The 57671-nt window shown below is 71.4% G+C and carries 47 protein-coding genes (2 of these 47 only partly in view); 16 read left to right on the plus strand and 31 right to left on the minus strand.

Annotated elements, in window-relative coordinates:
• Window positions 1-539, minus strand: the 5' portion of a protein-coding gene (locus ACZ4TO_RS10215; protein WP_382796316.1) for an ABC transporter ATP-binding protein. Its footprint begins 436 nt before the window's first position; only the first 539 of its 975 coding nucleotides appear in the window; the start codon lies at window positions 537-539; its stop codon lies off the left edge, out of view.
• Between the two features lie 148 nt (window positions 540-687).
• Window positions 688-1905, minus strand: a complete 1218-nt coding sequence (locus tag ACZ4TO_RS10220) for an NYN domain-containing protein (RefSeq protein ID WP_382796317.1) — start codon at window positions 1903-1905, stop codon at window positions 688-690.
• 224 nt (window positions 1906-2129) lie between these two features.
• Here ACZ4TO_RS10220 and ACZ4TO_RS10225 point away from each other — a divergent pair, with 224 nt between their 5' ends.
• Window positions 2130-2309 (plus strand): hypothetical protein, encoded by a 180-nt coding sequence (locus ACZ4TO_RS10225; RefSeq protein ID WP_103554547.1) that lies wholly within the window; start codon window positions 2130-2132, stop codon window positions 2307-2309.
• Window positions 2310-2413: 104 nt separating this feature from the next.
• Here the strand turns inward: ACZ4TO_RS10225 and dnaE are convergent, their stop codons facing one another.
• On the minus strand, window positions 2414-5953 hold the full coding sequence (gene dnaE / locus ACZ4TO_RS10230) for a DNA polymerase III subunit alpha (RefSeq protein ID WP_385047632.1): 3540 nt from the start codon (window positions 5951-5953) through the stop codon (window positions 2414-2416).
• Between the two features lie 267 nt (window positions 5954-6220).
• Here dnaE and ACZ4TO_RS10235 point away from each other — a divergent pair, with 267 nt between their 5' ends.
• From ACZ4TO_RS10235 to ACZ4TO_RS10250, 4 genes are all read left to right on the plus strand, one after another.
• A complete protein-coding gene (locus ACZ4TO_RS10235) occupies window positions 6221-7549 on the plus strand; it encodes a DUF2252 domain-containing protein (RefSeq protein WP_382796321.1) in 1329 nt (442 codons plus the stop codon).
• Window positions 7550-7665: 116 nt separating this feature from the next.
• Window positions 7666-8349, plus strand: a complete 684-nt coding sequence (locus tag ACZ4TO_RS10240; protein ID WP_382796323.1) for a hypothetical protein — start codon at window positions 7666-7668, stop codon at window positions 8347-8349.
• A gap of 74 nt (window positions 8350-8423) precedes the next feature.
• Window positions 8424-9272: a thioredoxin domain-containing protein gene (locus tag ACZ4TO_RS10245; RefSeq protein ID WP_382796324.1), complete on the plus strand. Its 849-nt coding sequence runs from the start codon at window positions 8424-8426 to the stop codon at window positions 9270-9272.
• A gap of 171 nt (window positions 9273-9443) precedes the next feature.
• On the plus strand, window positions 9444-11111 hold the full coding sequence (locus ACZ4TO_RS10250) for an alkaline phosphatase D family protein (protein WP_382796325.1): 1668 nt from the start codon (window positions 9444-9446) through the stop codon (window positions 11109-11111).
• Window positions 11112-11121: 10 nt separating this feature from the next.
• On the opposite strand, the gene ACZ4TO_RS10255 is transcribed toward ACZ4TO_RS10250, so the two are convergent.
• Window positions 11122-11691 (minus strand): dienelactone hydrolase family protein, encoded by a 570-nt coding sequence (locus ACZ4TO_RS10255; RefSeq protein ID WP_382796327.1) that lies wholly within the window; start codon window positions 11689-11691, stop codon window positions 11122-11124.
• A 231-nt stretch (window positions 11692-11922) separates the two neighbouring features.
• Between ACZ4TO_RS10255 and ACZ4TO_RS10260 the strand changes: the two genes are divergently transcribed.
• Entirely contained in the window at window positions 11923-13065 is a 1143-nt protein-coding gene (locus ACZ4TO_RS10260; protein ID WP_385047639.1) for a mechanosensitive ion channel family protein, read from the plus strand.
• 60 nt (window positions 13066-13125) lie between these two features.
• Here the strand turns inward: ACZ4TO_RS10260 and ACZ4TO_RS10265 are convergent, their stop codons facing one another.
• The 5 genes from ACZ4TO_RS10265 to ACZ4TO_RS10285 all read right to left on the minus strand — a co-directional run bounded on the left by ACZ4TO_RS10265 (window position 13126) and on the right by ACZ4TO_RS10285 (window position 18018).
• Entirely contained in the window at window positions 13126-14712 is a 1587-nt protein-coding gene (locus ACZ4TO_RS10265; protein ID WP_382796330.1) for a Na+/H+ antiporter, read from the minus strand.
• Between the two features lie 76 nt (window positions 14713-14788).
• Window positions 14789-15259, minus strand: coding sequence for a GNAT family N-acetyltransferase (locus ACZ4TO_RS10270; protein ID WP_382796348.1), 471 nt, complete (start codon window positions 15257-15259; stop codon window positions 14789-14791).
• 38 nt (window positions 15260-15297) lie between these two features.
• Entirely contained in the window at window positions 15298-16242 is a 945-nt protein-coding gene (locus ACZ4TO_RS10275; RefSeq protein WP_382796331.1) for an RluA family pseudouridine synthase, read from the minus strand.
• A gap of 124 nt (window positions 16243-16366) precedes the next feature.
• On the minus strand, window positions 16367-16990 hold the full coding sequence (lspA, locus tag ACZ4TO_RS10280) for a signal peptidase II (RefSeq protein ID WP_382796333.1): 624 nt from the start codon (window positions 16988-16990) through the stop codon (window positions 16367-16369).
• A gap of 125 nt (window positions 16991-17115) precedes the next feature.
• Window positions 17116-18018 (minus strand): TraR/DksA family transcriptional regulator, encoded by a 903-nt coding sequence (locus ACZ4TO_RS10285; protein WP_382796335.1) that lies wholly within the window; start codon window positions 18016-18018, stop codon window positions 17116-17118.
• Between the two features lie 582 nt (window positions 18019-18600).
• On the opposite strand from ACZ4TO_RS10285, the gene ileS reads away from it, so the two are divergent.
• Window positions 18601-21744 carry an isoleucine--tRNA ligase gene (ileS, locus tag ACZ4TO_RS10290; RefSeq protein ID WP_468023949.1) on the plus strand — a complete coding sequence of 1048 codons (3144 nt, stop codon included), beginning with the start codon at window positions 18601-18603 and terminating at the stop codon, window positions 21742-21744.
• Window positions 21745-22036: 292 nt separating this feature from the next.
• On the opposite strand, the gene ACZ4TO_RS10295 is transcribed toward ileS, so the two are convergent.
• The 16 genes from ACZ4TO_RS10295 to rsmH form a co-directional block, all read right to left on the minus strand.
• A complete protein-coding gene (locus ACZ4TO_RS10295) occupies window positions 22037-23323 on the minus strand; it encodes a DivIVA domain-containing protein (RefSeq protein ID WP_385047647.1) in 1287 nt (428 codons plus the stop codon).
• Window positions 23324-23378: 55 nt separating this feature from the next.
• Window positions 23379-23666, minus strand: a complete 288-nt coding sequence (locus ACZ4TO_RS10300; protein WP_339128866.1) for a YggT family protein — start codon at window positions 23664-23666, stop codon at window positions 23379-23381.
• A gap of 52 nt (window positions 23667-23718) precedes the next feature.
• Window positions 23719-24360 carry a cell division protein SepF gene (locus ACZ4TO_RS10305; protein WP_382780890.1) on the minus strand — a complete coding sequence of 214 codons (642 nt, stop codon included), beginning with the start codon at window positions 24358-24360 and terminating at the stop codon, window positions 23719-23721.
• A 129-nt stretch (window positions 24361-24489) separates the two neighbouring features.
• Entirely contained in the window at window positions 24490-25209 is a 720-nt protein-coding gene (locus ACZ4TO_RS10310; RefSeq protein WP_382780894.1) for a YggS family pyridoxal phosphate-dependent enzyme, read from the minus strand.
• 6 nt (window positions 25210-25215) lie between these two features.
• Window positions 25216-25953 carry a peptidoglycan editing factor PgeF gene (gene pgeF / locus ACZ4TO_RS10315; RefSeq protein WP_468023950.1) on the minus strand — a complete coding sequence of 246 codons (738 nt, stop codon included), beginning with the start codon at window positions 25951-25953 and terminating at the stop codon, window positions 25216-25218.
• Window positions 25950-27143: a cell division protein FtsZ gene (gene ftsZ / locus ACZ4TO_RS10320; protein WP_385047656.1), complete on the minus strand. Its 1194-nt coding sequence runs from the start codon at window positions 27141-27143 to the stop codon at window positions 25950-25952. The genes pgeF and ftsZ overlap by 4 nt, the downstream gene beginning before the upstream one ends.
• 275 nt (window positions 27144-27418) lie before the next feature.
• Window positions 27419-28204 carry a cell division protein FtsQ/DivIB gene (locus ACZ4TO_RS10325; protein ID WP_468023951.1) on the minus strand — a complete coding sequence of 262 codons (786 nt, stop codon included), beginning with the start codon at window positions 28202-28204 and terminating at the stop codon, window positions 27419-27421.
• 25 nt (window positions 28205-28229) lie between these two features.
• Window positions 28230-29321 (minus strand): undecaprenyldiphospho-muramoylpentapeptide beta-N-acetylglucosaminyltransferase, encoded by a 1092-nt coding sequence (gene murG, locus ACZ4TO_RS10330; RefSeq protein WP_382780904.1) that lies wholly within the window; start codon window positions 29319-29321, stop codon window positions 28230-28232.
• Between the two features lie 6 nt (window positions 29322-29327).
• Window positions 29328-30689 carry a putative lipid II flippase FtsW gene (gene ftsW, locus ACZ4TO_RS10335; protein ID WP_382780907.1) on the minus strand — a complete coding sequence of 454 codons (1362 nt, stop codon included), beginning with the start codon at window positions 30687-30689 and terminating at the stop codon, window positions 29328-29330.
• A 68-nt stretch (window positions 30690-30757) separates the two neighbouring features.
• A complete protein-coding gene (gene murD, locus ACZ4TO_RS10340) occupies window positions 30758-32185 on the minus strand; it encodes a UDP-N-acetylmuramoyl-L-alanine--D-glutamate ligase (RefSeq protein WP_382780910.1) in 1428 nt (475 codons plus the stop codon).
• Entirely contained in the window at window positions 32167-33240 is a 1074-nt protein-coding gene (mraY, locus tag ACZ4TO_RS10345; protein WP_361686155.1) for a phospho-N-acetylmuramoyl-pentapeptide-transferase, read from the minus strand. Before mraY ends, murD begins: the two co-directional genes overlap by 19 nt.
• On the minus strand, window positions 33237-34643 hold the full coding sequence (locus ACZ4TO_RS10350; protein ID WP_468023952.1) for a UDP-N-acetylmuramoyl-tripeptide--D-alanyl-D-alanine ligase: 1407 nt from the start codon (window positions 34641-34643) through the stop codon (window positions 33237-33239). The genes mraY and ACZ4TO_RS10350 overlap by 4 nt, the downstream gene beginning before the upstream one ends.
• Window positions 34644-34647: 4 nt before the next feature.
• A complete protein-coding gene (locus ACZ4TO_RS10355; RefSeq protein WP_468023953.1) occupies window positions 34648-36315 on the minus strand; it encodes a UDP-N-acetylmuramoyl-L-alanyl-D-glutamate--2,6-diaminopimelate ligase in 1668 nt (555 codons plus the stop codon).
• Between the two features lie 57 nt (window positions 36316-36372).
• A complete protein-coding gene (locus ACZ4TO_RS10360) occupies window positions 36373-38355 on the minus strand; it encodes a peptidoglycan D,D-transpeptidase FtsI family protein (RefSeq protein WP_468023954.1) in 1983 nt (660 codons plus the stop codon).
• A 5-nt stretch (window positions 38356-38360) separates the two neighbouring features.
• Window positions 38361-38879: a cell division protein FtsL gene (ftsL, locus tag ACZ4TO_RS10365; protein WP_382780923.1), complete on the minus strand. Its 519-nt coding sequence runs from the start codon at window positions 38877-38879 to the stop codon at window positions 38361-38363.
• Between the two features lie 214 nt (window positions 38880-39093).
• Window positions 39094-40101 carry a 16S rRNA (cytosine(1402)-N(4))-methyltransferase RsmH gene (rsmH, locus tag ACZ4TO_RS10370; RefSeq protein ID WP_468023955.1) on the minus strand — a complete coding sequence of 336 codons (1008 nt, stop codon included), beginning with the start codon at window positions 40099-40101 and terminating at the stop codon, window positions 39094-39096.
• Between the two features lie 425 nt (window positions 40102-40526).
• Here rsmH and ACZ4TO_RS10375 point away from each other — a divergent pair, with 425 nt between their 5' ends.
• The 4 genes from ACZ4TO_RS10375 (at window position 40527) to ACZ4TO_RS10390 (ending at window position 46093) form a co-directional block, all read left to right on the plus strand.
• Window positions 40527-41075 (plus strand): beta-class carbonic anhydrase, encoded by a 549-nt coding sequence (locus ACZ4TO_RS10375; protein ID WP_382780929.1) that lies wholly within the window; start codon window positions 40527-40529, stop codon window positions 41073-41075.
• 262 nt (window positions 41076-41337) lie between these two features.
• On the plus strand, window positions 41338-42372 hold the full coding sequence (locus tag ACZ4TO_RS10380) for an AAA family ATPase (protein ID WP_468023956.1): 1035 nt from the start codon (window positions 41338-41340) through the stop codon (window positions 42370-42372).
• Entirely contained in the window at window positions 42372-43733 is a 1362-nt protein-coding gene (locus ACZ4TO_RS10385) for a DUF58 domain-containing protein (RefSeq protein WP_468023957.1), read from the plus strand. The genes ACZ4TO_RS10380 and ACZ4TO_RS10385 overlap by 1 nt, the downstream gene beginning before the upstream one ends.
• Window positions 43730-46093, plus strand: a complete 2364-nt coding sequence (locus tag ACZ4TO_RS10390) for a transglutaminase TgpA family protein (RefSeq protein ID WP_468023958.1) — start codon at window positions 43730-43732, stop codon at window positions 46091-46093. Before ACZ4TO_RS10385 ends, ACZ4TO_RS10390 begins: the two co-directional genes overlap by 4 nt.
• A 284-nt stretch (window positions 46094-46377) precedes the next feature.
• On the opposite strand, the gene ACZ4TO_RS10395 is transcribed toward ACZ4TO_RS10390, so the two are convergent.
• The 3 genes from ACZ4TO_RS10395 to ACZ4TO_RS10405 all read right to left on the minus strand — a co-directional run bounded on the left by ACZ4TO_RS10395 (window position 46378) and on the right by ACZ4TO_RS10405 (window position 48662).
• The gene (locus ACZ4TO_RS10395; RefSeq protein ID WP_355775083.1) at window positions 46378-46776 is read right to left on the minus strand and encodes a DUF3040 domain-containing protein; all 399 of its coding nucleotides are present in this window, start codon (window positions 46774-46776) and stop codon (window positions 46378-46380) included.
• 273 nt (window positions 46777-47049) lie between these two features.
• Window positions 47050-47820 carry a methyltransferase gene (locus tag ACZ4TO_RS10400; RefSeq protein ID WP_382780941.1) on the minus strand — a complete coding sequence of 257 codons (771 nt, stop codon included), beginning with the start codon at window positions 47818-47820 and terminating at the stop codon, window positions 47050-47052.
• A gap of 230 nt (window positions 47821-48050) precedes the next feature.
• On the minus strand, window positions 48051-48662 hold the full coding sequence (locus tag ACZ4TO_RS10405; RefSeq protein WP_468023959.1) for an SAV_6107 family HEPN domain-containing protein: 612 nt from the start codon (window positions 48660-48662) through the stop codon (window positions 48051-48053).
• Between the two features lie 176 nt (window positions 48663-48838).
• On the opposite strand from ACZ4TO_RS10405, the gene ACZ4TO_RS10410 reads away from it, so the two are divergent.
• The 5 genes from ACZ4TO_RS10410 to ACZ4TO_RS10430 all read left to right on the plus strand — a co-directional run bounded on the left by ACZ4TO_RS10410 (window position 48839) and on the right by ACZ4TO_RS10430 (window position 55204).
• Window positions 48839-49774: an ATP-binding cassette domain-containing protein gene (locus ACZ4TO_RS10410; protein ID WP_468023960.1), complete on the plus strand. Its 936-nt coding sequence runs from the start codon at window positions 48839-48841 to the stop codon at window positions 49772-49774.
• Window positions 49761-51845, plus strand: a complete 2085-nt coding sequence (locus ACZ4TO_RS10415) for a YhgE/Pip family protein (protein ID WP_382780949.1) — start codon at window positions 49761-49763, stop codon at window positions 51843-51845. The genes ACZ4TO_RS10410 and ACZ4TO_RS10415 overlap by 14 nt, the downstream gene beginning before the upstream one ends.
• Window positions 51846-51880: 35 nt before the next feature.
• Window positions 51881-52510, plus strand: coding sequence for a TetR/AcrR family transcriptional regulator (locus ACZ4TO_RS10420; RefSeq protein ID WP_382780952.1), 630 nt, complete (start codon window positions 51881-51883; stop codon window positions 52508-52510).
• 424 nt (window positions 52511-52934) lie between these two features.
• Complete coding sequence (locus ACZ4TO_RS10425; RefSeq protein WP_468023961.1) at window positions 52935-53573, plus strand: DUF4126 domain-containing protein; 639 nt, start codon at window positions 52935-52937, stop codon at window positions 53571-53573.
• A 35-nt stretch (window positions 53574-53608) separates the two neighbouring features.
• The gene (locus tag ACZ4TO_RS10430) at window positions 53609-55204 is read left to right on the plus strand and encodes a phytoene desaturase family protein (RefSeq protein ID WP_468023962.1); all 1596 of its coding nucleotides are present in this window, start codon (window positions 53609-53611) and stop codon (window positions 55202-55204) included.
• A 52-nt stretch (window positions 55205-55256) separates the two neighbouring features.
• Here the strand turns inward: ACZ4TO_RS10430 and ACZ4TO_RS10435 are convergent, their stop codons facing one another.
• The 3 genes from ACZ4TO_RS10435 to thiE form a co-directional block, all read right to left on the minus strand.
• Window positions 55257-56267, minus strand: coding sequence for an SCO2102 family sporulation regulator (locus ACZ4TO_RS10435; RefSeq protein WP_382780960.1), 1011 nt, complete (start codon window positions 56265-56267; stop codon window positions 55257-55259).
• Window positions 56268-56323: 56 nt separating this feature from the next.
• Window positions 56324-57247 carry a methylenetetrahydrofolate reductase [NAD(P)H] gene (gene metF / locus ACZ4TO_RS10440; protein ID WP_382780963.1) on the minus strand — a complete coding sequence of 308 codons (924 nt, stop codon included), beginning with the start codon at window positions 57245-57247 and terminating at the stop codon, window positions 56324-56326.
• Window positions 57248-57462: 215 nt separating this feature from the next.
• Window positions 57463-57671: the end of a thiamine phosphate synthase gene (gene thiE, locus ACZ4TO_RS10445; protein WP_467838636.1), read on the minus strand. Its footprint extends 451 nt past the window's final position; the window shows 209 of its 660 coding nt (coding positions 452-660); the start codon falls outside the window, past its right edge; it ends in the stop codon at window positions 57463-57465.

Genomic DNA, 57671 nt, shown 5'->3' on the forward strand with positions numbered 1-57671 from the left:
CGGGCCACCGGGTCCATGCCGGTGGTGGGCTCGTCGAGGACGAGCAGCGGGCGCCGCCCGACGAGGGCCGCGGCGAAACAGGCGAGCCTGCGCTGTCCGCCGGAGAGCTTCCTCAGGGGTCGGGAGGCGAGCGCGGTCAGGCCCAGTTCGTCGAGGACGGCGTCCCGCTCGGCCCGTGCCGCGCGCAGGTCGAGCCCGCGCAGCCGCCCGGTCGTCTCGGCGGCGAGGGACACGGTCAGCTCGTCCAGGGCGGTGGACTCCTGACCGAGGTAGGCGAGGATGCGGGCGGCCCGTTCGGGGTGGCGCACGATGTCGTGCCCGAGGATCTCGACGCTGCCGCTGTCGGGGCGCATCAGCCCGGTGAGCTGGCGTACGAGGGTGGACTTGCCGGCGCCGTTCGGCCCGAGCAGTCCGAAGATCTCGCCCCGGCGGATGTCGAGACGTACCCCGTCGGTGGCTCTGACCTCGGGCGTGGCGGGTCGTCCGCGGCGGCCGCGGACGGCCGGATAGGTCTTGGTGAGACCTCGCACGGCGCACACGACATCGCCCCTTTGTCCCGTAGGGGCCGTCTGTGCCGTGCGCGTACTCACGAAGGACGAGAGTACGTGGTCCGGAGCCCCGGGATGCGCCCGGGGCCGTGGCGGGCCCCGGGCGAAGGCCTGCGCGGCCTGTGTCCGGGGCCGGGGATCACTCCCCCGCGGGCGCGTGCTCCGTCGCCGTGCGCACGTCGATCTCCCGCCAGAATCCGGCGCGGATCGCGTACCGGTCGTGCTCGTCGATCTGGTCGTCCTTGTGCGCGAGCAGGCCGAAGCGGGCGGCGTAGCGCAGCAGCTCGCCGTCCACCCGGTGGGGGACCCGCGGGTACATCGCCGACAGCTTCTGCAGATGGCTCGGGTCGGTGAGGCGTCCCATCCAGCGGCGCGCGAAGACCTGGCCCACCTCGTACGGGTCGCCGCCGACCGTGGTGATGTCCTCCTCGCGGTCCGCCCAGCGCTGCTCGGCGGAGGTGAGCTGGGCGAGCGTCGGCAGCGCGGCGGCCTCGGGGGACTCCGCGGTGGCGCCGGGCCGGTCGACCCAGCCCTTGTCCGAGGACCAGCGCAGCGTGGCGTTGGCGGGGTGCTGGGCGGGCTGGGTGCCCGGTCCGCGCAGCGCGGCCAGGTCCTTCGGTGTGGGGACTCCCTTGGCCGAGGGCACCCGTTCCTGGGTGCCGTTCGGCGATTCGGCCGCCTGGTGGTGCTCGGTCTCCTGGGCGGAGCGCTCGGCGGCGGCCGCGAGCGCGGACTCGGGCAGCGGCGCGGAGAGGATGGCGGCGATCTCGGGGCGCGGCACGGGCGGCGGGGCGCAGACCCCGCCGACCTCCTTGGCGCGGACCGCCTTGATGATCCAGGCACGGTCGAGCACCCGCCGCTCGTCGGCCTCGGCGACCAGGTCCTCGGACTGGTTGTAGTCGCCGTCCGCGGCCTGGACGGCCCACAGGTGGACGGCCACGCCGTGCTCCTTGGCGGCCATCATGCCCGGCAGCAGATCGCCGTCGCCGGTCACGAGGACGATGTCGGAGCAGGCCCGGTTGCGCGCGAGCTCGGTCAGCTCGGCGTGCATGGCGGCGTCCACGCCCTTCTGCGCCCACCGCCCGTCGCTGCGGGTCAGGGCGCCGAGGCGCACCGTGACCCGGGGCATCACGCGCAGCCTGCGGTGTTCGGGCTGGGGTACGCGGTCGGGGGCGCCGTCGAACCAGTAGATGCGCAGCAGGGGCCGTTCGGTGTCGGACTCGGCGCGCTCCCGCAGACCCTGGATGAGGGCGGTGTGGTCGACGGTGATCCGGGATCGGGACGGCTCCCCCGCGAGGAGGCTCGCGGCGGCCCCGAGCAGATACCCGGCGTCCACCAGGACGATGCAGCGGTCCACGCGATCCACCCTCTTTCCGGGAGGTTTGCTTCGGGCTTCCTTGGAGTCTGCCCGACCGTGCGGAGGTTAACGGCCGGAACTCGATCTTCGGCGTGGCGGATCGGAAGAACACCTGCCGACAGGTCTTATTACGCACGGTAATTCTACGAAATGCGCTGCTTGTCAGCCTATGTGAATCTGGTCGCGGCCCTGGCCCCTAGATCCCCCACAGGAGGCAGATCACCATGGCCAAGAACAAGAATCGCAAGCAGGGCGGCCATCAGGACCGCTCCTCGCAGGCCGAGCGTGCGCAGGAGCAGGCCCAGCGGTCGTCGGCGCAGGCACAGCAGTCGCCGATGTCGCAGGCCCAGGGCAGCCCCGCTGATGTTGCCCGTAAGCATCAGAGGCGTTTCGGCCACAACTGAGGCCGCCGCGCGGGCCGTTGAGGCCCAGACACGCATCGAGGGGCGCATCCCGTACCGGATGCGCCCCTCGATGCGTCTGCGTGTCTCCGCCGCGCGGCGGTGGGCTAGCCGGCCAGGCAGGCCGGGCCGAGCAGCACCTTCAGGTCGCCGAAGAGCGCCGGGTCCGGCTTCACCCGGTGCCGGTCGAGCCGCAGGACCGTGGTCTTGCTCGGGCCCTGGAGCCGGATGCGGACCTCGCTCTCGCCCTTGTGGTGGCTGAGGATCTCGCCGAGCCGGCTGACCATCGGCGGAGTCACCTTCAGCGCCGGGATGGTGAGGATCACGGGGGCGTTGGTGCCCGCGTTCGACAGGTCCGGGACCTGGAGTTCCATCGCGACCAGCCGCGGCACGTCCTCGCGCTTGTCGAGGCGTCCCTTGACGAAGACGACCGCGTCCTCGACCAGTTGCGTCGACACGAGCTGGTAGGTCGCGGGGAAGAACATGCACTCCATGGTGCCCGCGAGGTCCTCCACGGTGGCGATCGCCCAGGCGTTGCCCTGCTTGGTCATCTTGCGCTGGAGGCCCGAGATGATGCCGCCGATCGTGACGACCGCGCCGTCCGCGTGCTCGCCGCCGGTGAGCTGGGAGATGCCCGCGTCGGCCTTGTCGGACAGCACGTGCTCCAGGCCGAACAGCGGGTGGTCGGAGACGTACAGGCCGAGCATCTCCCGCTCCTGGGCGAGCAGATAGGCCTTGTCCCACTCGTCCGTGGTGAACTCCACGTCGAGCCCGAAACCGGGCTCGCTGGTGTCCTCGTCCCCCATGCCGCCGAAGAGGTCGAACTGGCCCTCGGCCTCCTTGCGCTTGACCGCCACCACGTTGTCGATCATCGGCTCGAACTGCGCGGTGAGGCCCTTGCGGGTGTGCCCCATCGTGTCGAAGGCGCCCGCCTTGATCAGCGACTCCGTGGTGCGCTTGTTGCAGGCGACGGCCTCGACCTTGTCGAGGTAGTCGGGGAACGAGCCGTACTTCCCCTTGGCCTTGCGGCTGCGGATGATCGACTCGACGACGTTCGTGCCGACGTTGCGCACGGCGGAGAGGCCGAAGAGGATCACGTCGTCGCCCTGGGCGGCGAAGTTCTGCTCGGACTCGTTCACGTTGGGCGGGAGCACCTTGATGCCCATGCGCCGGCACTCGTTGAGGTAGACGGCCGACTTGTCCTTGTCGTCCTTCACCGAGGTGAGCAGGGCGGCCATGTACTCGGCCGGGTAGTTCGCCTTCAGGTAGCCGGTCCAGTACGAGACGAGGCCGTACGCGGCGGAGTGCGCCTTGTTGAAGGCGTAGCCGGCGAAGGGGACCAGCACGTCCCACAGGGCCTGGATCGCCTCGTCGCTGTAGTTGTTCTTGCGCGCGCCCTCCTGGAAGAGGACGAAGTTCTTCGCCAGCTCGTCGGGCTTCTTCTTGCCCATCACGCGGCGCAGGATGTCGGCCTCGCCGAGCGAGTACCCGGCGATGATCTGGGCGGCCTTCTGGACCTGCTCCTGGTAGACGATCAGGCCGTAGGTGACGGCCAGCACCTCTTCGAGCGGTTTCTCCAGCTCGGGGTGGATCGGTGTGATCTCCTGGCGGCCGTTCTTGCGCTCCGCGTAGTTGATGTGCGAGTTCATGCCCATCGGGCCCGGGCGGTACAGGGCCGAGACGGCGGAGATGTCCTCGAAGTTGTCGGGCTGCATCTGGCGGAGCAGCGAGCGCATCGGGCCGCCGTCGAACTGGAAGACGCCGAGCGTGTCACCGCGGCAGAGCAGTTCGAAGGTCTTGGGGTCGTCCAGCGGCAGGGCGAGCATCTCCAGGTCGACGCCCTTGTTGGCCTTCACCATCTTGATGGCGTCGTCCATGATCGTCAGGTTGCGCAGACCCAGGAAGTCCATCTTGAGCAGGCCCAGCGACTCGCACTGGGGGTAGTCCCACTGGGTGATGGTCACGCCGTCGGTGTGCCGCACCCAGATGGGCGCGTGGTCGACGATGGGCTCGCTGGACATGATCACGCCGGCGGCGTGCACGCCCATCTGCCGGACCAGGCCCTCGACGCCCTTGGCGGTGTCGATGACCTTCTTCACGTCCGGCTCGTTCTCGTACATCCCGCGGATCTCGCCCGCCTCGCCGTAGCGGGGGTGCGAGGGGTCGGTGATGCCGTTCAGGTCGATGCCCTTGCCGAGGACGTCGGCGGGCATCGCCTTGGTGAGCCGGTCGCCCATCGCGTACGGGTAGCCCAGCACGCGCGCGGAGTCCTTGATGGCGTTCTTCGCCTTGATCTTGCCGTACGTGCCGATCATGGCGACCTTGTCGGCGCCGTACTTCTCGGTCACGTACCTGATCACCTCGACGCGCCTGCGCTCGTCGAAGTCGATGTCGACGTCGGGCATGGAGACGCGCTCGGGGTTGAGGAACCGCTCGAAGATCAGGCCGTGCGGGATCGGGTCGAGGTCGGTGATGCCCATGGCGTACGCGACGATCGAGCCGGCCGCGGAGCCGCGGCCCGGTCCCACCGCGATGCCCTGCTTCTTGGCCCACATGATGAAGTCGGCGACGACGAGGAAGTACCCGGGGAACCCCATCTGGATGATGACGTCCATCTCGTACTCGGCCTGCTTCTGGCGGTCCTCGGGGACGCCGCCGGGGAAGCGGCGCTCCATGCCGAGGCGCACCTCCTCCTGGAACCAGGTGACCTCGGTGAAGCCGTCGGGGATGTCGAACTTCGGCATGAGGTTCTTCGCCTCGAACATGCCGGTCGTGTCGATCTGCTCGGCCACCAGGAGCGTGTTGGCGCAGCCCTCCTGCCAGGCGTCCGAGGAGTCGACGGCGTACATCTCGTCCGTCGTCTTCAGGTAGTAGCCGGTGCCGTCGAAGCGGAAGCGGTCCGGGTCGGAGAGGTTCTTGCCGGTCTGGATGCACAGCAGGGCGTCGTGCGCCGTCGCCTCGTGCGCGTACGTGTAGTGCGAGTCGTTCGTCACCAGGGGCGGGATGCCGAGCTTCTTGCCGATCTCCAGGAGCCCGTCGCGGACCCGGCGCTCGATCTCGATGCCGTGGTCCATCAGCTCCAGGAAGTAGCGGTCCTTACCGAAGATGTCCTGGTACTCGGCGGCCGACTTCAGGGCCTCGTCGAACTGGCCGAGGCGCAGCCTGGTCTGCAGCTCGCCGGAGGGGCAGCCGGTGGAGGCGATGAGCCCCTCCGACCACTGGGAGATCGTCTCCTTGTCCATCCGGGGCCACTTCTGGAGCCAGCCCTCGGCGTACGCGTCCGAGGAGAGCTTGAAGAGGTTGTGCAGGCCCGTCCGGTTCGCCGCCCAGATCGTCTTGTGCGTGTAACCGCCCGAACCGGAGACGTCGTCGCGCTTCTGGTGCGGCTGGCCCCACTGGATCTTGCGCTTGTTGCGCCGGGACTCCGGGGCGACGTACGCCTCGATGCCGATGATCGGGGTGACCCCCGCCTTCTTCGCCGTGTGGAAGAAGTCATAGGCGCCGTGGAGGTTGCCGTGGTCGCTCATCGCGATATGGGTCATGCCCATCTCGTTGCACGCGTCGAACATGTCCTTCAGCCGCGCGGCACCGTCCAGCAGCGAGTACTGGGTGTGGACGTGCAGGTGCGTGAACGGCGGCTTCGACACGGTTTCGGCCTCCAGGAAGAACCATCGGTTACAGGCTGCGGACAGTCTGGGGGGTCAGCGTCGAAGTCTATGACGCGGGACTGACACTCGGCGGAGGATCATCCGTACCGTCGTACGGGGGCCCGTCGTCCGGCGTGTGCGTTCGACGCCGGAACCCGGGCACTCCCGCGTATGTTCGTCCGTTGGAAGTGGACGGACCCCCTTGTCCCGGGGCGGCTCGCCCGCCTCGTCATGTCACGCACCACCTGCACCAGGAGGCACCCAGCGATGTCGGTCCCGCAGCTCAGCGCCGAGCAACGCGGCGAGCAGATCCTCGCCGTCTTCGACACCGCCTTCGGCGAGCTCCTGGCCGCCGACCCGGCCGCGTTCCGCGTGAAGTTCCGCAAGATGGCGGCGTCCGCCTTCGCGTTCTACCGCGGCACGGCGGCGCTCTTCTACCACGACCTCGACCAGGACCGGCGGGGCGGCCCGTACCTGGACGAGCGCACCTCGCGCGTGTGGATCCACGGCGACCTGCACGCCGAGAACTTCGGCACGTACATGGACGCCCAGGGCCGTCTGATCTTCAACGTGAACGACTTCGACGAGGCCTACGTCGGACCCTTCACCTGGGACCTCAAGCGCTTCGCCGCCTCCGTGGCCCTCATCGGGTACGCGAAGGCGCTCAGCGACGAGCAGATCACCGAGCTGGTGCGGGTGTACGCGGCCGCCTACCGCGAGCGCATCCACGCGCTGGCCACCGGCGCCAAGAGCGACGAGGTGCCGCCCTTCACCCTGGACACCGCCGAGGGCCCGCTCCTGGACGCGCTGCGCGACGCGCGCTCCCTGACCCGCTTCGGGCTCCTGGACTCGATGACCGAGATCCGTGACTTCGAGCGCCGCTTCGCCCCGGGCGGCGGCTCCATCGAGCTGGACGCCGCCACCCGGTACAAGGTCCTCGCGGCCTTCGACGGCTATCTGGAGACGCTCCCGGAGTCCTCGCTGACCCGCCCGGACTCGTACCGCGTGAAGGACGTCGTCGGCCGCCGCGGCATCGGCATCGGCTCGGCCGGCCTGCCCTCGTACAACATCCTTCTGGAGGGCAACAGCGACGCCCTGGAGAACGATGTGGTGATCTACATCAAGCAGGCCCAGACCCCGGCCGTCTCCCGGCACATCACGGACGCCGCGATCCGCGGCTACTTCCGGCACGAGGGCCACCGCACGGTGATCTCGCAGCGTGCCCTGCAGGCGCACGCCGACCCGTGGCTGGGCTGGACCGAGCTGGACGGCGCGGGCCAGCTCGTCGCCGAGGTCTCCCCGTACGCGGTGGACCTGGACTGGGGCGACATCGACGACCCCGAGGAGATCGCCTCGGTGGTCGCGGACCTCGGCCGCTCCACCGCCACGATGCACGCGGCGGCGGACGACGAGAGCGGCCACTCGGAGCTGGTGCCGTTCTCCACGGAGCGGGCCATCGACGCGGCCATCGCGGCCGACGAGGACGGCTTCGCCGACCTCCTGGTGGACTTCGCGCACAGCTACGGCGGCCGCGCGCGAGCCGACCACCAGATCTTCGTGGACCTGTTCCGCAACGGACGGATCCCGGGCCTGTAGAGCACACGGCCGCCCACGGACCGTCACCCACGGCCGGCCGCCCCACAACGCTCCCGTAACGCACAGGAACCCTTTAGGGGACGCTTACGGGAGCGCGTGGGAGACTCACCTCTGCTATGGACATATCCGGGACCCAGCTCAGAGCCGCGCGCGCGGCCGTGTTCACGGCTGTCGTCGTGACGCTCTCCGCCGCGTCGCACGTGCTGCTGTCCCGGATGCCGCTGCCGCTGACCACCGTGGCCGCGATCAGCGCCGCCGTCTTCGCGCTCTCCTTCGCGCTCGCGGGCCGCGAGCGCGGCTTCGGCCGCATCGCCGCCCTGCTCGTCCCGCTGGAGCTGGCCGCCGACACCGTGTTCACGACCGGCCAGCACGTCTGTTACGGCGCGGCGGGCGGCCCGGTCGCGGGCCCGCTGCGCTCCGTCGGCCTCGACGTGCTGTGCGGCGGCACGGTGGGGACCCCGCTGTCCCGGGTGACCGGCGGCGCCCCCGACCGCGCCGCCGCCCTGCTCACGCACGCCGACCCGGCCGCGGCCTGGCTGCTGCTCGGCGCGCACGTCGCCGTCGGCCTGCTCGCCGCCGCGTGGCTGCGCCGGGGCGAGCGCGCCCTGGACCAGCTCGTGCGCGCGGTGGCCGCCTCGACCTTCCGGCCGCTGCTGCTCGCCGTCGCCGCGGTGACCGTACGGCCGGCCCCGGCCCTTCGGCCGGCTCGCACCGCGCACCGGCCGGCCGCCGCCAGGACCCGCCTGTTCACGCACTCCCTGGGACGCCGCGGACCGCCCCTCAGGGCCGTTTCCGCCTGAACCCTGAGCACCAGCAGTCCCCCTTACGTATTCCGCGTACCACGTTGTGCGCGTCCCCGATGGAGAACACCACCATGAGCAAGCGGAACAGCCAGGCGTCGAAGACGGCGGCGCGCGAGAAGCTGCGCCTGGAGCGCGAGCGCCAGGCCAAGCGCGACAAGATCAAGCGCCAGGGGATCGTGGCCGGTTCCCTCGTCGCGGTCCTCGCGATAGCGGGCGGCATCGGCTACGCCGTCGTACAGAACAACAAGCCCTCCCAGTGGGAGGCCGTCGCGAGCGACACGGTGGTCGCCCCGGCGAACACCACGGGCAAGGACGGCACGACCGTCGTCATCGGCAAGGACACCGCCAAGAAGACCCTGAAGCTCTACGAGGACCCGCGCTGCCCGATCTGCGCCTCCTTCGAGCAGACCGTCGGCCCGACCGTCACGAAGGACCTCGACGCCGGCAAGTTCAAGATCCAGTACATCGGCGGCACGTTCCTCGACGGCGACTCCGACAAGAGCGGGAAGATCAAGATCGGCTCCCGCGGCGAGGGCTCGAAGAACGCCATGAGCGCCATGGGCGCCGCGCTGAACGTGAGCCAGGACGCCTTCCTGGAGTACAAGAGCGCGCTCTACTCGGCGAAGTACCACCCCGAGGAGACGACCGACAAGTTCAAGGACGACGCCTACCTCATCAAGGTCGCGAACACCGTCCCGGCGCTGAAGAACAACGCCAAGTTCCAGGACGCGGTCAAGAAGGGCACGTACGACGCCTGGGCGCTGGCCATGTCCGAGACCTGGAACAACAACAAGGACGGCGTCACCGGCACGCCGAGCCTGGTCATGAACGGCAAGAAGCTCACCGGCTCGGACGGCCAGAACGCCCCGATGACCGCCGCCGAGTTCACCACGGCGATCGACGCGGCCCTCAAGGCCTGACCGGCCGGCACCACGGCGGCCCCGCGCGATCCCGGACCGTACCGGGAGCGGGGCGGCCGACCCGGGTGACCTGTGTGGTCCTGGTGACGTGAGCGGCGAAAAGCCAAAGAGCGGGCGAACTTTTCCAGTTCGCCCGCTCTTGGCTTGTACTGATCGGTAACCTCATCGCCCGTGACCAGTCGACTCAGATCAACCAACCCCGGGGACGCCCTCAACTCCCGCGCCCCGCGCCGCCGTACGGTCGTCAAGGCCGCGGCCGCCACCGCCGTCCTCGCCGCCCCGCTCGCGGCCGCCCTGCCGGCCCGCGCCGCCGAGGCACCCGTCTTCCTGCACGGCGTCGCCTCCGGTGACCCGCTGCCCGACGGCATCCTGCTGTGGACCCGGGTGACGCCCACCTCCCAGGCGATACCCGGCTCCGGGCTCGGCCCGGACACCGAGGTGAGCTGGACCGTCGCCCGGGACAAGGCGTTCACCTCCGTCGTCGCCACGGGTTCCACCGTCGCCACGGCCGCCACCGACCACACCGTCAAGGCGGACATCCGCGGCCTGCAGCCCGCCACCGACTACTGGTTCCGCTTCTCCGCCGGCGGCACCGACTCGCCCGTCGCGCGCACCCGCACCACCCCGGCCGCCGACGCGTCCGTCGCCGGCCTGCGCTTCGGCGTGGTCTCCTGCGCCAACTGGGAGGCCGGCTACTTCTCGGCGTACCGCCACCTCGCCGCCCGCAACGACCTGGACGCCTGGCTGCACCTCGGCGACTACATCTACGAGTACAAGTCCGGCGAGTACGGGACCCGCGGCACGGTCGTACGGCCGCACGCCCCGGCCAACGAGATCCTCACCCTCGCCGACTACCGCACCCGGCACGGCCGTTACAAGACCGACCCCGACCTCCAGGCCCTGCACCACAAGGCGCCGGTCGTCGCGATCTGGGACGACCACGAGTTCGCCGACAACTCCTGGTCGGGCGGCGCGGTCAACCACACCGAGGGCGCCGAGGGCACCTGGACGGCCCGTCAGACCGCCGCCAAGCAGGCCTACTTCGAGTGGATGCCGGTCCGTCCGGCCATCGCCGGAACCACCTACCGCCGGCTGCGCTTCGGCAAGCTCGCCGACCTCGCGCTGCTCGACCTGCGCTCCTTCCGGTCGCAGCAGGCGTCCACCGCCAGCGGCTCGGTCGACGACCCGGAGCGCACGATCACCGGCCGCGCCCAGCTCGACTGGCTGAAGTCCGGGCTCAAGTCCTCGGACACCACCTGGCGGCTGGTCGGCAACTCGGTGATGATCTCGCCGTTCGCGGTGGGCTCGCTCTCCGCCGACCTCCTCAAGCCGCTCGCCAAGCTCCTCGGGCTCCCGCAGGAGGGCATCGCCGTCAACACCGACCAGTGGGACGGCTACACCGACGACCGCCGCGAACTGCTCGCGCACCTGCGGTCCAACGCCATCCGCAACACGGTCTTCCTGACCGGTGACATCCACATGGCCTGGGCCAACGACGTGCCGGTGGACGCCGGTACGTACCCGCTGTCCCCGTCCGCCGCCACGGAGTTCGTCGTCACCTCGATGACGTCCGACAACCTCGACGACATCGTCAAGGTCCCCGAGGGCGTCGTCTCGGCCGTCGCCTCCCCGATCATCCGCGCGGCCAACCGCCATGTGCACTGGGTCGACACCGACCGCCACGGCTACGGGGTCCTGGACATCACGGCCGACCGCGCGCAGATGGACTACTACGTGCTGTCCGACCGCACGAACCCGAACGCGACCTCGTCCTGGGCCCGTTCGTACCGCACGCGCAGCGGCACGCAGACGGTGGAGCGGACGTACGACCCGGTGTAGTCCCCCGGGGCTACAGCGAATCGAGGAAGCCGAGCGCCACCTTCCAGGTGGCCTCGGCCGCCTCGGCGTCGTAGTCCGGCAGGTCCGGGTCGGTGTAGAGGTGGCCCGCGCCCGCGTAGCGGTAGATCTCCACGTCGGCTCCGGTTCTCTGCATCTGGAGATACCAGGCGCTCAGCCAGTCGTCCGTCTCGAACTGGTCGGGCTCGGCGACATGGAGCTGGACCGGGAGCTCGTCCACCGAAGCGCTCTCGGCGATGTCCGACGTGCCGTGCAGCAGGAGGAGTCCGCGGGCCTTCTCGTCGCCGAGGGCCAGGGTCTGCCCGACCGAGGCGCCGAGGGAGAAGCCGGCGTAGACGAGGCCGCGGTCGGAGTAGGGCGCGGCGGCCAGGACCGCCCGCTTGAGCAGCTCGTCCTTGCCGATCCCGTCGCTGAAGGCCATGCCCTCCTCGACGGTCTCGAACGTGTGCCCCTCGAAGAGGTCGGGGGTCCACACCTCGTGGCCCGCGGCGCGCAGCCGGTCCGCCGCCGCGCGCACCGCCGGCCGCAGACCGTAGGTCGAGTGAAAGAGCATGATGTTCATGGACTCCATGGTGCCAGCCGGCACCGACAGCGCCGCTCCGGGCCGTCCGGCGGGGTGGGCGCCGGAGCGTCCGGTGGGGTGGACCCGGGCCGGTCGCCCGGATGCCCCGTCCCTGTCGCCCGGCCGGCCCGGGCGGGGTCGCCGGGGTGCCCCGGAGCGATCCCCTGGGATACCCCGTTCCGCCCGGAGAACACATGTTCATGACGCCGGTGGCCGGTTAGCTTCTCAGGCATGGAGAACGTACTGCGCCCGGTGATCGTCGTCGGTGGCTCGGTCGTCCTCACGCTGCTCATCGGATGGTCCGTCGACCGTCTGCTGCGGCGGGCTGACGACCGGCACAGCGAGGCCTCCCTGTGGGGTCTGCTCCGCCGCGGCCGAGTCCCCTTCCAGCTCGTCCTGTTCGCCGCCCTGCTCAGAGGCTCCTACGCCCAGGTGAGGCTCCTGGTCGAGCACCGGATCGGCATCGGCCGGACCCTGACCCTGATCCTGATCGGCGCGGCCGCCTGGCTGGTGGTGAGCATCGCCACGGCGGTCGTCGAGACCTCGTACAGCCGCTACGCGAACGCGCACCGCGATCCGGCGCGGATCCGCCGGGTCCGCACCCAGGTCACGCTGATCCAGCGGGTGGTCACCGCGGTCGTCGGTGTCGTCGCCGCCGCCGCGATGCTGCTCACCTTCCCCGCGATGCGCGCGGCCGGCGCCTCGCTGCTGGCCTCGGCCGGGATCCTCGGCATCGTCGCCGGTGTCGCCGCCCAATCCACCCTCGCGAACCTCTTCGCCGGACTCCAGATCGCCTTCGGCGACATGGTGCGGCTCGGCGACACCGTGGTGGTCGACGGCGAGTGGGGCACGGTCGAGGAGATCACCCTGACGTTCCTGACGGTACGGACGTGGGACGAGCGCCGGATCACCATGCCGGTGTCGTACTTCACCTCGAAGCCGTTCGAGAACTGGTCGCGCGGCACCCCCCAGATGACCGGCATCGTCTTCCTGCACCTCGACCACTCCGCGCCGGTGGAGGCGATGCGCGGGAAGCTGCGCGACATCCTGCGCGAGTGCCCGGCCTGGGACGGCCGCGACTACGGCCTGGCCGTCACCGACTCGACGCCCAACACCATGCAGGTGCGCGCGCTGGTCACCGCGAAGGACGCGGACGACATCTGGACGGTACGGGTCACGGTCCGCGAGCAGTTGATCCGCTGGCTGACCGAACAGCACCCCTACGCGCTCCCCCGCGTCAACACCGCCGAGGCGGCGCTGCTCCCCGGCCAGGGCCCCCGTACGGGCCGCACGGAGCCGGAGGCGGCGGCGTCCCGCCCCCACCACGCCCGCCACGCCCACGAACCGCCCCGCACGGGCCCGGGCCGCGGCTGACCCGGGTGCTCCACCGGTGCCGGCGAACGCGTCCGGCACCGGTGGACGCCCCGGCGGGCGTCAGCGGAGGCTTCGGACGTCCAGGTGTCTCAGGACGCGGTCCACGATCTCCGGGTCGGCCCCGGGCTCGCTCCGCGCGGACAGCACCTCGTGCCGGGCCGCGCTCATCATCTCGCCCTGGATCCGCCGCATCCGCTTCATCCGCCGGACCCGCTGCACATGCGCCTCGCGGCGTTCCTCGTCCCCCATGTCGGGGCTGATCCGCACACCGATCTCGAAGGCCCGGCGCAGCAGTTGCTCGGAGACCTCCTCCGGCAGCTCCTCCACCTCCTCGATCTCCCGCAGCCTCCGCTTCGCGGCCTTGGCGGCCCGTACCGCGAGCTCCTTCTCGAAGGCCTTCTCGACGTCCTCGTCGGCCCGCACCCCGAGCCTTCTGACGAGCCAGGGCAGGGTGAGCCCCTGGATCACGAGGGTCGCCATGATCACCCCGAAGGCGATGAACACGATCTCGTCGCGGTCCGGGAACGGCGAACCGTCGTCCATCTCCAGCGGGATCGCGAGCGCCAGGGCCACGGAGGCGACCCCGCGCATCCCGGCCCACCACATGACCACGGTCTCCCGCCACGAGGTCGGGATCTCCTCGTCGTAGTCCCGCTTGGCGTGCAGCCGCTTGGTCAGCCAGGTCGCGGGCAGCAGCCAGGCCAGGCGTACGAGCACGACCACGACCACGATGGTGGCGGCCCAGCCGAGCATCTCGCCCCAGCGGCCCGACGCCGTACGGATCGCGTTGTGCAGTTCGAGGCCGATGAGCCCGAAGGCGACGCCGGTGACGAGCGTGTCCACCACGTCCCAGACGGTCGACCCGGCGAGCCGGGTCAGGACGTCGTCGGCGTCGGTGGCGTACTCCGCGAGGAACAGGGCCGTGGTGAGCACGGCGAGCACCCCGGATCCGTGCAGTTCCTCGGCCGTGACGTACGCGACGTACGGCACGAGCAGGGTCAGCCCGATCTGCAGGGTGGCGTCGCCGACCAGCGTCATCAGCTTGTTCGCGGCCCAGCCGAGGGCCACCCCGACGACGAGGGCGACGACGGCGGAGAGCACGAGGTCGAGTCCGGCCCGCCAGGGCGAGAAGGTTCCGCTGACCGCGGCGGCGATGGCCACGTGGTAGAGCACGATGGCCGTGACGTCGTTGAAGAGGCCCTCGCCCTCCAGGATCGACACCAGGCGGCGCGGCAGCCCGAGCTGTCCCGCGACGGCGGTCGCCGCGACCGGGTCGGGGGGCGCCACGAGGGCGCCCAGCGCGAAGGCGGCGGCGAGCGGCAGGCCGGGCACGATCGCGCTCGCGACGGCGGCGACCGCCAGGGTGGTGACGAACACCAGGGCCACCGCGAGCAGGAAGATCGGGCGCCGGTTCGCGGCGAACTGTCTCCACGAGGTGCGGCGCACCGCGGCGTACAGCAGCGGCGGCAGCAGCGCCGGCAGGATCAGCTCCGGCGGGATGTCCACGTTCGGGACGAACTCCAGCACGGCCAGCACCATGCCGAGCAGGGTCATCAGGACCGGCGCGGGAAGCCCGAACCGCTCTCCGACCGGGACGCTGACCACGGCCCCGAGCAGCAGCACGAACAGCAGGGCCAACTGATCCACGGTCAGCGCTCCGGGTCTAGACGATCAAGGGCGGTCCAGACCTCAAGCGTGCCACGCCGCTAGGGCGATACCTCGCTCACAGGGCCTTGCGCATCGCGCGGTGCGGCATGTCCGCGTCCTCGAACTCCGGACCGTACGCCACGTATCCGAGCCGTTCGTAGAACCCCAGCGCGTGGGTCTGCGCGTGCAGGTCCACTGCGGTCAGGCCCCGCGCGCGTGCGGCGGCCTCGATGGCCCCGACGAGCGCGGCGCCGACGCCGAGCCCGCGTGCCTCGCGCGTCACGGCGAGCCGCCCGAGCGAGCCGACGGCAGGATCCCCGCCGACCTTCGCCGCGGCGGCCTCGCCCTCCAGCAGTCGCCCGGTGCCCAGGGGCACGCCGTCCTCGCGGATCGCCAGCACGTGCAGGGCGCCGGGGTCGTACGCGTCGTACTCGATGTCCTGGGGGACGCCCTGCTCGCCGACGAAGACGTCCTTGCGCACCGCGAAGCAGGCCTCACGGTCGGTGGCGTCCTCGGCGACCCGCACCTCGTAGGCGACGCCGCGCACGGCCCGGGAGAGGCCCGTCGCCGCGTCCGGACCGCCGCTCACGCGTTGCTCTCCTCACGGACCTTGTCCAGGGCGCGCTGGAGGTCCTCGGGGTAGCCGGTCTCGAACTCCACCCAGCGGCCGTCCGCGGGGTGCTCGAAGCCGAGCCGCACCGCGTGCAGCCACTGGCGGGTGAGGCCGAGGCGCTTGGCGAGCGTGGGGTCCGCGCCGTAGGTGAGGTCGCCGACGCAGGGGTGGCGGTGGGCGGACATGTGGACGCGGATCTGGTGGGTGCGCCCGGTCTCCAGCTTGATGTCGAGCAGGGAGGCGGCGCGGAACGCCTCGATCAGGTCGTAGTGCGTGACGGAGGGCTTGCCCTCGGCCGTGACCGCCCACTTGTAGTCGTGGTTCGGGTGGCGTCCGATGGGCGCGTCGATGGTGCCGCTGGTCGGGTCCGGGTGGCCCTGCACGAGCGCGTGGTAGCGCTTGTCGACCGTGCGCTCCTTGAACTGGCGCTTGAGCGAGGTGTACGCGTACTCCGACTTGGCGACCGTCATCAGGCCCGAGGTGCCCACGTCGAGGCGGTGGACGATGCCCTGGCGCTCGGCCGCGCCGGAGGTGGAGATGCGGTAGCCGGCGGCCGCGAGACCGCCGATGACGGTCGGGCCCGACCAGCCGGGGCTGGGGTGCGCGGCCACGCCGACGGGCTTGACGATCACGAGCACGTCGTCGTCGTCATGGATGATCTCCATGCCCTCGACGGGTTCGGCGACGATCTGCACGGGCGCGGGGGCTCCGGGCATCTCGACCTCGAGCCAGGCGCCGCCGTGCACCCGCTCGGATTTGCCGACCACCGAGCCGTCGACCGTGACCTTCCCCGCCGCGGCGAGCTCCGCGGCCTTGGTACGGGAGAAGCCCAGCATGCGGGAGATGGCGGCGTCGACGCGCTCGCCCTCCAGGCCGTCGGGCACGGGCAGGGTGCGGATCTCGGGAATGGTGCTCACCCGTCGAGTATGCCGGACGGCTCGGACACCGCCTGACCACCGTCCGAACGCCAGTGCCCGGCGGGAGCCTCCCCGCGGCGTCGTACGGGCCGCGGGACGGCCCCGTACGGCGGCGGGGAGCTGGTCAGTCCTTGTGGACGGTGCCGTCCGGGTCCAGGCCCCGGAAGGACAGCAGCACGATCAGGATGCCGCCGCAGACGATCGCGGAGTCGGCGAGGTTGAAGACGGCGAAGTGCTTGGGTGCGATGAAGTCCACGACCGCGCCCTCGAAGACGCCGGGCGAGCGGAAGACGCGGTCGGTCAGGTTGCCGAGCGCGCCGCCCAGCAGCAGGCCGAGCGCGATGGCCCACGGCACGCTGTAGAGCTTGCGGGCGAGCCGGGCGATGACGACGATCACGGCCGCCGCGATCACCGTGAAGATGATCGTGAACGCCTGGCCGAAGCCGAAGGCGGCGCCCGCGTTGCGGATCGCCTCGAACCGCAGCCAGTCCCCGAGGATGTCGATCGAGTCGTGGTGCTCCAGCTTCGCCACCACGATCATCTTGCTGACGAGATCGAGGGCGTACGCCAGCACGGCCACCGTGAAGAGCACGGCGATCCTGCGCTTGCCCCGGGGCCGCTCGGCCGGGGCCGGGGCGTCGGCGCCGGACCGGTCTCCGGACGCCGCGTTCCCGCCGGTGTGATCCGGTTCGGCCCCCGCCGTCCCTGGAATCTCCGGCGTACCGATGATGCGCTCCGCCTCTGCCACGTGAGTGAGTCCCTCGACCTAGGTTCCTGACTGAGGACGAGGGTACGGCACACGCTCGCGGGCCCACGTGCTCAGGAGCGCTCGGGGCCGCGAGGCGGTGCCGCTCCCCCGCGGCACCCGGGGGATCAGTGCCTGCGCTCCTGCTTCTGCTTGCACTCGACGCACAGCGTGGCGCGCGGGAAGGCCTGCATACGGGCCTTGCCGATGGGATTGCCGCAGTTCTCGCAGAGCCCGTAGGTGCCCGCGTCGAGGCGGTCCAGGGCGTGCTCGGTCTGCTCCAGCGTTTCCCGCGCGTTCGAGTTGAGCGCCATCTCGTGCTCGCGTGTGATGTTTTTCGTACCCGTGTCCGCCTGGTCGTCACCCGCGCCGTCGCCGGAGTCCCGCATCAGGCCCGCGAGAGCCTCCTCGGACGACGAGATCTCGGCACGCAGCCGCAGCGCCTCCGACTGGAGCTCCGCGCGGGCCGCCGCGACCTCGTCCGGGGTCCAGGGGTCCTCGCCCGGCCGCACCGCGAGCTCGCCGGGCTCGACCGCGGCGATCCTCGCCTTCGGTACGGCGGTGGCCTTCTTGGCGGCCGTGGCCGCGCCACGGGTCTTCTTCGCAACCACCGTCGTGGCTCCCGTCGTCTTCGCGGCCGCTGCCGCGCCCTGGGCCGCGGAAGCGGCCGTCTTCCTGGCCGTACCGGTGCTCTTCCTCGCCGTGCCCGTGCTCTTGCGCGCCGCGGAGGCGGCGGACCTCCCGGACGCGGGCTTCCCCGCGGCGGTCGCCGCCTTCTTCGCGGTGGTCTTCCCGCCGGCCGTCTTCCTGCCCGCGGCCTTCGCGGACGCGGTCCCGGAGGAGGCCGCCTTCGCCGCGGACGTCTTCGTCCCCGGCGTCTTCGCCCCGGCCGCCTTGGTCCCGGCGGCCTTCGTCCCGGCCGTCTTCGTCCCGGCCGTGTGCGCGTCCTTCTTCCCGTCCGTCTCCCTGGCCGCCGCACTCGTGGATCTGCCCGACGCCGACTGCTGTACGGCGGTCTTCTTCGCCACCATGGCCGCGGCCCCTTCACATATTGTGATCTTGCTCGCGAATCGTGCTGGGACGATAAATCGACTTCCGGCCCGCGGCAACGGGACCCGGCCACGATTCGCCCGCCACGCGAGCCCCGCGCGGCGAGTCTGCCTCCGTTGTGCCCAGCTCCCCGCCGGGTAATCCGCCGGGACCGGCGTCCCGGGATCCGGACCCGCGCACCTCGCCATTCGGGTCACCGCGCAGGCCACGGCCGTGACCGGGAAAACCGGTCGGCCGGCGGCCCGGGGGCGCCGTACACTGGGCGCAGCGAGAAGCGTGGATGGGGACGAGTAGCGGCGTACGCGGCCAGGAGCGACCCGGGGACGGTGGAAGCCCGGGGGCCAGCGCGACGTGAAGATCACCCCGGAGCCGCCGGCAGAACACCCCTGTGGGGCCAGTAGACCCGGCATCGCGACCCCAATGAGGGGGCTCACCGACACGAACGGCGCGTCGGAGGGCCAAGGAGGGTGGTACCGCGGGAGCGCGCCGCACACGGCGTCCGTAGCAAGACGGCTCTCGTCCCTCCGACGGAAGGCAGAAAGTCCGTTGGAGGAAGCTCGCCGATGACAGCGCCGACGTACCGCCAGGTGCCCGCCCAGGTCGACCTGCCCGCACTCGAGCACGCCGTGCTCGATTTCTGGCGTGAGCAGAAGATCTTCGCCAAGAGCCTCGAGCAGTCCGAGGGCCGGCCGGAGTGGGTGTTCTACGAGGGCCCGCCCACCGCCAACGGCATGCCGGGCGCCCACCACATCGAAGCGCGCGTCTTCAAGGACGTCTTCCCGCGCTTCCGGACCATGCGCGGCTACCACGTGGCCCGCAAGGCCGGCTGGGACTGCCACGGCCTGCCGGTCGAGCTGGCGGTCGAGAAGGAACTCGGCTTCACCGGCAAGCAGGACATCGAGGCGTTCGGCATCGCCGAGTTCAACGACCGGTGCCGCGAGTCCGTGACCCGCCACACGGACGCGTTCACCGAGCTGACGAACCGCATGGGCTACTGGGTCGACCTCGACGACGCCTACCGCACGATGGACCCCGAGTACATCGAGTCCGTGTGGTGGTCGCTCAAGCAGATCTTCGACAAGGGCCTGCTGGTCCAGGACTACCGCGTGGCGCCCTGGTGCCCTCGCGACGAGACGGGTCTGTCGGATCACGAGCTGGCCCAGGGCTACGAGACGATCGTCGACCCCTCCGTGTACGTCCGTTTCCCGCTCACCTCCGGTCCGCTGGCCGGCCGCGCCTCGCTCCTGGTGTGGACGACCACGCCGTGGACGCTGGTGTCCAACACCGCGGTCGCCGCCCACCCGGGTGTCACCTATGTCGTCGTGACGAACGGCGAGGAGCAGCTCGTCGTCGCGCAGCCGCTCGTCGAGAAGGCGCTCGGCGAGGGCTGGGAGGCCACGGGCGAGTCCTTCACGGGTGCCGAGATGGAGCGCTGGACGTATCAACGTCCGTTCGAGCTCATCGAGTTCCCCGAGCCCGCCCACTTCGTGGTGAACGCCGAGTACGTGACGACCGAGGACGGTACGGGTCTGGTCCACCAGTCCCCCGCCTTCGGCGAGGACGACCTCAAGGTCTGCCGCTCGTACGGCCTTCCGGTCGTGAACCCGATCCGCCCGAACGGCACCTTCGAGGAGAGCGTCCCGCTCGTGGGCGGCGTCTTCTTCAAGAAGGCGGACGAAAAGCTCACCGAGGACCTCCAGAACCGCGGCCTGCTCTTCAAGCACGTCCCGTACGAGCACAGTTACCCGCACTGCTGGCGCTGCCACACGGCGCTCCTGTACTACGCGCAGCCGTCCTGGTACATCCGCACCACGGCCGTCAAGGACCGTCTCCTGGAGGAGAACGAGGGGACCAACTGGTTCCCGGAGTCCGTCAAGCACGGCCGCTTCGGCGACTGGCTGAACAACAACATCGACTGGGCGCTCTCGCGCAGCCGTTACTGGGGCACCCCGCTGCCGCTGTGGACCTGCGAGGAGGGCCACCTCACCTGTGTCGGCTCGCGCGCGGAACTGTCCGAGCTGACCGGCACCGACCAGTCGGACCTCGACCCGCACCGCCCGTACATCGACGCGGTGACCTTCCCGTGCCCGCAGGGAGGCTGCGGTCTGACCGCGACCCGCGTGCCCGAGGTCATCGACGCCTGGTACGACTCGGGCTCGATGCCGTTCGCGCAGTGGGGCTACCCATACAAGAACAAGGAGATCTTCGAGAGCCGCTACCCGGCGCAGTTCATCTCCGAGGCCATCGACCAGACGCGCGGCTGGTTCTACACGCTGATGGCCGTCGGCACCCTGGTGTTCGACAAGTCCTCGTACGAGAACGTCGTGTGCCTCGGCCACATCCTCGCCGAGGACGGCCGCAAGATGTCCAAGCACCTGGGCAACATCCTTCAGCCGATCCCGCTGATGGACCAGCACGGCGCCGACGCGGTGCGCTGGTTCATGGCGGCCGGCGGTTCCCCGTGGGCGGCGCGGCGCGTGGGTCACGGCACGATCCAGGAGGTCGTCCGCAAGACGCTCCTCACGTACTGGAACACCGTCGCCTTCCAGGCGCTGTACGCCCGCACCAGCGACTGGGCGCCCAGCGCGGCCGACCCGGCGCCGGCGGACCGTCCGGTCCTGGACCGCTGGCTGCTGTCCGAACTCCACGCGCTCACCGACCAGGTGACGCAGGCTCTGGAGGCGTACGACACCCAGCGGGCCGGGAAGCTCCTGTCGGCCTTCGTCGACGACCTCTCCAACTGGTACGTGCGCCGCTCCCGCCGCCGCTTCTGGCAGGGCGACAAGGCCGCGCTGCGCACGCTGCACGAGGTCGTGGAGACCGTCACGCGGCTGATGGCCCCGCTGACCCCGTTCATCACCGAGCGGGTCTGGCAGGACCTGATCGCCCCGGTCACCCCGGACGCCCCCGAGTCGGTGCACCTGTCGACGTGGCCCGAGGCGGACCTGTCCGTCATCGACCCGGAGCTCTCGCGCCAGATGCTCCTGGTGCGCCGTCTCGTGGAGCTCGGCCGGGCCACGCGCGCGGAGTCGGGCGTCAAGACCCGGCAGCCGCTGTCCCGCGCGCTGATCGCCGCCACCGGCTTCTCGACGCTCGACCCCGAGCTGCACGCGCAGATCACCGAGGAACTGAATGTGAGTTCCCTCGCGTCGCTCTCCGAGGTCGGCGGCTCACTGGTCGACACCACCGCGAAGGCGAACTTCCGCGCCCTGGGCAAGCGGTTCGGCAAGGGCGTCCAGGATGTGGCGAAGGCCATCTCCCAGGCCGACGCCGCGGCCCTGTCCCTCGCCCTCCGCGAGGGCACCGCGTCGGTCGAGGTCGGCGGCGAGACCGTGACGCTGGCCCCGGACGAGGTCATCATCACGGAGACCCCGCGCGAGGGCTGGTCGGTCGCCTCGGACTCCGGCGCGACCGTCGCGCTCGACCTGGAGATCACCGAGGAGCTGCGGCAGGCGGGCCTCGCCCGTGACGCGATCCGGCTGATCCAGGAGGCCCGCAAGAACAGCGGCCTCGACGTGGCCGACCGCATCGCGCTGCGCTGGACCTCCACGGACCCGGCGGTCGTCGCGGCGCTCGGCGAGCACGCCGGTCTCATCGCCGACGAGGTCCTCGCCACGGACTTCGCCCAGGGCGAGGCCGACGGCGCGTACGGCGAGGCGTTCACCGACGAGGGGCTGTCCCTGGTGTTCCGTCTCCGCAAGGCGTGACGCGGATCTCCCACCCGCACCGAGGGCCCGGGGCCGCCAGGATCTCCTGGCGGCCCCGGGCCCTCGCCGTTCCCGTCCCTGGGGCCGAGGGGGAGGATTCCGCTGGTGGCGTCACCGGGGGTTCGTACGGGGCGCTCGGGGACCGCGGGGCACGAGAAGGTCCACTCGGCCCCGCCGGTGGCTCCTGGGCCCCGTACAGCCCGTTCGCGGGTACGCAAAAGGGCGGGGCCCCCGGATCTCTCCGGGGGCCCCGCCCTGAATGCTGCCGACGCCTATGGCGTGCGAGCCGCCGTCAGTTGTCGTCCTCGTCGATGAGGAACCCGCGCATCGGCGAGGGCGCCTGCTGCATCGGCGACGGGCCCTGGGGCCGCACCGGAGCCATCGGCTGGGTCATCGCGGGCGACATCTGCTGCTGCCCGCCGTAGGACGGTCCGCCCTGCGACGGTCCACCCATGCCCTGGTTGCCGCCGTAGGACGGCGCACCGGCACCCGCGGGAGCCATCGACGGCGCGGAGGAGGCCGGCAGGGACGCGGCGGCCGGCGTGCGCGGCGGGGCGAGCGAGTCGTCCGCCTGCGTCTCGAGCTGGCGGAGCTGCGACTCCAGGTAGGACTTCAGACGCGTGCGGTACTCGCGCTCGAAGCCGCGCAGGTCCTCGACCTTGCGCTCCAGCGTGGCGCGGGCGGACTCCAGGGAGCCCATCGCGACGCGGTGCTTCTCCTGCGCGTCCCGCTCCAGGGCGTCGGCCTTGGCACGGGCGTCCCGCTCCAGACCCTCGGCGCGGCTGCGGGCCTCACCGACGATCTTGTTGGCCTCGGAGCGCGCCTCGGCGATCGCCTGGTCGGCGGTCTGCTGAGCGAGCGAGAGGACACGCGCGGCGCTGTCGCCACCGGGGCCCTGCTGCTGCATCTGCTGACCGGGGCCGCCCATGGGGCCACCCATCGGACCGCCCATGGGACCGCCCATCGGGCCACCCATGGGACCGCCCATGGGGCCACCCATCTGCTGCATCTGACCGGGACCCTGACCCATGGGGCCCTGGCCCATCGGACCCTGACCCATGGGGCCCTGGCCCATGGGGCCGCCCATCTGCTGCATCTGACCGGGACCCTGGCCCATCGGGCCCTGGCCCATCGGACCCTGACCCATGGGGCCCTGGCCCATCGGACCCTGGCCCATGGGGCCCTGGCCCTGCGGGCCGCCCTGGCCGCTGGGGCCGGCGGGCAGCGCGGGAGCACCGCTCGGGAGCTGAGGCGGACCGCCCATGGGGCCGCCCATTCCCTGCGGCGGACCCGATATCCCGGCGGGCACAGGAGCGCCGGGCCCACGCATACCCTGCGGCGGGCCCTGCTGGTCCTGCTGCTCCGGCGGTTTGCGCATACCCTGCTGCTGCTGGTTCTGCGCGGCCGCGCGCGTGGCGGCGGCCAGCTTGGCGCGCAGGTCCTCGTTCTCGCGGAGCAGGCGAGTCAGTTCGGCTTCGACCTCGTCGAGGAAGGCATCGACCTCGTCCTCGTCATAGCCTTCTCGGAGGCGGACGGTCGTGAACTGCTTGTTCCGCACGTCCTCGGGGGTCAACGGCATCTCTTCACCTCAACGTAGTCGTCGGCATTCGGCAAGACCGTATCGTTCACATCGCTCACATCAAGTTCTGCGTAAGTCTGATCAAGATGAAGACGATGATCATCAGCACGAAGAAGGACAGGTCAAGCGCCACGCCCCCGAGACGCAGCGGCGGAATGAACCGCCGCAGAAGCTTGAGCGGTGGATCGGTGACAGTGTAGGTGGCCTCCAGAACGACCACCATCGCCTTGCCGGGTTGCCATGAGCGGGCGAACTGGAAGACGTAGTCCATGACCAACCGGAAAATCAGCACGATGAGGAAGCACATCAGCGCGATGTAGAAGACCTGCCCGACCACGCTCATGATCCGTGCTTCCCTCTCCCCTGTTTTCCCTACGGTGTTCCGGTCCTGCGTCTCAGCTCTGGTTGAAGAACCCGCCCTCTGCGATGCGGGCCTTGTCCTCCGCCGTGACATCGACGTTAGCAGGCGACAACAGGAACACCTTCTGCGTCACCCGCTCGATGCTGCCGTGGAGACCGAACACCAAACCGGCCGCGAAGTCGACAAGTCGCTTCGCGTCGGTGTCGTCCATCTCGGTCAGGTTCATGATCACCGGGGTGCCCTCACGGAAGTGTTCCCCGATGGTACGGGCCTCGTTGTACGTCCGGGGGTGCAGCGTGGTGATCCGGTACGGCTCTCGTTCCGACACGACCTTGGGCATGATCACCGGGGCGTTCTTCTCCAAGCTCTGACGTTCTTGTGTGATGGACGCCACGGGGGCGATGCGCGCCGGACGCCCGGACTCCGCGGCGAGCGACGCGGAATGCGGCACCGGGTCGCGGGGCGCCGAGGGCTGTACCACTCGTACCGATTCGTCCCTTTGGGACGCGTGCACCTGGTGTGACTGGTGCGGCGGTTCGTGCCGCCGCCGGTCACGCTCGGGCTCAGGGTCGAGCTCGGGCTCGAAGTCGTCGTCGGGGTCGAATCCTCTGCCGTCGTACCCATCGTCCTCCACGAGGCCGAGGTAGACCGCCATCTTGCGCATCGCGCCGGCCATGCTCTGAGTCCTCCGCTCTGTGGTGGATCGGCTGACGAACTGCCAAGTGCCCGCGATCCACGAGGTCGTTATGCCCGCATTTGGCGGTAATGACCATATTTTCTGCTGTGGTCCGACTTCTTGGCGACGTTACCGGAGGCCGGGTCGGACTCCGAGTACCGCAGTACCGACGCGTACATGTGTCGCTCCGGCCGCCACAGCCTGTTCGAGATCCGAGCTCATCCCTGCCGAGACCATGTTCGCAGCCGGATGGTCCCGGCGCACGGCAGTCGACAAATCCATCAGCCGCTCGAACGCCTGTTGTTGGCGCCCCGCGTACGCGCCGGTGAGCGGAGCCACCGTCATCAGTCCGTCGAGCCGCAGTCCCGGGGAGTCCGCGACGAGTCCGGCCAACTCCTCGACCCCGCCGACCCCCACGCCGCCGCGCTCGCCCCGTCCGCTCTCCTGCGCGTCCAGGGCGACCTGGATGAGGCACCCCAGTTCGCGTTCCGCCCGTACCGCTTCCTTCGAGAGAGCCGTGACAAGCCGGGAACGGTCGACGGACTGCACGAAATCCGCGTAACCGACCACAGAACGCACCTTGTTGGTCTGCAATTGACCGACAAAATGCCACGACAGCGGCAGATCCGAGCACTCCGCGCTTTTGGGCGCGGCGTCCTGGTCCCGGTTCTCGGCCACGTGACGCACACCGAGTTCGGACAGGATCCGCACATCGCTCGCGGGATAGGTCTTGGTGACCACGATCAGGGTCACCTCTTCACGCTTGCGCCCGGCGGCCGTGCACGCCTCCGTGATGCGCTCTTCCACTTTCGCCAGATTCGCGGCGAGTTGAGCCTTACGGTCCGTCATGCCCCATCAGTCCAACCAGACGTAACCGGCGAGCCGCCCGGTCGTTCGGTCCCGTCGGTACGAGAAGTGGTCCCCCGATTCGATCGTGCACACCGGCGACTGCTCCCGGTCGCGCACTCCGAGCCGTTCGAGCTGCGCGTGCACCCCGGCGGTCACGTCGACCGCGGGCGTTCCCCAGCTCGTCTCGGCGTACGCCGCGGGTTCCACGGCGGCGACCTCGGCGCGCATCGCCTCCGGCACCTCGTAGCACCGCCCGCAGACGGCGGGTCCGGTGCGGGCGACGATCCTGGCCGGGTCGGCGCCCAGTTCCACCATGGCCCGCACGGCCGCGGGAACCACGCCGGCGACCATGCCGGGCCGTCCCGCGTGCGCCGCGGCGGCCACCCCGGCGACGGGGTCGGCCAGCAGGACGGGCGTGCAGTCGGCGGTGAGGACGGCGAGCGCCAGCCCCCGCCGCGCCGTGACGAGCGCGTCGACGGCGGGGATGTCCGAGGCGCCCCAGGGCTCCTCGACGACCGCCACGTCGGGCCCGTGCACCTGGTTCATCCAGACGACCCGGGCCGGGTCGAGCCCGAGCGCCTTCGCGGCCAGTTCCCGGTTGGCGCGTACGGCGCCGGGGTCGTCGCCGACCGCCCCGCCGAGGTTGAGCTCCTCGTACGGAACGGCGCTCACCCCGCCCCACCTGTCGGTGAAGGCGAAGTGGGCGCCGCTCACGGTGCTCGCGGCGGAGCGCTGTCCTATCACTTCAGGAAGTCCGGCACGTCCAGTTCCTCGGCCGCGCTGTCCGAGTAGGAGCGGGACGGCGGGACCGGCGGGGACACCGGCAGCTCGCTGACCGGCTCCGGGGCAGGCTCGGGAGCCGGCTCCTTGGGCGTGACGCTGCCGAGCGTCCCGAAGGACGGGCGGCTCTCGGCCGGACGCGACGGGGCGGGGTCCTCGCGCCGGGCCGAAGCCGAGCCGAGGACGTTCTCGCGCTTGGCCGGGGGCTGACCGCCGTCGAAGCCGGCGGCGATGACGGTGACCCGCACCTCGTCGCCGAGGGCGTCGTCGATCACCGCGCCGAAGATGATGTTGGCCTCGGGGTGCGCCGCCTCGCTGACGAGCTGGGCCGCCTCGTTGATCTCGAACAGGCCGAGGTCGGAGCCGCCGGAGATGGACAGCAGGACGCCGCGGGCGCCGTCGATGGAGGCTTCCAGCAGGGGCGAGGAGATGGCCATCTCGGCCGCCGCCACCGCACGGTCGTCGCCGCGGGCGGAGCCGATGCCCATGAGCGCCGAACCGGCCTCGGACATGACGGACTTGACGTCGGCGAAGTCGAGGTTGATCAGACCGGGCGTGGTGATGAGGTCGGTGATGCCCTGGACGCCGGAGAGCAGGACCTGGTCCGCCGACTTGAAGGCGTCGAGGACCGAGACCTGGCGGTCCGAGATGGACAGCAGCCGGTCGTTCGGGATGACGATGAGGGTGTCGACCTCTTCGCGGAGTTCCGCGATGCCGTCCTCGGCCTGGTTGGCGCGGCGCCGGCCCTCGAAGGTGAACGGGCGGGTGACCACGCCGATGGTGAGGGCGCCCAGCGAGCGGGCGATGTTGGCCACGACGGGCGCGCCGCCGGTGCCGGTGCCGCCGCCCTCGCCGGCCGTCACGAAGACCATGTCGGCCCCCTTGAGGACCTCCTCGATCTCCTCGCGGTGATCCTCGGCGGCCTTGCGGCCGACTGCCGGGTTGGCTCCGGCCCCGAGGCCGCGGGTGAGTTCCCGGCCGACGTCGAGCTTGACGTCGGCGTCGCTCATCAACAGCGCCTGCGCGTCGGTGTTGATGGCGATGAACTCGACGCCCTTGAGACCGACCTCGATCATCCGGTTGATGGCATTGACACCACCGCCGCCGACACCGATGACTTTGATGACTGCGAGGTAGTTCTGCGGTGCTGCCACGTCGAAGGCCTCTCGCCTCGAGTTACGTGTCGTCGCCTCGCGTGCTCGCGATCCGACGACTGATGCCGAATGGGACGGTCCGAACGCCGACCCGAACCCTAACGCTGAAGTTTAGGGTTACCAGTGTGTCTGTTCCTTGGACTCTTCCGAACAGGACACTAAGTCGACAAGTGGCGCGCGTTCAACGAACACGCCGAACCTCCCGTTTTTCTTTTCACCCTATGTGATCAGGCCTGGCACTGCCCAACCAGGGTGCTGGCCTGCACCGATGCGGGTCAACTGCTCGACGATGCGGGGGCGGTGGGGGCACTTACGTCGAAGTGCCGGGCCCCGGAATCGGCTTTCATGAGAGCAAGGAGCGTCCTGGCCTTCGCCCGGCCCTTCTCCGCGCTGCCCCACGCGACGGTCCTGCCGCCCGTCAACTCCAGCGAGACGGCGTCGTAGGAACGGACCTTGACGGTACGGGTGTCACGGGCGACCCGGTCCGGGATGTCCCCGGCGATCCGCACCGCCTCGCGCACGAGCCGGCCGGCGGGGAAGCGCCGCGCCGCGGCGCCGTTCGAGACCGCCAGCTCAAGGACGGGCACGCCCTTCGGGGCCTGTGAAACGGTGGCGAACCGGACACCCTTCGCGTCCACTTCGACGAACTTCGCGCCTTTTCGGACGATGAGGACGGGAGTTCGTTCGGTCACCGTCAGACCGATTCCGTGCGGCCAGGACCGGTCGACCTCGACCGAGTCGATCCGGGGCAATTCCCTGAGCAGCCGCGCCTCGATGGCGTCCGTGTCGACGGAGACCAGCGGCGATCCGACCGGCACGCCGGCCGCCTCGCGCACCTGGGCGGGGGTCAGCACCCGCGTCCCGGAGACGGTCACGCGTTCCGTGCGCAGCCAGGAGGAGCCGTAGAGGATCCACACCGCGGCGGCTCCGGCCAACAGCACGGCGAGCAAAAGGATGATGAGCCTACGAAGGCGGCGGAGCCGCCCGACGAGGGGCGGCCGGGGCGGGCCGGACTCCAGCTTCTGCCGTTCACCGCGCTCGGCGGTACTCGGTCCGGCCACGCTCCCTGCCTTCCCTCATGCGGTCCTAGCGGTGACGCGAGGCGATCGCCTCGTACACCATGCCGACGAGCAGGTCGTCGGCGTCACGGCGGCCGAACTCACTGGCGGCGACCGACATCTCGTACAGCCGGTGCGGGTCGGCGAGCACGGGCAGCACGTTCTGCTGCACCCACTGCGGGGTCAGCTCCGCGTCGTCGACCAGCAGTCCGCCACCGGCCTTGACCACCGGCTGGGCGTTCAGCCGCTGTTCGCCGTTGCCGATGGGCAGCGGGACGTAGGCGGCGGGCAGTCCGACGGCGGAGAGTTCGGCGACGGTCATCGCGCCCGCGCGGCAGAGCATCATGTCGGCCGCGGCGTACGCGAGATCCATCCGGTCCACGTACGGTACCGGGATGTACGGGGGCATCCCCGGCATCTGGTGCACCTGCGGCAGTTCGTTCTTCGGGCCGACCGCGTGCAGGATCTGGATTCCGGCCTGCTGGAGGTACGGAGCCGCCTGCTGGACCACCTCGTTGAGGCGGCGGGCGCCCTGCGAGCCGCCCGACACGAGCAGCGTCGGCAGGTTCGGGTCGAGCCCGAACGCGGCGCGCGCCTCGGGCCGCACGGCGGCGCGGTCGAGGGTGGCGATGGTGCGGCGCAGCGGGATGCCGATGTAGCGGGATCCGCGGAGCTTGCTGTCGGGCGTGGAGACGGCGACCTGGGCCGCGTACCGCGAACCGATCTTGTTGGCGAGTCCGGGCCTGGCGTTGGCCTCGTGGATGACGATCGGCACGCCGAGGCGCTTGGCCGCCAGGTAGCCGGGCAGGGCCACGTAGCCGCCGAAGCCGACGACCGCGTCCGCCTTGGTCCGCTCCAGGATCTGCTCGACGGCCTTGATCGTGCCGCGCAGCCGCCCGGGGACGGTGATCAGCTCGGGGGTGGGCTTGCGCGGCAGCGGTACGGCCGGGATCAGCGCCAGTTCGTAGCCGCGCTCGGGTACGAGCCGGGTCTCCAGGCCCCGTTCCGTGCCCAGGGCCGTGATTCCCACGGTGGGGTCCTGCCTGCGCAGGGCGTCCGCGAGGGCGAGCGCGGGCTCGATGTGGCCGGCGGTCCCCCCGCCGGCGAGTACGACATGCACCGAAATTCACCGCTCTCCGGACGAACGCGCCGCAGAGGCACGCCGTCGCATCGTGTTCCATCTCCGGGGCCCCGCGGCCCTTGCGGACTCTCTCACCGCACCCCGCTTTCTGCCAAAGCGGGGTTGCCGCATGGCGAGAGCCGCCCGCGCAGCGGGGTCGTCACGCGCGAACGCGATCAAGAGCCCGATGGCGAACATGGTCGGCAGCAGGGCGGAACCCCCGTAGGAGAACAGCGGGAGCGGGACACCGGCGATCGGCAGCAGACCGAGCACCGCACCGATGTTGATCACGGCCTGGGCCGTGATCCAGGTGGTCACGCCTCCCGCGGCATACCTCACGAAGGGGTCCTCCGTGCGTCCGGCCACGCGGATACCCGCATAGCCTAGAGCCGCGAAGAGGGCGAGCACCGACAGCGTCCCCGCGAGGCCCAGTTCCTCCCCAGTGATGGCGAAGATGAAGTCGGTGTGCGCTTCGGGAAGTTGGCCCCATTTCTCCACGCTGGCACCGAGGCCGGAACCGAAGAGCCCGCCGGAGGCGAGGGCGTAGATGCCGTGCACGGCCTGCCAGCAGGTGTCGTGCGGCCCCGGCTCGGTCGCGCCGATGCACGCCAGCCTGGACATGCGGTTGGGGCTCGTCTTGATGAGCAGGAAGCCGATCGCCAGGGCGACGGAGAGCACGCCCACGAACAGCCGGGTGGGCGCTCCGGCCAGCCACAGCAGCCCGAACAGGATGGCCGTGAGGATGATCGCGGTTCCCATGTCCCCGCCGAGCATGATCAGGCCGAGCAGCATGAAGGCGGCGGGCACGAGCGGGACCAGCATGTGCTTCCACTGGGTCAGCAGCCGCTTGTCCTGCTTGCGGGCGAGCAGATCGGCTCCCCAGAGCACGAGCGCGAGCTTGCCGAACTCGCTGGGCTGGATCTGGAACGAGCCGCCCAGCGAGATCCAGTTCTGGTTGCCGTTGACCGAGAGCCCTATCCCGGGCACTTGCACGAGGACCATCATGAAGACGGCGCCCGCCAGGATCGGGTAGGCCAGCGCCCGGTGCAGCTTCACCGGCATCCGGGAGGCGGCGAAGAGGAGCACACCGCCGATCAGGGCGGCCAGGAACTGCTTGCGGAAGAAGAACGACCCGGGCAGCGAGAGCTGGAGCGCCGTGATCTGCGAGGCCGAGTAGACCATCACGAGTCCCAGCACGGTGATCAGCAGGCTGCCGCCGAGGATCAGGTAGTACGCGGTCAGCGGCCGGTCCCAGGCCTTGCGGGCCCGCAGGTACAGACGGCGCACGGGATTGTCGCGGGACGCCCCGGCGGCGGCGGGCCGGCCGGCCCGCCGCACGGGAGGGCGGCCGGTGCGGCTAACCGGCATCGGAGTCTTCGGTCCACAGCGATGTCACGCGTCCGTCCCTCCCAGCTTCGCCCGGCCAGGCAGCCAGGTCAGGCGCCGAGTTCGCGGACCGCCTCCGCGAACGCGTCACCGCGCTTGTTGTAGTTGGCGAACATGTCCATGGACGCGCAGGCCGGGGCCAGCAGGACCGTGTCCCCGGGCTCGGCGAGCCTCCTGGCCTCCTGGACAGCCGCGAGCATCGCCCCAGTGTCGGTCCGGTCGAGGTCGACGACCGGTACCTCGGGGGCGTGTCGCGCCAGGGCTTCGCGGATCAGCGCGCGGTCCGCGCCGATCAGGACGACGCCCCTCAGCCGCTTCGCCGACCGGGCGACCAGTTCGTCGAAGGTCGCGCCCTTGGCGAGCCCTCCGGCGATCCACACGATCGACTCGTAGGCCGCCAAGGAGGCTTCCGCGGCATGCGTGTTGGTGGCCTTGGAGTCGTCGACGTAGGCGACCTCGTCCACGTCGGCCACGTGCGCGATGCGGTGGGCGTCCGGGGTGAAGGCCCGCAGTCCGTCCCGTACGGCCTTGGGAGGCACCCCGAAGGCACGCGCGAGGGCCGCCGCGGCAAGGGCGTTGGCGACGTTGTGCGGGGCGGGCGGAGTGACGTCGGAGACCTCCGCCAGCTCCTGGGCGTTGCGCTGCCGGTCCTCGACGAACGCGCGGTCGACCAGGATGCCGTCCACGACGCCGAGTTGGGAGGGTCCCGGGGCGCCGAGGGTGAAGCCGACGGCGCGGCAGCCCTCCTCGACGTCCGCGGCGCGCACCAGGTCCTCGGTGGCCTTGTCGGCCACGTTGTAGACGCAGGCGATGCGATTGCCCTCGTAGATACGGCCCTTGTCGGCGGCGTACGCCTCCATGGAGCCGTGCCAGTCGAGATGGTCGGGCGCGAGGTTCAGCACGGCCCCGGAGTGGGCGCGCAGCGAGGGCGCCCAGTGGAGCTGGTAGCTGGAGAGTTCGACGGCGAGGACGTCGTACTCCTCCTCGCCGAGGACGGCGTCGAGGAGCGAGACGCCGATGTTGCCGACGGCCGCGGTGCGCAGTCCGGCCGCCTTCAGGATGGAGGCGAGCATCTGGACGGTCGTGGTCTTGCCGTTGGTGCCGGTGACCGCGAGCCAGGGAGCCGGCTTCCTGCCGTCCAGTTCCCGCAGCCGCCAGGCGAGTTCGACGTCGCCCCAGACCGGGACGCCCGCCGCGGCGGCCGCGGTGAACAGCGGCTTGTCCGGCTGCCAGCCGGGCGCGGTCACGATGAGCTCGGTGCCCTCGGGCAGGGTCGCGCCGTCACCGAGGCGCACGGTGACGCCGAGTGCCTCGAGGTCCGCGGCCTGTGCACGGGCCCGTTCGTCGTCGCCGTCGTTGACGACGGTGACGAGGGCGCCGAGGCCGTGCAGGACCTTGGCCGCCGGGATGCCCGAGACGCCGAGGCCGGCGACGGTGACGTGCTTTCCCTGCCAGTTGGTCACTTCTTGGCTGCCCATCCTGCGTAGAAGAGGCCGAGTCCGACGATCACGCAGATGCCCTGGATGATCCAGAATCGGACCACCACAAGGACTTCGGACCAGCCCTTGAGTTCGAAGTGGTGCTGGAGCGGAGCCATCCGGAAGACACGCTTCCCGGTCAGCTTGAAGGAGCCGACCTGGATGACCACCGACATGGTGATGAGGACGAACAGGCCGCCCATGATGGCCACCAGCAGCTCGGTGCGGGAGAGGATGGCCAGGCCGGTGAGGACACCGCCGAGGGCGAGCGAACCCGTGTCACCCATGAAGATCTTGGCGGGCGACGTGTTCCACCACAGGAAGCCCAGGCAGGCACCCATCAGGGCGGAGGCCACCACGGCCAGGTCGAGTGGATCGCGCACCTCGTAGCAGGCGCCCGGGTTGGTCAGGGTCGTCGCGTTGGCGCACGACTCCTGGAACTGCCAGACGCCGATGAACGTGTAGGCGCCGAAGACGAGGACGGAGGCGCCGGTGGCCAGACCGTCCAGACCGTCGGTCAGGTTCACGCCGTTCGACATCGCGAGGATCATGAACAGCGCCCAGATCACGAACAGCACCGGGCCGATCTTCCAGCCGAAGTCGGTGATGAACGACAGCTTGGTGGAAGCCGGGGTGTTGCCTCGGTTGTCGGGGAACATCAGGGCCAGCACCGCGAAGGAGATGCCGACGATCAGCTGTCCCGCCATCTTCGCCTTGGCCCGCAGACCGAGGGAACGACGCTTGACGATCTTGATGTAGTCGTCCAGGAAGCCGACCATGCCCATGCCGAACATCAGGCCGAGGACCAGCAGACCCGAATAGGTGGGCGGGTAACCGGTGATGAGCTTGCTCAGGAAGTACGCGGCGATCGTCGCCAGGATGAAGGCGATACCACCCATCGTCGGCGTACCGCGCTTGCTGGCGTGCTCGCGCGGGCCGTCGTCGCGGATGTACTGGCCGTAGCCCTTGCGGGCCAGCAGCTTGATCAGCAGCGGAGTGCCGGCCAGGGTCAGGAACAGACCGAGGACTCCCGCGAACAGGATCTGCTTCATCATCGGGCGGAAACCTCACCCTCGGTACCGTCGGCGAGCAGCGCGAGCGCCACCCGTTCCAGCCCGACGGACCTGGACGCCTTCACGAGCACGACGTCCCCTGGGCGCAGCTCGCTGCGCAACAGGTCGACAGCCGCCTGTGCGTCGGACACGTGCACCGACTCCTCACCCCACGAACCCTCGTTATATGCGCCCAGTTGCAGCCAGGACGCTTCCCTGCCCCCGACCGCGACGAGCTTGCCGACATTGAGCCGGACGGCAAGCCGTCCGACCGCGTCGTGCTCGGCGAGCGCCTCGTCCCCGAGCTCGGCCATCTGACCGAGCACCGCCCACGTACGACGCCCCTTGCCCATCGCCGCGAGCGCGCGCAGGGCGGCCCGCATGGACTCGGGGTTCGCGTTGTAGGCGTCGTTGACGACCGTCACGCCGTCCGGACGCTCGGTGACCTCCATCCGCCAGCGGGAGAGGGAGCCCGCCTCGGAGAGCGCGCGGGCGATCTCGTCTGCGGACATGCCCAGCTCATGGGCGACGGCGGCCGCGGCGAGCGCGTTCGACACGTGGTGCTCACCGTACAGGCGCATGGTCACATCACTGCACCCGGAGGGTGTGCGAAGGCTGAAGGAAGGCTGTCCGCTCTCCGTGAGCCGGACGTTCTCGGCCCGTACGTCCGCTTCGCCGGACTCTCCGAAGAGGAGCACGCGCGCCTTCGTGCGTGATGCCATGGCGCGTACGAGGGGATCGTCCGCGTTGAGGATCGCGGCGCCGTCCTCGGGGAGGCTCTCGACGAGCTCGCCCTTTGCTTGCGCGATCTGTTCGCGGCCGCCGAACTCGCCGATGTGGGCGGTGCCGACGTTGAGGACGAGGCCGACCTTCGGCGGGGTCAGTTCCGTCAGGTAGCGGATGTGGCCGATGCCGCGGGCGCCCATCTCCAGCACGAGGAACTTCGTCTCCTCGGTGGCGCTGAGCGCGGTGAGCGGCAGTCCGATCTCGTTGTTGAGGGAGCCGGGGGTGAAGACGGTCGGCGCCTTGCTCCGCAGCACCTGGGCGATCAGGTCCTTGGTGCTGGTCTTGCCCGCGGAGCCGGTGAGGGCCACGAGGGTCGCGCCGAGCCGTTCGACGACGTGCCGGGCGAGGGCGCCGAGGGCCCTCTGCACGTCGTCGACGACGATGGCGGGCACGCCGACGGGGCGGGACGCCAGGACGGCGGCCGCTCCGGCCTCGATCACCGCCCGGGCGTAGTCGTGGCCGTCAACGCGTTCGCCGACGAAGGCGACGAAGAGGCTGCCGGACCCCACTTCACGGGAGTCTCTGACGACCGGTCCGGTGACCTGTAGCTCCGGATCCGGTATGTCGTACGTCTGCCCGCCGACGACTGCTGCGATCTCGGCGAGAGAGAGGGCGATCACAAGTTCATCCCTGGGTCTGCTGGATAGCTTCGCGAAGCACCTGGCGGTCGTCGAAGGGACGCACCACCCCGGCGATGTCCTGGCCCTGCTCGTGGCCCTTGCCCGCGACCAGCACGGTGTCGCCCGGCTTTGCGCGCGCGACGGCCGCGGCGATGGCGGCGGCCCGGTCCTCGAAGACCTGGACCTCGCCCCGCTCGTGGGCCGGCACCTCGGCGGCGCCCGCGAGCATCGTGGCGAGGATCGCGAGCGGGTCCTCGGAGCGGGGGTTGTCGGAGGTGAGGACGGCGGTGTCGGCGAGCCGGGCCGCGGCCGCGCCCATCGGCATCCGCTTGGTCTTGTCACGGTCGCCGCCGCAGCCGAGCACCACGTGCAGCCGGCCCTCGGTGACCTTGCGCAGGGCGCGCAGGACGGATTCGACGGCGTCCGTCTTGTGGGCGTAGTCGACGACGGCGAGGTACGGCTGGCCCTCGTCGACCCGCTCCAGCCGGCCCGGGACCCCGGGGACGGCGGCGATTCCGTCGGCCGCGGTCTGCGGGTCGATCCCGGCGGCCGCGAGGGCGACGATCGCGGCGAGCGTGTTCGCCACGTTGAAGGGGCCGGCGAGCGGCGAGCGGGCGGTGATCCGCTCGCCCTTGGGGCCGACCGCGGTGAACGTCGAGTCCATCGGGCCGACTTCGACCTCCTCGGCGCGCCAGTCGGCGTCCGGGTGGCCCTCGGCGGAGAAGGTGACGACGGGGACGGTGGCCTCCCCCGCGAGCCTGCGGCCGTACTCGTCGTCGAGGTTCACGACGCCGAGCCGGCTGCGCTTGGCCGTGAAGAGCTGGGCCTTGGCCTGGAAGTAGTCCTCCATGCCCGTGTGGAACTCCATGTGTTCCGGGCTGAGGTTGTTGAAGACGGCGACGTCGAAGACGCAGCCGTCGACGCGGCCGAGGACCAGCGCGTGGCTGGAGACCTCCATCGCGACCGAGTCGACCCCGCGCTCGCGCATGACCGCGAACAGGGCCTGGAGGTCGGTGGCCTCGGGTGTGGTGCGCTCGGACTTGATGCGCTCGTCGCCGATGCGCATCTCGACCGTGCCGATCAGGCCGGTGGAGCGCACGGTCCGCAGGCCGCCCTCGACGAGGTAGGCCGTCGTGGTCTTGCCCGAGGTGCCCGTGATGCCGATCTGGAGGAGATCGCGTCCCGGGTGGCCGTAGATGGTGGCCGCGAGTTCGCCCATCGATCCGCGGGGGTCCTCGACGACGAGGACCGGCAGGCCGGTGGCCGCGGCGCGGTCGGCGCCGGTCGGGTCGGTGAGCACGGCGACCGCGCCGAGGCCGGCGGCCTGGGTCACGAAGTCGGCGCCGTGCAGACGGGCGCCCGGCAGCGCCGCGTACACGTCGCCGGGTCGCACCGCCCGGGAGTCATGGGTGATGCCCGTGACCCCGACGCCGCTCTCCGGCTTCTCGGCACCCAGCTGATCGGCGAGCTCCGCGACGGGGGTGGCGGAGACGTGAACCGGACGCGGCGGCCCCGGATATGTCACAGGGACGCCCTTCTGGGTGGTTTGGGACTGATCAGCTTGTGGCACGGCGGTGAGCGTACCGGGCTCACCCCCGCCGGGGCGAAGCGAGGGCGCGGACGGGGTGTGCGGGGAGCGCTGGTTCCCGGGGTCCGGGGTGATCGTTGTCACGAGTGGTTCCTGGTCCGTTGTGCGGGGTCGCCGGTCACGGCGTGAGGTCGGGGGCGGTCACGGTGTGTATTCGACGGGCAGCCGGGCCGCGTGGGTGCCGGTGGGCGGGACCTGAAGGGTCTTCAGGGCGAACTCCATCACCTGCTTGAAGACGGGTCCGCAGATCTGGCCTCCGTAGTAGAGGCCCTTCGTGGCGTTCTGGATGGCGCAGTAGACGGTGATCCGGGGCTTGTCTGCGGGGGCGAATCCGGCGAAGGAGGAGGTGTAGCCGTGGTACTTGCCGGTGGCCGGATCCACGCGGTTGGCCGTACCCGTCTTGCCCGCGACCCGGTACCCGGGGATGCGTGCCTTGATGCCGGTGCCCTGCTCGTCGTCCACGACCGACTCCAGCATCTGGGCGAGGGTCTTCGCCGTCTTCTCGCTCACGACCCGGGTCTTCTTCGGCTCGGCGGCGGGGGTGAAGCGGCCGTCGGGCCCCTTCGTGCCGCGCACCAGGGTCGGCTCGACGCGGACGCCGCCGTTGGCGATCGTCGAGTAGACGGAGGCCGCCTGCATCGCGTTGATCGACACGCCCTGGCCGAAAGGGATCGTGTACTGCTGCGAGGTGGACCACTTGTCGGCGGGCGCGAGGATGCCCGCCGTCTCGCCGGGGAAGCCGAGCCCGGTGTGGCTGCCGATGCCGAACTTGCGCAGGTACGAGTAGAGGACCTGGTTGGCCTGTTTCTGGGTCTTGCCGAGCTGACCGGTCGCCAGGATGGTGCCGATGTTGCTGGACTTGGCGAGCACGCCGTTGAGCGTGAGGTGCCAGGTCTTGTGGTCGACGTCGTCCTGGAAGAGCCGGTCGCCGCGGTGCAGCCGGTTGGGTACGACGACATGGGTCGCGGGGGTCGCCGCGTTCTCCTGGAGGACGGCGGCCATCGACATCAGCTTGGCGGTGGAGCCGGGCTCGTACGCGTCCTGGAGGGCCGCGTTGCCCATGGCCGCCGCGTTGGCCTGGGTGAGGTCGTTCGGGTCGAAGCCGGGCGCGTTGGCCATGGCGAGGATCTGGCCGGTCCTCGTGTCCTGCACTATCACGTAGCCGCGGTCCGCCTTGGACTTCTTCACCTGCTCGGTGATGGCGTCCTGCGCGGCCCACTGGATGTCCCGGTCGATGGTGAGCTCGACGTCGGAGCCGGCCACGGCGGGGGTCTCGGTGGAGCCCACGGTCGGCACCTGACGGCCCCCGGACTGGGCGTAGCGGATCTTGCCGTCCTTGCCGGTGAGCTCCTTGTTCAACTGCTGCTCGACACCGCCGCCGCCCTTGCCGTCGGCGTTGACCCAGCCCAGTATCCCGGCGGCCAGGTCGCCGTTCGGGTACACGCGCTTGCTGGCCGGTACCGCGAGGACGCCCGCAAGGACGTTGACCGTGTTGCGGTCCGTCTCGGCCTTGGTCCCGAGCGTGCTCTTGAGGTCCTTGATCTGCTGCCAGACCTGGGGGGTGCGGCGGTGCGCGAGGAGGACGTAGCGGGTGTTCTTCGTCCGCAGCTTCCTGGCGACGGTGTCGACGTCCTGGCCGATGATCGGACCGAGGAGGGCCGCGGCCTGTTCGGGGGCGTCCCCCGTCTTGGTGGCCTCGCGCGTGAACATCGTCGGGTCCGCGGTGATGTCGTACGCGTCCACGCTCGTCGCCAGTTCGACGCCGTCGCGGTCGGTGATCCCGCCGCGCTCGGCGGCCAGGGTGCGCCCGACGTAGCGGTTCTGCTCGGCCTTGGCGGCGTAGGTGCCCGCGTCCACGGCCTGCACCTGCAGCAGCCGCACCACGAACGCGATCATCACCAGCGTCAGCGCGAGGCTGACCATGCGCAGACGGGGGCGCGGGCTGCCGAGCCGGATGAGGCGGGGGCCGTCGGCGCGGCCGTCGGCGCGGTTGGCGGCCGGGCGGCGCCCCGGGCGGGCACCCGGCCCCGGGCGGGCACCCGGCCCCGGGCGGTTCCGGCCCGCCGGACGTGCGGGCCTGGCGGGGCCGGGCACGCGGCGGCGCGGCGGTTCCCTGTCGGACACTTCCGTCACCTGCCAGGGGTCGTGGAGGGCTGTGGGGAGGCTGCCGCGGAGGGCTGCCGCGCGCCGGGGGACGGTGTCGCGCTCCGCGCCGGGGCCCGGCTCGGGGTGCGGGCCGGGGCGAGGACCTCGGGCGGGGGGACCATCGGGGCCCGCGCGGCGGAGCCGGCGGCTCCGGGAACGCCCTTGACGGTGCCGTCGGGGCCGAGGAAGGCCGGGTCTCCGCCGGGGACCATGCCGAGTTCGCGGGCGCGGCGCTGGAGGGCGTCGGGGGCCGAGTAGGCGTCCACGTCCCGCTGGAGGGCCTGTTCCTCGTCGGTGAGGCTCTTCGTCTCCTTCTGGAGGTCGTCGAGGCGGAACGCGCCTTCGCTGAGCGCCGAGTTCAGCACCAGGAGCCCGATGAGGCCGCCGCCGAGGAGCAGGACCACCAGGAGGACGAAGGGGGTGCGGGCGGCCTGTCCGGCCCCGGTCGGCAGGAGCCGCGCGAGCCGGGCGGCCCGCCCCCTGAGTTCGGGTCTGCCGCTCACGCGCCCTCCCTGTGGCTCTGGTCTGCCGCCTTCACGGCCGCTCCATGGGTCCGGTTCCCCTACTCACGAATCCACCGCCGGTTCGGTTCCCGGCCCCGGCCGGCCGCCGCGGGTCCCGCCGCCCGGTGCCCGCCCTCCGGCGGGTCCGGGAAACGGGCCCGGGGCATCGCGCGAGTCCGGGTGTCCGCCTCACGGCCTCTCCTTCTCCCCGCGCCTACTCGGCGGATTCCTCGCGGATGCGCTCTGCTCCCCGCAGCCGGGCGGGAGCGGCCCGCCGGTTCTCGGCGACCTCCTCCTCGGTGGGAAGTTCGGCACCGCGGGTGAGGAGCTTGAGCCGGGGCTGGTAGCGCTCGGGGACGACGGGCAGTCCGGGCGGCGCGGTGTTGGCGGCGCCGGCCGCGAACACCTGCTTGACCAGCCGGTCCTCCAGCGAGTGGTACGACAGGACGGCGATCCGGCCGCCGACGGCGAGCGCCTTCACGGCCGCGGGAATCGCCCGCTCCAGGACGCTCAGTTCGCCGTTGACCTCGATGCGCAGCGCCTGGAAGGTGCGCTTGGCGGGGTTGCCGCCGGTGCGCTTGGCGGCCTGGGGCAGCGCGTCCCGGATCAGCTCGACGAGCCGCGCGCTGTTGGTGAAGGGCTCCTTCTCGCGCTCGCGCACGATCGCGGAGACGATCCTCTTGGCCTGCTTCTCCTCGCCGTACGCCCGCAGGATCCGCACCAGTTCGCCCGGCGGGTAGGTGTTGAGGACCTCGGCGGCGCTCATGCCGGTCGTCTGGTCCATGCGCATGTCGAGCGGGGCGTCCTGGGCGTAGGCGAACCCGCGGTCGGCCTCGTCGAGCTGCATGGAGGAGACGCCGAGGTCGAACAGGATGCCCTGGACGCGCGGGATGCCGAGGCGGTCGAGCACGTCGGGGAGTTCGTCGTAGACGGCGTGCACCAGATCGGCGCGGGTGCCGTAGGGGGCGAGCCGCTCTCCGGAGAGGCGCAGCGCCTCCTTGTCACGGTCCAGGGCGACGAGCCGCACTCCGGGGAACCGGGTCAGCAGCGCCTCGCTGTGACCGCCGAGTCCGAGGGTGCAGTCGACGACCACGGCTCCCGGCTCGGTGAGGGCCGGGGCCAGCATGTCCAGGCACCGGTCGAGCATGACCGGGACGTGTCGGCCGCGCCCCTCCGGTCGCCCGCTGTCACCCTCGTCGGGAAGCGCTTCGCGCCCTTTCATTCCGGGCCCTCTCAGGTCCGGCGCGGCCCTACGCACCGCCGGGTCCCCACCCGCTCGGGAAGGGGAGGCCGCCGGCGCCGGATGAAGGGCGTCGGCCGACCGGGAGCGGGAGGAGGCCGAGCCGTACGTACGCGCCGCGCACGCGGGGAAACTCCGGAAGGTCGCCGGGTCTCCTGGGGAAAACAGTGCAGCGGGGAGAGCCTCGCCTCCCGCTTCGCGTCACTTTAGTCCACGGTGTCTCGCGGTCAACCAACCGGCATGCGCGTCGCGGACGGCGCTCGGACCGAAGCCGCGGATCAGGAAGAATCACCCGAACGGGCAGGCCGTCACCGCCCGTGTGGATTACCTCACAACAAGCCGCGATGACATTCTTTGTCCCCTCTCACAACAGGCCTCGCCCGGGCGTGACCAGTAACGTCGCAGTCATGACGACTTCCGCATCCGTTCCCACCGAACCCGAAGACGCCATAGACGCGGAGCGCTCGGTGACCGACCGCCTCGTGGACGCGAACGGGAAATACGCCGCGGCCTTCACCGACCCGGGCATGGACGCCCGACCCGTGCAGCGGGTCGCCGTGGTCGCGTGCATGGACGCCCGCCTCGACCTGCACGCCGCGCTCGGCCTGAAGCTGGGCGACTGCCACACCATCCGCAACGCGGGCGGCGTGGTCACCGACGACGTGATCCGCTCGCTCACGATCAGCCAGCGCGCCCTCGGCACCCGCAGCGTGGCCCTCATCCACCACACCGGCTGCGGCCTGGAGTCCCTCACGGAGGAGTTCCGGCACGACCTGGAGATGGAGGTCGGCCAGCGCCCCGCGTGGGCGGTCGAGGCCTTCCGGGACGTCGACCAGGACGTACGGCAGTCGATGCAGCGGGTGCGCACCTCCCCTTTCCTGGTGCACACCGACGACGTGCGCGGCTTCGTCTTCGACGTCACGACCGGTCTGCTGCGGGAGATCGACCCCGCCTGATCCGCCCCGGCGGGAGCCCCGGTCGCCGGCCCTCCGCAGCTCGTGGGACCCTCTCCCCACAAAAACCCCGGCCGTCCGGTGCCCAAAGAGCCGTAAGAACTGACATATCGCGGCCACTTGTCCACAGGCGGATGACACGAACCGGTAACGGCAACAAGAATGCGGGTGTGGCGTCACGCGGAACCTTTCGCGCGTGGTGCCCGTGTTTCGGGGTGGGCCGGTCCGCACAGGGCGTCGGCCCGAACGGGCCTAGGAGGGCCGGGTGACGACCTATGACGATCGTGCGAGCCTGACGGATCTGACCGCCACTGCGGAGCGTGTCCGCGGTTCGGTGGAAGGAGTGATCGAAGGCAAGCCTGAGGTCGTACGGCTTTCGCTGACCGTGCTGCTGGCCGAGGGCCATCTTCTGATCGAGGATGTCCCCGGCGTCGGCAAGACCATGCTCGCCAAGGCGCTGGCGCGTTCCATCGACTGTTCGGTGCGGCGCATCCAGTTCACGCCCGACCTGCTGCCCTCGGACATCACGGGTGTGTCCATCTGGGACCAGCAGCGCCGGGACTTCGAGTTCAAACCGGGGGCGATCTTCGCGCAGATCGTGATCGGCGACGAGATCAACCGCGCCTCGCCCAAGACGCAGTCCGCGCTCCTGGAGTCGATGGAGGAGCGCCAGGTCACCATCGACGGGCAGACCTACGAACTGCCCAGCCCGTTCATGGTGGTGGCCACCCAGAACCCGGTCGAGATGGAGGGCACCTACCCGCTGCCGGAGGCCCAGCGCGACCGCTTCATGGCCCGTGTCTCCATCGGCTACCCGAGCGCGGAGGCCGAACTGCAGATGCTGGACGTCCACGGCGGCGTGAGCCCGCTGGACGACCTCCAGCCGGTCGCCCACGCGCACGACATCGTGAAGCTGATCGACGCGGTCCGCACGGTCCACGTCGCCGACCCGGTGCGCCGCTACGCGGTGGAGCTGGTGGCGGCCACGCGCACCCACCCCGACCTCAGACTCGGCGCCTCACCACGCGCCACGCTGCACCTGCTGCGCGCGGCGAAGGCGTCCGCGGCTCTCAGCGGGCGGGAGTACGCGCTGCCGGACGACGTGCAGGCCCTGGCCGTCGCGGTCCTGGCCCACCGCCTGCTGCCCACGGCACAGGCGCAGTTGAACCGCCGCACGTCCGAGCAGGTCGTCCAGGAGATCCTCCAGCGCACCCCGGTGCCCGCGGCTCCCCAGCAGCCCGGCCTCTCGATGGGCCGGGGGGCGCCCACGTACGGTCAGCAGCCGCCCCGGAGGCTGTGATGACGCAGGCGAGCGCGGGCCACACCGCCGAGGACAAGGGCGGGCTGCGCACCGCGCTCGCCGGTCTCACCACGCGCGGCCGCTCGTTCCTGGCCGCGGGAGTGGCCGCCACGATCTGCGCTTACGTCCTAGGGCAGGGCGATCTGCTGCGGGTCGGGCTGCTCCTGGCGGTGCTGCCGCTGGTCTGCGCGGCCGTTCTGTACCGCACCCGCTACCGGGTCGCGGGCAGCCGCAGGCTCTCGCCCGGGCGGGTGCCCGCGGGCTCCGAGGCCCGCGTGCATCTGCGCATGGACAACGTCTCGCGGCTGCCCACGGGGCTGCTGATGCTCCAGGACAAGGTGCCCTACGTCCTCGGTCCGCGGCCCCGCTTCGTGCTGGACCGGGTCGAGGCGGGCGGCCGCCGCGAGGTGTCCTACCGCGTGCGCTCGGACCTGCGCGGCCGCTATCCGCTCGGTCCGCTGCAACTGCGGCTGACCGACCCGTTCGGGATGTGCGAGCTGACCCGCTCCTTCTCGGCGTACGACACCCTGACCGTCATACCCCGCGTGGAGGCACTGCCTCCGGTGCGGCTGACCGGAGAGGCCAAGGGGTACGGCGACGGGCGGCAGCGCTCCCTCGCCCTGGCCGGCGAGGACGACATCATCCCGCGCGGGTACCGCTACGGCGACGACCTGCGCCGCGTGCACTGGCGGCTGACCGCCCGCTACGGCGAGCTGATGGTCCGCCGCGAGGAGCAGCCCCAGCGTTCCCGCTGCACCGTGCTGCTGGACACCCGGGGCATCGCCTTCCAGGGCTCGGGCCCCGACTCGGCCTTCGAGTGGGCCGTCTCGGGAGCGGCCTCCACGCTGCTGCACATGCTCGAACGGGGCTTCTCCGTGCGTCTTCTGACGGACACCGGCAGCTCGGTGCCGGGCGAGGGCGCCGACGGGTTCGCGGGCGCGAGCCAGGAGTCGGCGGACGCGGCCGGGATGATGATGGACACGCTCGCCGTCGTCGACCACTCGGACGGCACGGGTCTCTCCCGCGCCTACGAGGTGCTGCGCGGCGGCAACGAGGGACTGCTGATCGCCTTCCTCGGCGATCTCGACGAGGAGCAGGCGACCGTGCTCGGCAAGATGCGCCAGCGCAGCGGCGGGGCCGTCGCGTTCCTGCTCGACAGCGAGTCCTGGGTCAGGGAACCGACCGAGGTGCCCGGCCCGTCGGACGAGGGCATGGACCCGCTGCGCATGCTGCGCGAGGCGGGCTGGACCGCCGTGACGGTGCCGCGGGGGGCGTCCGTCGCCGACCTGTGGCGCGAGGCGGACCGCCTGCGCACCCACGTGGCGGCGACGGGGACTACTGCGGGGGGTGGTGGCGCGTGAGCGGGCGGGCCAGGCTGGCGCTGTACGCGGCGGCGGCCACACTGATGACGTCGTGCGCGCTGCTGCCGCTGGTGAGCCCGGCGACGTGGATCTTCCAGGCGGCGTTCCTGCTGGCCGTGCAGACCGGTGTCGGCGCGCTGACCCGGCGGGTCCCGCTGGCCCGGCCGCTGACGGTGGCGGCGCAGGCGCTGGTGACACTGATGCTGCTGACCCTGGTCTTCGCCCGGGGTCAGGCCCTCGCCGGGATCGTCCCCGGACCCGAGGCCTTCCAGCACTTCTCGGCACTGCTCCAGGCGGGCGCCGACGACGTCGGCAGATACTCGATCCCCGCTCCGCTGTCGGACGGGATCCGGCTGATGGTGGTCGGCGGCGTCCTGGTGATCGGGCTCGCGGTGGACACCCTCGCGGTGACCTACCGCAGCGCCGCGCCCGCCGGTCTGCCGCTGCTCGCCCTGTACTCGGTCGCCGCGGGCCTGTCCGGCGGCGGCGCGGCCTGGCTGTGGTTCCTGCTCGCGGCCGCCGGCTATCTGATGCTGCTGCTGGCCGAGAGCCGGGACCGGCTCTCGCAGTGGGGCCGGGTCTTCGGCGGGGCGGCCCGCGGTCCGGGTCCGGAGTCCGCGAGCGGTGCCGTCGCACCCGTCCGCACCGGCCGGCGGATCGGCGCGGTCGTGCTGGGCGTCGCCCTGTTCGTGCCGCTCGCGCTGCCCTCGCTCGACGGCGGTCTGCTGGACGGCGCGGGCCGGGGCATCGGCAACGGCACCGGGGGCGGCGGCACGATCGCCGCGGTGAACCCGCTGGTCTCGCTCCGCGACAGCCTGAACGTGGACGAGGACCGCACGGTCATGACGTACCGCACGAACACCGGGGACACCCAGAACCTGTATCTGCGGATCGTCTCGCTGGACGACTTCGACGGCACCGCCTGGAAGCCGGCGCAACGGCACATCGTGGACGTGCCGAAGACGTTCCCGGCGCCGATCGGTCTGTCCGGCGAGGTGAAGCGGGCGACGATCCGGACCCAGATCGCGGCGGCCGACTGGTACGCGCAGGACTGGCTGCCGATGCCCTATCCGGCCAGCAAGGTGGACATCAAGGGGAGCTGGCGGTACGAACCCGTCGGGCGCACCCTCGTCGGCGACCACGGACAGAACACCCGCGGCGCGCGGTACGAGGTCACCAGCCTGATGGTGGAGCCGACCGCGCAGCAGCTCGCGAGCGCCCCGGAGGCCTCGCCGGCGATGAAGCGCGAGTACACCAAGGTCCCGGAGTCGCTGCCCTCGATCGTGGCGAAGACGGCCCGCAAGGTCACCGCGGGCTCGGCCAACCACTACGAGCAGGCGGTCAAGCTCCAGGACTACTTCGCGGTCAGCGGCGACTTCCGCTACAACACCCAGGTGCAGGCCGGCAGCGGCTCCACCGCGATCGCGAACTTCCTGAAGGAGAAGGAGGGCTTCTGCGTCCACTTCTCCTTCGCGATGGCCTCGATGGCGCGCACCCTCGGGATTCCGGCCCGTGTCGCGGTCGGCTTCACGTCGGGGACCCCGCAGGCGGACGGTTCGATGGCGGTCGGGCTGCGGGACGCGCACGCCTGGCCCGAGCTGTACTTCGAGGGCGTGGGCTGGACCCGCTTCGAGCCGACCCCGAGCCGGGGTTCGGTGCCGTCGTACACCCAGACGAACACCCCGGGCGAGATCGAGCCCGCGGCCCCGAAGCCGACGTTCTCGACGTCCGCCGCGCCCTCGGCGGAGCCGTCGGCGACCGAGAGCTGCTCGCCGAAGCTCCGGAAGCTGGCGGCCTGCCCGGACCAGTCCCCCGCGGCCGCCGTCGGCGGCGAGGACGACATCTGGCCCACGATGAAGAGCGTCGGGCTGGCGCTGGCCGGGCTGCTGGTGCTGGGGCTGCCGCTGCTGCCCATGCTGTGGCGGATACGGATGCGGGAGGTCCGTCTGGGCGGCCACGGCCGCTCCGAGGCGGAGGTGGCGGCGCACACGCTGGGCGCCTGGTCGGAGGTGACCGACACGGCGTGGGACTACGGGATCGCGCCGCAGGAGTCGCAGACGCCGAGAAAGGCGGCCGAGCGGATCGTCGAGCTCGGGGGCCTGGATCCGAAGGCCGAGGCGTCGGTGCACCGGCTGGCCGCGGCCGTGGAGCAGGTTCTCTACGCTCCGCATCCCCGGCTGGTGGCGGGCCTCGCGGACGACGCGCGCCGGGTCGGGAAGTCCTTCCGGACGACCGCGAGCCGTGCCGCGCGGCTGCGCGCTCTCCTCGCACCCCGTTCGGCCGTCCGGGTGATCTGGACGGTCTCGGCCGCCTGGACGACCCTGAAATCCCGCCACCACCCGACCAGCCAGAACACCTGACCGCGCGGCTGTGCCCGTCCGTCCCGCAGGGCGGGACGGGCACAGCCACCGGCGCCGGGTGCCAGGGACCGTGGTTCCCGGTGACGGGTGCGGGTCCCACGGAACGTGGTTCCCGGTGACCGGGCCGGCAGAGGGCCTGCAGGACGCCTCCCGGTCAGCAGGGAGGCAGAACGCCGGGGCAGGCGGCAGCCCCGCAGAGGCCGATCGCGTACGCGTGAGGGGGCGTCCACCCGGTCCGGGTGGACGCCCCCTCACGTGTTGAGTCTGCGGACGAGGCCGAGGGCTCAGTGGCCGCCCTGCTCGTCGCGACGACGCTGCCAGCGCTGTTCGATCCGGTCCATCATGGAACGGCGTTGTCGCCCTTGCCGACGAGCGGCGGACGAACCCGGAACGGTCGGCTGCTCACCCGGCTTGGGAGCTTTGCGCCAACCGGTGACGGCGAGCACCGCACAGCCCAGCATGACGAGGAAGCCCACCACGCTCAGCCAGATCTGAACCGCGACCATTCCAGCCATGAGGAGCGCGATACCCACCAGGAAGCCCGCGACCGCCTGGTAGACCCGTCGCCGGGTGTACGTACGCAGCCCGCTTCCCTCAAGCGCTGTCGCGAACTTGGGATCTTCGGCGTACAGCGCTCGCTCCATCTGCTCGAGCATTCGCTGCTCGTGCTCCGAGAGCGGCACGGAGTCCTCCTCATCGTGCAGTCGCCGGGGCGACCGGGGGTCCCCTTCAGGATAGGCAGGGAATCGGCCCCGTGAAACCCGCCCTCTACGCCAATTCGCCGACCGGAACCCTTCATGGCGCCCCGATGCGCTGAGGCGTGCATTCCCCAGCGAACGGTCCGTCATGCCGGACGGTCTCCCCCGATCATACGGCGCCGAGCACTCGATCGGGTGGTCTGTGGCGTACTCCATCTGCCGCCAAGCCCCTGATCAGCGGCGCGCCACCGGGGGCCCTCAGCCCTCCGTGGTCTCTCGGGCCTCACCCAGCACATGGAGCTGTGTGGCCACCGAGTGGAACGCGGTGAGCTCGGCCGCCGCCGCCTCCAGCTTGAGCAGAGCCTCCAGGGCGCCCGGCTCGGTGTCCACCAGGACCCCGGGCACCAGGTCCGCGAAGACCCGGACGCCGTGCACGGCGGCGACGTGCAGACCGGCGCCCGCGACGAGGGAGGTGAGCTGCTCGGCGGTGAAGCGGTGCGGAACGGGATCACTCTCGCCCCAGCGTCCGTCCGGGTCGTCGAGCGCGTGCCGGGCCTCCTTGAAGTGCCCGGCGAGGGCACGGGCCAGCACGGCACCGCCCAGGCCCGCGGCGAGGAGGCTGAGCACGCCCTCGGGGCGCAGCGCGTCCACGACGTTGCGGACGCCCTCGGCCGGGTCGTCCACGTACTCCAGGACGCCGTGGCACAGCACGGCGTCGTAGCCGCCGCGCTCGACCACGTCGAAGAGGCCGTGGGCATCGCCCTGGACGCCCTGCACGCGGTCGGCGACACCGGCCTCGGCGGCACGGCGCTCCAGCGCGAACAGCGCGTTCGGGCTGGGGTCGACGACGGTGACCCGGTGACCGAGGCGGGCCACGGGCACGGCGAAGTTGCCACTGCCGCCGCCCGTGTCGAGCACGTCGAGCGACTCCCGCCCGGCGGCCTTGACCTGACGGTCCAGGGCGTCCTTGAGGACCTCCCAGACGACGGCGGTACGGAGAGAAGCGCGGGGGCGCATCGGGTCCGACACGGCAGTTGACTCCTCGGCGCGGCACCGCCTGATGAACGGCGGAGCGAAGTTCGGGCCTCCCGGCGGGGAGGCAGCAGGCGTCTCCACCCTATTGCCTCCGCCGCCGTGACCGGTCCCCCGTCTCACGCGCGCCGGATCGCACGGGGAGCGCGCGGAGGACCGCCCCGTGGCCCTCCCGAAGTCCGAAGTCCCCGCCGGTCGAGCCGAGGTCCGCCCGAAGTGCCCTCCGGTCAGCCCGCGTCCGGCACCTCCCGGTCCACGCCGCCCAACCGGTCCACGCCGCCCAACCGGTTCGCCCCGCCCGGCCGGTCCGGGCCCCGGTCCTGTTCTGCGTCCTGGCGGGGCTGGGGCAGCACGGGCTGCAGCGCCAGCATCCGCTCGACGAGGCGCAGGAACATGTGGACGTCGCGTATCAGGTCGTCGGCGTCGCGGGTGCTGGCCGCGCCCTGGATGCCGGCCTCCGCGCGGGCGCGGCGGGTGGCGCCGGAGGCGAACAGCGCGCTCCACTCGGTCAGTTCGGGAGCGATCTCCGGGAGGACCTCCCAGGCGCTGCGGATGCGGGCCCTGCGCCGGGACGAGGGCTCCGGGTGGACCCGGGCGGCGAGGACGGCGGCGGCGGTGCGCAGCGCGGCCAAGTGGGCCGTCGCGTAGCGCTCGTTGGACGTCTCCAGGGCCGTCGCCTCGTCAAGTCCGGCGCGGGCCTGGGAGAGCAGGTCGAGGGCGGCGGGCGGGGCCGTGGCCCGGCGGAGCACGGGGTGGACGTCGCCCGCCGGTCCGGTCAGTGAGGGGGCAGGGCCGGTGGCGCGGCGCCGACGGGCGGCGGCTGCGGAAGAGCTGGCCATGACGAACCTCCTGTCGTCGTGTGACGGCACTGTGGCCGTATGTGCCCATCGTGCGGTATGCCACTGACAATCCGTTCTGACCTGCGACTTTGCTTCGATCGACAGTTCGGGTTAGTTTTTGCACTGACCAGTCAGTTCAAAAGTGGTTCGAATCCGTTCCACAGGATGGGGGAGCTGTGGACGGTCCGCACGGACTGCGTGTCACGGCCGAGGACTTCGGACTCGAAGGACCCCGCGGATGGGTTTTCCGCGGGGTCCGTCTCGAAGCGGAGCCCGGATCGCTCGTCGCGATCGAGGGGCCGTCGGGCTCCGGCCGCACCTGCCTGCTGCTGGCCCTCACGGGCCGGATGAAGGCCACCGAGGGGACGGCGGCCGTGGGTTCGTCGAGGCTGCCGAAGCAGATGGCCGCGGTGCGCCGGACCAGCGCACTCGCCCACGTGCCCGGCGTCACGGACCTCGACCCCGCGCTGACCGTCGGGGAACATCTGCGGGAACGGGCGCTGCTGCAGCGGCGGTTCGGGGGTTCGCTGCGCGCCCTGCTGCGGCCGCGCGGCGAGCGGGTGGGTGAGACCGAGGCGCGGATCGGTGCCGCGCTCGACGCCGCCGGGCTCGACCCGGACACGCTGCCCAAGGGCACGCGGACGGCCGTACGCGATCTGGAGCGGCTCGAGACCCTGCGGCTGTCGCTGGCGCTGGCCCTCATCGGCCGGCCCCGGCTGCTGGGCGTCGACGACACCGACCTCAAGCTCTCGGACGCCGAACGGTCCGAGGCCTGGGATCTGTTGACGTCCCTCGCCCGGTCCGGCACGACGGTCGTCGCGGTGTGCAGCGAGGCTCCTGAGGGCGCCGTCGTCGTGTCCACCGCACCGGCCGCCACGGCGAACACCGCCGACGACGACGCAGACGACGAGAACCCGGACACCGGCGGCGACACCGGCGCGGACGCCGACACCGTCTCCGAGACCGCCACCCCAGCGGACGCGGACTCGGCCACCGCCACCGCCACCGCCGACGGCAGCGACAGCGACAGCGACAGCGACAGCGACAGCGACAGCGACAGCGACAGCGACAGCGGGAACCTCGACAAGGAGACGGCCGATGCGATCGCCTGAACTGGCCCTTCTCGAACTCCGCCGCTTCGGCCGGGGCAAGCTCCCGCGTGCCGCCCTGGTCGCGCTCCTGCTGCTGCCCCTGCTGTACGGCGCCCTGTACCTGTGGTCGTTCTGGGACCCGTACGGCCGGCTCGACCGCATCCCCGTGGCGCTGGTGAACGCCGACGAGGGAGCGACGGCCGGCGGCCGCAAGGTCACCGTCGGGGACACCATCACCGAAGGGCTGCGCGAGAGCGACACCTTCGAGTGGCACGAGGTGAGCCCGGCCGAGGCGCGCCGGGGTGTGGAGGACGGCACGTACTACCTGTCGCTGACCATGCCGGGCGACTTCAGTCGCAGGATCGCGTCCAGTTCGGGGACCTCGCCCGAGACGAGCGCGCTCCAGGTGCGGACCAACGACGCCAACAACTACATCGTCGGGCAGATCTCCCGCACGGTGTTCAGCGAGGTCCGGACGGCCGCCTCCACGAAGGCCTCGCGTTCGTTCCTCGACAAGATCTTCATCTCGTTCTCGGACATCCACGGCAAGACCGTGCAGGCGGCCGACGGCGCCGACCGGCTCAGCGGCGGCATCGGCAAGGCGAAGAAGGGCTCGAAGGATCTCGCGGACGGCCTGAAGGAGGCCAAGACGGGCAGCGGGAAGCTCTCCGGAGGCCTCAGGAAGCTGACGACGGGCGCGGGCGACCTGGAGGACGGTTCGCAGCAGGTCGCGGACGGCACCCGGGCGCTGGCCGACAAGGTCGACGGGGTCGCGGACAAGGTGGGCCCCTTCCTGGAGGACAACGAGAAGTCGATCGGCGACACGGCCGAGCTGGTCGCCGACTCCGCGGCGGGGATCCGGCACAACCTCGCCACCCTGGTGAAGACGGCCCCGGCCGCCGCCAAGGGCGCGCGCGCCGCCTCCGAGGCCCTGAACACCGTCCACCACGCGCGGTGCGAGGTCCTGCCGGTCCCCGACCCGGCGTGCCCCGAGCTGACGAAGGCCAAGGAGGCCGCCGCGGACGTCGTCGCGGTCACCGAGGACGTCAACACGCTGATCGGCGACCAGGACGGCGACCTCACCGAGCTGGACAAGAACCTGGCCACCCTGGAGAAGCAGGCCCGCGCCCTCGCCGGCCGTGCCCCGCACCTCTCCGAGGACCTCGACGACGCCGTCTCCAAGATCGACAAGCTGAACGAGGGCGCCACCGCGGTCGCCCGGGGCGCGAAGCGGCTGCACTCCGGTCTCGGCACCGCGAAGACGGGTGCGGCGACCCTGGACAAGGGGGTCGGCCGGCTGAAGACCGGCGCGAGCGACCTCGACGGCGGCCTGTACAAGCTCGTCGGCGGCTCCGGGAAGCTGGCGGGCGGTCTGCACGACGGCGCCGAGCGGATCCCCGACTACGACAAGCCCGACCGTGACCTGCGCACCGAGGTCATGGCCGACCCGGTGCGCATGGCCTCCCGGGACCTGCACAAGGCGCCCAACTACGGCACCGGTTTCGCCCCCTACTTCATCCCGCTGTCCCTGTGGGTCGGCGCGATGGTGGCGTACATGCTGATCCAGCCGCTGAACCGGCGCGCGCTCGCGGCGGGCGCCTCGGCGTGGCGCATCGCGCTGGCGGGCTGGCTGCCGGTCGCCGTCGTCGGCGTCCTGCAGACGGCCGCCCTGATGGCGGTGCTGCACTGGGCGATCGGCCTCCAGATGGCGCGGGCGGCGGGAACGGTCGGCTTCCTGTTCCTGGTGACGGCCTGCTTCGCGGCGATCGTGCAGTGGCTGAACGCCCGCTTCGGAGCCGCCGGCCGGATCCTCGTCCTGGCCTTCCTGATGCTCCAGCTCACCTCGGCGGGCGGCACGTACCCCGTCCAGACCAGTCCGGCCTTCTTCAACGCGATCCATCCCTTCCTGCCGATGAGTTACGTCGTCGAGGCGCTCCGCAGGCTCATCACGGGCGGCGGCCTGGAGCCCGTACGGACCGCGTGCCTGGTGCTGACGGCCTTCACGGTGGGCGCGCTCGCCCTGACCGCCCTGACGGCACGCCGCAAGCAGGTGTGGACCCTCGACCGGCTGCATCCGGAGCTGAGCCTGTGACCACGCGCGCGGGTGCTCCTGTGACAATCGGTGCCATGGAAAGCAGCAGCACCACGGCGGGCGGTGGCAGCCGCCGCGAGGCGACCCGGCAGAAGCTCTACGAGGCGGCCGTCACCCTGATCGCCGAACAGGGCTTCTCCGCCACCACGGTGGACGAGATCGCCGAGCGGGCCGGGGTCGCGAAGGGCACGGTCTACTACAACTTCGCCAGCAAGTCGGTGCTCTTCGAGGAGCTGCTGCGGCACGGCGTCGGACTCCTCACCGCGTCGCTGCGGGAGGCGGCGGAGAAGACCGACCGGGACGGCGGCAGCAAGGTCGACGCGCTGGACGCGATGATCCGGGCCGGTCTCGTCTTCATCAACCGCTATCCGGCGTTCACCCAGCTCTACGTGGCGGAGCTCTGGCGCACCAACCGCGCCTGGCAGTCCACCCTGATGGTGGTGCGGCAGCAGGCGGTGGCGGTCGTCGAGGGCGTCCTGCGCGACGGGGTGGCGGGCGGGGAGCTCAGCGACGAGATCGACATCCCGCTGACGGCGGCGGCGCTGGTCGGGATGGTCCTGGTGGCCGCCCTGGACTGGCAGGCCTTCCAGCCGGAGCGCTCCCTGGACGACGTCCACGCGGCCCTGTCCCGGCTCCTCCAGGGGCGCGTGAGCGGCCACGGCTGAGCCGCGGCGACGCGCGGGACCCGCACCGGAGGACCGGTCGCCGGTCCCATGCCCCGAGGGCCGGGCGCCGTACGTACGAGAGCGCCGGTCCGGTCGGCCGCGTCCCCCGCGGGCCGTCCGTACCGGCGCCTCGTCGTGCTCCCCCGTGCCCCCGTCGGGCCCCCGTTCGGTCGTCCCCCCGGGTCCCCCGTGTCTCGCTCCCGCCGAGCGGGCCGGCGGAAGGAGCGGCCAAGGGCGCGCGTTCCGTTCCGCCGCCCCGTGTCGGCGGTGCCGGAACCGCGCCCCTTTCCGTGCCTCCACTCTGTCGTTCGCGCAGGTCGGACCCATCCGTGCGCCTACTCATCTCACCCAGTAGGTACGGATACTCAGGCATACGTGCTCAGACCCAGGACGCCCCGGCCGCGCACTGGTTACGATCCCCTCCGTGTCGGTACTCCCCCTCGTCTTCACCAGCGGCTGGGCCAGCGGCATCAACGCGTACGCGGTGGTGCTGCTCCTCGGCGTGTTCGGCGCCACCGGGCTGAGCGACGACGTCCCGGAGTCCCTGCAACGCCCTGAGATCCTGGTCACAGTCGCCGTCCTGTTCCTCTTCGAGGCGGTCGCCGACAAGATCCCGTACGTCGACTCGGTGTGGGACTCCGTGCACACCGTGATCCGGCCCGCGGCGGGTGCCTGGGTCGGGGCGCTGCTCGCCGGGCAGAGCGGCTCGGTCTCGGATCTGGCGGCGGCGGTGCTCGGCGGTTCGACGGCGCTGGCGAGCCACACGGTCAAGGCCGGGACGCGGATGGCGGTCAACACCTCGCCGGAGCCCTTCAGCAACATCGTGATGAGCCTCGCCGAGGATCTCGGGGTCGCCGGCGTCATCACCCTGGCGATCTTCCATCCCTGGGCGGCGGCGATCATCGCCGGTGCCCTGCTCCTCACCGGGCTCACGGTGCTCTCCTTCCTCGTCTCGCGCATCCGGCGGTTCCTGCGCCGCCGGGCACAGCGCCGGGAGGAGCGGCGGACGGCCGCGGCGACGGGGCGGCCCCCGGACGGTGTGCCCTGGGCGGACCGCGACTGACAAGGCTGTCGGCGGGGGCGGATAAAGTCGCCGCCATGGGACGGATTGCGGTGATCGGCGCCGGGATGGGCGCGATGGCGGCCGCCGCCCGGCTGGCCGTCGCGGGCCACCGGGTGGTGGTGTACGAACGGACGGACACGTACGGCGGGGCGGTACGCCGCTTCGAGCGTGACGGCTTCGCCTTCGACACGGGCCCGGGTCTGCTTCCGGTGCCCGCGGTCTACCGCGACCTGTTCGTCAAGACCGGGAAACGGCCCCTGGAGGAGTGCGTCGAGCTGGTGCAGGTCGATCCGTCGGCCGGCCACGTCTTCGCCGACGGCACGCGGGTGAGCCTGCCGAACGCCTCGCGCGCGGGCGTGCTCGCCGCGCTGGACGAAGCGCTGGGCGACGGCGCGGGCGCCCGGTGGGGGGAGTTCCTGGTGCGGGCCCGGGAGGCGTGGGACCGCTCGCGCCGGCCGCTCCTGGAGGAGCCGCTGTGGCCCAACTGGACGGTGCTGGCCGAACGCGAGCCGTACCCCTCGGTGGCGCACAAGAAGCTGCTGCGCACCCGCAGGGCCACGACCCTCGCCGAGATCGCCGCCTGGGAGCTGCGCGACACGCGTCTGACGGCCCTCCTGGAGAGCCACGCCCTGGCGTACGGGCTCGACCCGCGCACGGCACCGGCGAGCGCCGCCGTGCTGCCGTACATGGACCACGCCTTCGGCACCTGGTACGTGCGCGGCGGCATCCGGGAGCTGGCGCGCGCCGTGTACGAGCGGTGCCTTGAGCGCAGGGTCGAGTTCAGGTTCGCCACCGCCGTCGAACGGATCGTCGAGAAGGACGGCCGGGTCGTCGGGGTGGAGCTGTCACGGGAGCGCTCGGCTGCCTCCGGAGCGGAGAGCGGCCCGGGGGCGCCCGGGTCCGGTTCTGGTTCTGGCTCCGGCTCCGGCTCCGGCTCCGGCTCCGGCTCCGAGGAACTCTTCGAGCAGGCGGACTTCGTGGTCGCGGGCGTGGCGCCGGACGCCCTGGACGGTCTCGTCGGCGGGGCGGCGCTCCGGGGCGCCGACGAGGTGCCGGCGCGGCGGGGCGGGGCCAGCAGGCTGACGGTGCTGCTCGCGCTGCGCGGCGCCCGGTCCGCCGGGACGACGCACCGCACGGTGGTCCACTCGGCCGACCGCGACGGCGAGCTGGCCCGGCTCTTCGGGGAGCACCCCGGGGTGCCCGCCGCGCCGACCGTCGTGGTGCACCGTCCGGACGATCCGGCGCTCGTCCCGGACGGGGAGCACGAGGCGGTCACGCTGACCGTCACGGTCCCGTCCGGCGCCGAGGTGTCGGAGGAGGACGTGGAGCGGGTTCTCGACGCCGCCGAGCGGGCCCTGCCGGATCTGCGCGACCGGCTCCTGTGGCACGAGGTCCGCACCCCGGCCGACGTCGCGGAGGCGACCGGTGCGGCGGGCGGCGCGGTTCCCGCACCGGCGCTCGCGGCGGCGGACGGCCGACTGCTGCGCCCGTCGAACTCGACCCGGATCGGGGGACTCTTCGCGGCCGGAGGCTGGGCGCATCCCGGTGGTGGTCTGCCGCACGCCGGGATGTCGGGCGCTCTGGTGACCGGTCTGATCGTCGAGGGCCCGGAGTTCCAGGGCTCGCAGTGAACGGCTCGGCGGGCCGCGGCGCGGGGAGGTCCCTCGGCCGCCGTCCCGCCGGTCAGTAGCGGTACTGCTCGTCGTACCCGGCGTTGCCGTTGCCGTTGGTGTTGCCCTGGTACGGGTACTGCTGCTGCTCGGGCGGGAGTTCGCCGCCGTACTCGTCGGTGCGCTGCTGCGGCACCCAGACGCCACCGGCCGGGGTCTCGCCGCCGTAGGTGCCGGTGGCGTACTGGTCCTGGCCGTAGTTCTGCTGCTGCGCGTACCCCTGGTCGCCGCCGTTGTAGGCGCTCTGGTCGTACGTGCCGTTCTGGTAGGTCTGCTGGCCCGTGTACGGGTCGGTGTAGCCGGCGTACTGCTGCTGGCCGTAGCCGTACTGCTGTTGCTGCTGGTCGTAGCCGGTGTAGCCGTCGTACGCGTAGGCCTGCTGGTTCTGACCCGTCGCGTAGGCCTGCTGGTTCTGACCGGTGGAGTAGGCCTGCTGGTCCTGGGACGGGGACGCGCCGGCGTAGGACTGGTCGGTGGCCGCGGCGTACGCGCCGGAGTCGTAGACCCCGTAGGAGCCGGTGTCCTCGGGCAGCGGCTGCGGCTCGTACACCGACGTCGTCTCGGCGGCCGTGGGCTCGGCCGGCTCGGGGGGCGAGAACCGGTCGGACGGGGCGGGCGTGAAGACGTCGTCCTCGTCGGCGTACTGGTCCTCGCGCCGGTAGGCGGCCACCTCGACCTCGTCGAGCTCGGGGGTCTCCTCCGCCTCGTCCGCGTCCTCGGGCTCACCGCGGCGGCGCTTGCTGAGCTTGCCGGGCCTGTCCTCCGCACCGGGGCCGTTGATGGCCCAGCCCTGCGCGAAGCCCTGGCGGAACGACAGCGTCACATAGGTCTGACCGACGGTGAAGGCGGCCGCGCCCAGGCCGATGACGACGACCGAGTGCATGAGGACGCCGAGGACCACGCCGAGGAAGCCCACGAAGGCGAGCAGCCGGAAGCGCAGCCGCGCCTTGTACTGCAGCAGCACTTCGCCGAGCAGCCACAGCGCGACAATGCCGAATGCCAGATAGAGGACCGTCAAGCCCATGTACGCCCCTCTCCCAGTGGCCGCTACGCAGTGTGTCGTACGCGGGTGCGACCGGTCTAGGCCTGCTGCGGGTGATGCAGGCCCAGATTCTCGTAGATTTCCAGCGTCGCGGTGGAGTTGTTGAGCGTGATGAAGTGCAGCCCGGGGACACCCTCGGTCAGCAGCCTCGCACAGAACTCCGTCGCGAACTCGATCCCAATGGAGCGTACAGCCGCCGGATCGTCTTTGACTGTGAGGATCCGCTCTTTCAGGACGTCCGGGAATGAAGCATTCGAGAGTTTGGGCAGCCGTTCCAACATCTTCACACTTGTCACGGGCATGACTTCCGGGATGACCGGCGTCGCACAGCCCGCCGCGTCGACGCGGTCCCGCAGCCGGAGGTAGGACTCCGGCTGGAAGAACATCTGGGTGATCGCGTAGTCGGCGCCCGCACGGCACTTGTCGACGAAGTGCGAGACGTCCAGATCCCACTCGGTGGACCGGGGGTGCATCTCCGGGAAGGCCGCGACCCCGACGCAGAAGTCTCCGGATTCCTTGATGAGGCGCACCAGTTCGGCCGCGTAGGTCAGGCCCTGGGGGTGCGGGACCCACTCGGCCATGGGGTCCCCGGGCGGGTCGCCGCGCACGGCGAGCATGTTGCGGATCCCCGCGTCCGCGTACTGCCCGATGATGTTGCGCAGCTCCGCGACGGAGTGGTTGACCGCGGTGAGGTGCGCGACCGGGGTGAGGGTCGTGTCGAGGACGATCTGCTCGGTCTCCTTGACCGTGCCGGCCCGCGTGGAGCCGCCGGCCCCGTAGGTCACGGAGACGAAGTCCGGGGCCACGGCCTCGACCCGCCGCAGGGCGTTCCACAGGTTCCGCTCGCCCTTGGGGGTCTTCGGCGCCGAGAACTCGAAGGAAAAGGTCTGTTTGCCGGTCGCGAGCATGTCGCGCACGGTGCGTGCGCGATCAGTCCTGGTGGATGCAGATCCGAGGGCCATACCCGCAGGTTAGCCAGAGGGCGTCGGTCACCCAACCGAACCGCTGACTTTTGTCCGATCTGTCGATTTCTTGTCCACCCCTCGGACAGCGGCCCGGCCGGACCCCCGGACGGCCGCCGCGCCGACCGTGCGCACAGCCACCCTGCGGACAGCCACCGCACCGGAAGCCTCCGCGCGCGGGCGCCGGGCCTCCGGCCTGCCGCGGGCGCCGGACCTCAGACGTCCCGCAGCCGCTTCGCGAACTCCGCCGCCGCGGCGCCCGGGTCGTCCGCCTCGGTGATCGCCCGGACGACGACGACACGGCGGGCGCCCGCTTCGAGCACCTCGTCGAGCCGGCCGAGGTCGATGCCGCCGATCGCGAACCAGGGACGCTCGGTGCCGAGGGCGGCCGTGGCGCGGACCAGGCCGAGTCCGGGTGCGTGGC

This window comes from Streptomyces sp. NPDC028298 (assembly GCF_055565895.1).

Excerpts from the sequence above, each read along its gene's own strand:
- metF (WP_382780963.1), bottom strand. The coding sequence starts at position 57,247 with ATGGCCCTCGGATCTGCATCCACCAGGACTGATCGCGCACGCACCGTG.
- ACZ4TO_RS10260 (WP_385047639.1), top strand. The coding sequence starts at position 11,923 with ATGGAGAACGTACTGCGCCCGGTGATCGTCGTCGGTGGCTCGGTCGTC.
- ACZ4TO_RS10375 (WP_382780929.1), top strand. The coding sequence starts at position 40,527 with ATGACGACTTCCGCATCCGTTCCCACCGAACCCGAAGACGCCATAGAC.
- ileS (WP_468023949.1), top strand. The coding sequence starts at position 18,601 with ATGACAGCGCCGACGTACCGCCAGGTGCCCGCCCAGGTCGACCTGCCC.
- murD (WP_382780910.1), bottom strand. The coding sequence starts at position 32,185 with ATGGGCAGCCAAGAAGTGACCAACTGGCAGGGAAAGCACGTCACCGTC.
- ACZ4TO_RS10245 (WP_382796324.1), top strand. The coding sequence starts at position 8,424 with ATGAGCAAGCGGAACAGCCAGGCGTCGAAGACGGCGGCGCGCGAGAAG.
- ACZ4TO_RS10430 (WP_468023962.1), top strand. The coding sequence starts at position 53,609 with ATGGGACGGATTGCGGTGATCGGCGCCGGGATGGGCGCGATGGCGGCC.
- mraY (WP_361686155.1), bottom strand. The coding sequence starts at position 33,240 with ATGATGAAGCAGATCCTGTTCGCGGGAGTCCTCGGTCTGTTCCTGACC.
- ACZ4TO_RS10240 (WP_382796323.1), top strand. The coding sequence starts at position 7,666 with ATGGACATATCCGGGACCCAGCTCAGAGCCGCGCGCGCGGCCGTGTTC.
- rsmH (WP_468023955.1), bottom strand. The coding sequence starts at position 40,101 with ATGAAAGGGCGCGAAGCGCTTCCCGACGAGGGTGACAGCGGGCGACCG.
- ACZ4TO_RS10235 (WP_382796321.1), top strand. The coding sequence starts at position 6,221 with ATGTCGGTCCCGCAGCTCAGCGCCGAGCAACGCGGCGAGCAGATCCTC.
- ACZ4TO_RS10300 (WP_339128866.1), bottom strand. The coding sequence starts at position 23,666 with ATGAGCGTGGTCGGGCAGGTCTTCTACATCGCGCTGATGTGCTTCCTC.
- ACZ4TO_RS10420 (WP_382780952.1), top strand. The coding sequence starts at position 51,881 with ATGGAAAGCAGCAGCACCACGGCGGGCGGTGGCAGCCGCCGCGAGGCG.
- ACZ4TO_RS10305 (WP_382780890.1), bottom strand. The coding sequence starts at position 24,360 with ATGGCCGGCGCGATGCGCAAGATGGCGGTCTACCTCGGCCTCGTGGAG.
- ACZ4TO_RS10435 (WP_382780960.1), bottom strand. The coding sequence starts at position 56,267 with ATGGGCTTGACGGTCCTCTATCTGGCATTCGGCATTGTCGCGCTGTGG.
- ACZ4TO_RS10285 (WP_382796335.1), bottom strand. The coding sequence starts at position 18,018 with ATGGTGGCGAAGAAGACCGCCGTACAGCAGTCGGCGTCGGGCAGATCC.
- ACZ4TO_RS10405 (WP_468023959.1), bottom strand. The coding sequence starts at position 48,662 with ATGGCCAGCTCTTCCGCAGCCGCCGCCCGTCGGCGCCGCGCCACCGGC.
- ACZ4TO_RS10385 (WP_468023957.1), top strand. The coding sequence starts at position 42,372 with ATGACGCAGGCGAGCGCGGGCCACACCGCCGAGGACAAGGGCGGGCTG.
- ACZ4TO_RS10225 (WP_103554547.1), top strand. The coding sequence starts at position 2,130 with ATGGCCAAGAACAAGAATCGCAAGCAGGGCGGCCATCAGGACCGCTCC.
- ACZ4TO_RS10415 (WP_382780949.1), top strand. The coding sequence starts at position 49,761 with ATGCGATCGCCTGAACTGGCCCTTCTCGAACTCCGCCGCTTCGGCCGG.
- ftsW (WP_382780907.1), bottom strand. The coding sequence starts at position 30,689 with ATGCCGGTTAGCCGCACCGGCCGCCCTCCCGTGCGGCGGGCCGGCCGG.
- ACZ4TO_RS10310 (WP_382780894.1), bottom strand. The coding sequence starts at position 25,209 with ATGACGGACCGTAAGGCTCAACTCGCCGCGAATCTGGCGAAAGTGGAA.
- ACZ4TO_RS10295 (WP_385047647.1), bottom strand. The coding sequence starts at position 23,323 with ATGCCGTTGACCCCCGAGGACGTGCGGAACAAGCAGTTCACGACCGTC.
- ACZ4TO_RS10255 (WP_382796327.1), bottom strand. The coding sequence starts at position 11,691 with ATGAACATCATGCTCTTTCACTCGACCTACGGTCTGCGGCCGGCGGTG.